36 protein-coding genes (1 of these 36 only partly in view) are annotated in these 43,000 nt (G+C 34.8%); 13 read left to right on the top strand and 23 right to left on the bottom strand.

What is annotated here, in order from left to right; translation table 11 throughout:
* The 7 genes from A9G09_RS11250 to dnaB form a co-directional block, all read left to right on the top strand.
* Nucleotides 1–604, top strand: a 604-nt coding sequence (locus A9G09_RS11250; RefSeq protein ID WP_141671577.1) for a DUF2345 domain-containing protein, incomplete at its 5' end; no start/stop codon positions are given.
* 30 nt (nucleotides 605–634) lie between these two features.
* Nucleotides 635–1,561 carry a hypothetical protein gene (locus tag A9G09_RS11245; protein WP_065634932.1) on the top strand — a complete coding sequence of 309 codons (927 nt, stop codon included), beginning with the start codon at nucleotides 635–637 and terminating at the stop codon, nucleotides 1,559–1,561.
* Entirely contained in the window at nucleotides 1,558–4,905 is a 3,348-nt protein-coding gene (locus A9G09_RS11240; RefSeq protein ID WP_065634931.1) for a T6SS effector BTH_I2691 family protein, read from the top strand. Before A9G09_RS11245 ends, A9G09_RS11240 begins: the two co-directional genes overlap by 4 nt.
* Before the next feature lie 25 nt (nucleotides 4,906–4,930).
* Nucleotides 4,931–5,893: a putative type VI secretion system effector gene (locus A9G09_RS11235; RefSeq protein WP_065634930.1), complete on the top strand. Its 963-nt coding sequence runs from the start codon at nucleotides 4,931–4,933 to the stop codon at nucleotides 5,891–5,893.
* Nucleotides 5,894–6,320: 427 nt separating this feature from the next.
* Nucleotides 6,321–7,343, top strand: coding sequence for an aspartate-semialdehyde dehydrogenase (locus A9G09_RS11230; RefSeq protein WP_065634929.1), 1,023 nt, complete (start codon nucleotides 6,321–6,323; stop codon nucleotides 7,341–7,343).
* Nucleotides 7,330–8,121: a tRNA pseudouridine(38-40) synthase TruA gene (gene truA / locus A9G09_RS11225; protein WP_065634928.1), complete on the top strand. Its 792-nt coding sequence runs from the start codon at nucleotides 7,330–7,332 to the stop codon at nucleotides 8,119–8,121. Before A9G09_RS11230 ends, truA begins: the two co-directional genes overlap by 14 nt.
* A gap of 47 nt (nucleotides 8,122–8,168) precedes the next feature.
* A complete protein-coding gene (dnaB, locus tag A9G09_RS11220) occupies nucleotides 8,169–9,593 on the top strand; it encodes a replicative DNA helicase (protein ID WP_065634927.1) in 1,425 nt (474 codons plus the stop codon).
* Nucleotides 9,594–9,664: 71 nt separating this feature from the next.
* Here dnaB and A9G09_RS11215 read toward each other — a convergent pair whose 3' ends face one another.
* From A9G09_RS11215 to A9G09_RS11190, 6 genes are all read right to left on the bottom strand, one after another.
* Nucleotides 9,665–10,492 (bottom strand): metal ABC transporter permease, encoded by an 828-nt coding sequence (locus tag A9G09_RS11215; protein ID WP_065634926.1) that lies wholly within the window; start codon nucleotides 10,490–10,492, stop codon nucleotides 9,665–9,667.
* Nucleotides 10,489–11,355 carry a metal ABC transporter permease gene (locus A9G09_RS11210; protein WP_065634925.1) on the bottom strand — a complete coding sequence of 289 codons (867 nt, stop codon included), beginning with the start codon at nucleotides 11,353–11,355 and terminating at the stop codon, nucleotides 10,489–10,491. Before A9G09_RS11210 ends, A9G09_RS11215 begins: the two co-directional genes overlap by 4 nt.
* Nucleotides 11,356–12,252, bottom strand: a complete 897-nt coding sequence (locus tag A9G09_RS11205; RefSeq protein ID WP_065634924.1) for a manganese/iron ABC transporter ATP-binding protein — start codon at nucleotides 12,250–12,252, stop codon at nucleotides 11,356–11,358.
* On the bottom strand, nucleotides 12,252–13,172 hold the full coding sequence (locus tag A9G09_RS11200; protein ID WP_065634923.1) for a metal ABC transporter substrate-binding protein: 921 nt from the start codon (nucleotides 13,170–13,172) through the stop codon (nucleotides 12,252–12,254). Before A9G09_RS11200 ends, A9G09_RS11205 begins: the two co-directional genes overlap by 1 nt.
* Before the next feature lie 380 nt (nucleotides 13,173–13,552).
* Nucleotides 13,553–15,787, bottom strand: coding sequence for an autotransporter outer membrane beta-barrel domain-containing protein (locus tag A9G09_RS11195; protein WP_065634922.1), 2,235 nt, complete (start codon nucleotides 15,785–15,787; stop codon nucleotides 13,553–13,555).
* Nucleotides 15,788–16,131: 344 nt separating this feature from the next.
* Nucleotides 16,132–18,339, bottom strand: a complete 2,208-nt coding sequence (locus A9G09_RS11190) for an autotransporter outer membrane beta-barrel domain-containing protein (RefSeq protein ID WP_065634921.1) — start codon at nucleotides 18,337–18,339, stop codon at nucleotides 16,132–16,134.
* A gap of 409 nt (nucleotides 18,340–18,748) precedes the next feature.
* Between A9G09_RS11190 and A9G09_RS11185 the strand changes: the two genes are divergently transcribed.
* Nucleotides 18,749–19,669, top strand: a complete 921-nt coding sequence (locus A9G09_RS11185; protein ID WP_065634920.1) for an L-lactate dehydrogenase — start codon at nucleotides 18,749–18,751, stop codon at nucleotides 19,667–19,669.
* 175 nt (nucleotides 19,670–19,844) lie between these two features.
* Here A9G09_RS11185 and A9G09_RS11180 read toward each other — a convergent pair whose 3' ends face one another.
* The 8 genes from A9G09_RS11180 to ilvG form a co-directional block, all read right to left on the bottom strand.
* Nucleotides 19,845–20,345, bottom strand: coding sequence for a CbrC family protein (locus tag A9G09_RS11180; protein ID WP_065634919.1), 501 nt, complete (start codon nucleotides 20,343–20,345; stop codon nucleotides 19,845–19,847).
* A 2-nt stretch (nucleotides 20,346–20,347) separates the two neighbouring features.
* The gene (locus tag A9G09_RS11175; protein WP_065634918.1) at nucleotides 20,348–21,214 is read right to left on the bottom strand and encodes a hypothetical protein; all 867 of its coding nucleotides are present in this window, start codon (nucleotides 21,212–21,214) and stop codon (nucleotides 20,348–20,350) included.
* A 424-nt stretch (nucleotides 21,215–21,638) separates the two neighbouring features.
* Nucleotides 21,639–24,008, bottom strand: coding sequence for a membrane-bound PQQ-dependent dehydrogenase, glucose/quinate/shikimate family (locus A9G09_RS11170; RefSeq protein WP_065634917.1), 2,370 nt, complete (start codon nucleotides 24,006–24,008; stop codon nucleotides 21,639–21,641).
* 390 nt (nucleotides 24,009–24,398) lie between these two features.
* Nucleotides 24,399–25,940 carry a threonine ammonia-lyase, biosynthetic gene (gene ilvA, locus A9G09_RS11165; RefSeq protein WP_255307745.1) on the bottom strand — a complete coding sequence of 514 codons (1,542 nt, stop codon included), beginning with the start codon at nucleotides 25,938–25,940 and terminating at the stop codon, nucleotides 24,399–24,401.
* A gap of 1 nt (nucleotide 25,941) precedes the next feature.
* The gene (gene ilvD / locus A9G09_RS11160) at nucleotides 25,942–27,792 is read right to left on the bottom strand and encodes a dihydroxy-acid dehydratase (protein ID WP_065634915.1); all 1,851 of its coding nucleotides are present in this window, start codon (nucleotides 27,790–27,792) and stop codon (nucleotides 25,942–25,944) included.
* A 113-nt stretch (nucleotides 27,793–27,905) separates the two neighbouring features.
* Complete coding sequence (locus tag A9G09_RS11155; protein WP_065634914.1) at nucleotides 27,906–28,835, bottom strand: branched-chain amino acid transaminase; 930 nt, start codon at nucleotides 28,833–28,835, stop codon at nucleotides 27,906–27,908.
* Nucleotides 28,836–28,995: 160 nt separating this feature from the next.
* Nucleotides 28,996–29,229, bottom strand: a complete 234-nt coding sequence (gene ilvM / locus A9G09_RS11150) for an acetolactate synthase 2 small subunit (RefSeq protein WP_176700980.1) — start codon at nucleotides 29,227–29,229, stop codon at nucleotides 28,996–28,998.
* Nucleotides 29,229–30,908, bottom strand: coding sequence for an acetolactate synthase 2 catalytic subunit (gene ilvG, locus A9G09_RS11145; protein ID WP_065634912.1), 1,680 nt, complete (start codon nucleotides 30,906–30,908; stop codon nucleotides 29,229–29,231). The genes ilvM and ilvG overlap by 1 nt, the downstream gene beginning before the upstream one ends.
* Nucleotides 30,909–31,621: 713 nt before the next feature.
* Between ilvG and A9G09_RS11140 the strand changes: the two genes are divergently transcribed.
* The 4 genes from A9G09_RS11140 (at nucleotide 31,622) to A9G09_RS11125 (ending at nucleotide 34,875) form a co-directional block, all read left to right on the top strand.
* Nucleotides 31,622–32,071, top strand: a complete 450-nt coding sequence (locus A9G09_RS11140; RefSeq protein ID WP_065634911.1) for a hypothetical protein — start codon at nucleotides 31,622–31,624, stop codon at nucleotides 32,069–32,071.
* 426 nt (nucleotides 32,072–32,497) lie between these two features.
* The gene (locus A9G09_RS11135) at nucleotides 32,498–33,385 is read left to right on the top strand and encodes an SDR family oxidoreductase (RefSeq protein ID WP_065634910.1); all 888 of its coding nucleotides are present in this window, start codon (nucleotides 32,498–32,500) and stop codon (nucleotides 33,383–33,385) included.
* A 151-nt stretch (nucleotides 33,386–33,536) separates the two neighbouring features.
* Nucleotides 33,537–34,064 carry a hypothetical protein gene (locus A9G09_RS11130; protein WP_065634909.1) on the top strand — a complete coding sequence of 176 codons (528 nt, stop codon included), beginning with the start codon at nucleotides 33,537–33,539 and terminating at the stop codon, nucleotides 34,062–34,064.
* A 388-nt stretch (nucleotides 34,065–34,452) separates the two neighbouring features.
* Entirely contained in the window at nucleotides 34,453–34,875 is a 423-nt protein-coding gene (locus tag A9G09_RS11125) for a hypothetical protein (RefSeq protein ID WP_065634908.1), read from the top strand.
* Nucleotides 34,876–34,933: 58 nt separating this feature from the next.
* On the opposite strand, the gene A9G09_RS11120 is transcribed toward A9G09_RS11125, so the two are convergent.
* The 6 genes from A9G09_RS11120 to A9G09_RS11095 form a co-directional block, all read right to left on the bottom strand.
* Nucleotides 34,934–36,175, bottom strand: coding sequence for an MFS transporter (locus A9G09_RS11120; protein WP_065634907.1), 1,242 nt, complete (start codon nucleotides 36,173–36,175; stop codon nucleotides 34,934–34,936).
* 289 nt (nucleotides 36,176–36,464) lie between these two features.
* Nucleotides 36,465–37,577: a cupin domain-containing protein gene (locus tag A9G09_RS11115; RefSeq protein ID WP_065634906.1), complete on the bottom strand. Its 1,113-nt coding sequence runs from the start codon at nucleotides 37,575–37,577 to the stop codon at nucleotides 36,465–36,467.
* The gene (locus A9G09_RS11110; RefSeq protein WP_065634905.1) at nucleotides 37,567–38,352 is read right to left on the bottom strand and encodes a YchF/TatD family DNA exonuclease; all 786 of its coding nucleotides are present in this window, start codon (nucleotides 38,350–38,352) and stop codon (nucleotides 37,567–37,569) included. The genes A9G09_RS11115 and A9G09_RS11110 overlap by 11 nt, the downstream gene beginning before the upstream one ends.
* A gap of 10 nt (nucleotides 38,353–38,362) precedes the next feature.
* Nucleotides 38,363–39,541, bottom strand: coding sequence for a lipopolysaccharide assembly protein LapB (lapB, locus tag A9G09_RS11105; RefSeq protein WP_065634904.1), 1,179 nt, complete (start codon nucleotides 39,539–39,541; stop codon nucleotides 38,363–38,365).
* Between the two features lie 6 nt (nucleotides 39,542–39,547).
* Nucleotides 39,548–39,859: a LapA family protein gene (locus A9G09_RS11100; protein ID WP_065634903.1), complete on the bottom strand. Its 312-nt coding sequence runs from the start codon at nucleotides 39,857–39,859 to the stop codon at nucleotides 39,548–39,550.
* Between the two features lie 83 nt (nucleotides 39,860–39,942).
* Nucleotides 39,943–40,413, bottom strand: coding sequence for a phosphatase PAP2 family protein (locus A9G09_RS11095; protein ID WP_065634902.1), 471 nt, complete (start codon nucleotides 40,411–40,413; stop codon nucleotides 39,943–39,945).
* A 346-nt stretch (nucleotides 40,414–40,759) separates the two neighbouring features.
* Between A9G09_RS11095 and ribA the strand changes: the two genes are divergently transcribed.
* Nucleotides 40,760–41,362 (top strand): GTP cyclohydrolase II, encoded by a 603-nt coding sequence (ribA, locus tag A9G09_RS11085; RefSeq protein ID WP_065634900.1) that lies wholly within the window; start codon nucleotides 40,760–40,762, stop codon nucleotides 41,360–41,362.
* A gap of 156 nt (nucleotides 41,363–41,518) precedes the next feature.
* Here the strand turns inward: ribA and A9G09_RS11080 are convergent, their stop codons facing one another.
* From A9G09_RS11080 to ligA, 3 genes are all read right to left on the bottom strand, one after another.
* Nucleotides 41,519–41,707: a 2-hydroxymuconate tautomerase gene (locus tag A9G09_RS11080; protein WP_065634899.1), complete on the bottom strand. Its 189-nt coding sequence runs from the start codon at nucleotides 41,705–41,707 to the stop codon at nucleotides 41,519–41,521.
* Between the two features lie 9 nt (nucleotides 41,708–41,716).
* Nucleotides 41,717–42,232 (bottom strand): S-ribosylhomocysteine lyase, encoded by a 516-nt coding sequence (gene luxS / locus A9G09_RS11075; protein WP_065634898.1) that lies wholly within the window; start codon nucleotides 42,230–42,232, stop codon nucleotides 41,717–41,719.
* A gap of 72 nt (nucleotides 42,233–42,304) precedes the next feature.
* A protein-coding gene (gene ligA, locus A9G09_RS11070) for an NAD-dependent DNA ligase LigA (protein ID WP_065634897.1) crosses the window boundary here: on the bottom strand, nucleotides 42,305–43,000 show its 3' end. 1,383 nt of this gene lie beyond the right edge of the window; the window shows 696 of its 2,079 coding nt (coding positions 1,384–2,079); the start codon falls outside the window, past its right edge; its stop codon occupies nucleotides 42,305–42,307.

Here is a 43,000-nt window from a genome sequence, read left to right as displayed (position 1 = left end):
CCTACAAAATGCGGCTAAACAATCGGAAGCACACAGTGCTGATACCGACAGTCAAAATCAGCTCAAGGCAAACTTAACTGAGCTGGCGCAAAGTGGCATTTTAGCTTATGCACAGGAGGGCATTGCGTTAACCAGTCCTGAAAACATCCAACTATCTACGAGTAGCAGTATTTCCTTAACCAGTGAAAACCAGACTGATATTACCGCCTTAAAAACCATCACCCTGTCTGGTGGTGAATCAATGGGGTTATTTGCCCACAAATCGGGGATGAAAGTCTTTGCTAACCAGGGTGATATAAACCTGCAAGCGCAAAATGCCAACCTGAATATGGCCGCCAAGCAGGATATCAAAATTGACAGTGTTGATGGTGAGCTGACAATCACAGCCAGTCAAAAAATCACCTTAATTTGTGGTGGCTCTTATATCAAAATCAGTGAAGAGGGGATTGAGCTCGGTACAGCTGGTAATGTGTATATAAAAAGCAATGCCTTGCAAAAAATGGGAGCGGCAAATTTAGCTGCTAATCCATCAATACCGACAGGTTGTGAAATAGCCATTCAGGAAGCGGATAAACAACAAAAAGCCAATGTAAAGTTGGGATAATTTATACATAAGACAAGTGATATTAAGAAAATGCTTGATAATCTAAACATAGAACATGTTTACCAACAAATTATTGAAATGTTTGCTGAATATAATAGTCAGTTTTATCTTATCTATCAGCCTCGTGCTATTGAAAATAAATTAACAGCAAGTGTTAGTGAAAAAAAATTAACATTATTTGAGTATAGAAACTATAACATAAAATTTACACCAGGATTGATTGCTTTAGATTTGAAGCAACCACAAGATCAAACTATTTTAAAAATGACTATTGAATACAGTTATTTAGAAATTGATCCTAAAGCTGTTTTGATGGCAGAGCCTCGTTTTGTGTTTGGATGGATATTTTCCCCATTTATACAACAACAATTAGCGAAAGAATTAGGATATATTTCAATACAATCATCTGATGATGGAAATCAATTATTACGTTATTTTGATCCAGCAATACTATCACCACTTTCAAATATATTGATTGAAGGGCAAAAACAGCTTTTAGTTAACCCTGTAAATGCTTGGCTATATATCAATAGTGATGGTGTATTGATAACTGAAAAAAATCTACGAAGTCCTATTAAAAACTTATCTTATAATTTGGGTATTATTGACGAACAATGGCAAAAATTGGATTTTATCGAAAGTCGTAATCAAACGATAGCTCGTTATCACTTTTTTTATCCTGACTATTCACTAAAAGAAGCACAAGCTGACATTATCATTATGCAATCTTTTCAAGATGCTATTCAAAGGGGGTATAGTGATAAGCATGATTTATCCGAATACGCCTACTATAGCTTAGTGATACATCCTGACTTTATTCAACACCCAATTATACAAAACGAAATCAAAAACAATAAGACATCATCTTTAATTAGACAATTAAAAAATATAGATGCAGCACAATGGCAAATTGTCAAAAATGATTTAACTGTCCACTTAGAAGGAAATAAGTCATGAGCTTATGTAGTAAATGTAAATCTCAAGGATTGCCAGTTTATCCAGTTCGTTATGCGGTAGCGCCAGATTATGTCTCGGCTGAATTACCAACTTGGGCAAAAAAAACACAATTACCAGAATTAAGTAAGCACAGTAAATATGTTTTAAGAAGAATGCGAGAAGGCTATTTATATGTGTTTTGTGAGTACGAGGATAAGAGCGGCGATCTGGATGTGTTAGTTTATAAAGTCGATGAACAAGGTGGCTTTTGGCAACAGGATATTAGCAAAGAATTAGAACTTAATCGCTTTCAACAAAGTATACAGTCAAATCAAAAATCCATTCCATTATCAGATACTGACACCACTTGTGGCAATGTTGAACACTCCTCAACTAATATCGCCTTCATTACTATTGCCAAACCGGATAAATGTAATACTGCATGGTTAGCGTTCAGCGAATGTAAATGGAGTTATGACACGTTTAATCAATACTATCAAGATGAAGATAAACGCGATAAACGCATGCAAAAAATAAAACCTAAACAATGGTTATCTTCGCCTCAAAGTAATGACGGCATAACGGCAGTGAATGAAAATCAAATTTCTTCAGTGATGGAAGTAAAACTTACCGACACAATATATAAGCACATTGCCAAAGGTAGGCCCGAATTGAACTCTCTTTTATATTCAATAAGTTTCCCCTTTTTATATGGATTAATTCCACTCGGTGGTGAGATAATTTCAAAAAGTTTAATCGTTTCAGGTAATCCATTTCAGTATGATAACAAGCTAAGTAAAAAACGAACTAGTGTAACACCTTGGGGGGCAGTACGTGATTATAGTAAAGAAAAACCTGCACAAGAAAACTATGCCACGTTACTAAATAATAAAATGCAATCCAAGGAGAGAAATAATACAAACAGTTCACCAATGATGGTTGCGGTTATGGACAGTATTGGTATTGCAGCTGAATTAAGTAATTGGTGCAGCAGTGCGATGAGCGCGATGAAAAAAGTCATGACAGAACGGCAACGCGAAAATGCCTGTTGTAGTGGTATTGATTTATTCGAAAAAATAATAAAAAGTAATGACTATGCGAAAAGTGCAGGTACTTTTAAACAGCATATTCGTCAAACCAATCAAAAATATTTAGCAGATGCCAAATATTTTAATCAAAAAATCCAACCCTACAACGGTGGCGTTTTAGGAACAGATACATCACGTATAATTGTGTGGAATGATGCGCAAAAAGCCAAAGGTTTACGGGTGCTTAATATTGTTAAACAATCTAAATATAACTATATCATAACACCCTATACTCCGGACATTGAATACCGAGTATTAAGATTAAAAATCGATGCTTCGGATTTAGTAAATTTTATTCAGGAAAATTATCTAATCGAAACTATTGGTGAAGATAGATATGCTCGAATTTTTGAAAATATATATAAGTTGCAAGATAATGCAAGCTTGTCAGAAATCAGCCGTTTATCTGCTGAATTGAAAATGATTGATGCAGAATTTAAACTAAAAGCAGAAGCTTATGAAAAGAGTTGGCATGAAAAAAATAAAAGTGATGAATCAGCTGAAAAACGATGGCAAAAATATGAAAAAAAATTAAATAGAGATTACAAGCCATACAGACAACAATATGCAGCCTTTTTACGAGAGCATGGCAATTATATTGAAGCATTGATTGATGATTTAATTTTATGGGTGGATTGCAGCAAACAAAAAGATCAACATCCACTCTCATTAGCCGCGGATGATTTTGCCCGAGATAGTGATCATTACTTGTCTTTTGCTAACGATATTTTAATGTCATTAGGCATACAAGTAAAAAGTGACAAAGTTCAAGATTTATTTAATCAACTTATTGAAGATCAGGTACTTGATAGCCATAATATTTTATGGTCAGCCGTATTTGCTAATCGAAAACTTGATAAAGAAAAACAGAAAAAATGTGTAAATTTTCTACTCTCATTAGATAAAACGTCACCAATGAGCATCCTTAATTATGGTGAATTATTAGATGACTTAGAAACCGTTTTAGAATTTTATCAAGGCGAATCAGAAGAAAATAAAATTTTCATTAATTTAGCTGAGGGTATTAATGGTATTAGTAATTCACTGTCAAATCCACAAGAGGAACATAAAGAATTAGATGCCGTCAAAGAATTACTCTCCTTGTTTGATAGCCAACGAAACTCGCTTATCGATGGTGACTCCATTGATGATCAAATCACAGCAGCTTACATACAGCCTATGAAACAGGCAAGCGGCGCAGTAATAACAATTTTATTAAAATATTTACAACAAAAAGCAGGTAATTTATCTTCAGCCTTTGCTGAAGCCTTTTTTGTTATGACCGCGCCGTCTACCTTATCAAAAGAAGCACTTAAATGCAAAATGGAGGCCTATCATCATTTAATTAATAATCTTATTAATAAATTTAGTTATAACAGTGAAAGACTTGCTGAAAAATTAGGTCATGTGAATCAAAAAATCAATAATTTATTCGCAAGTTGTTTAAAAAATAATTTAGCTGGTGTGGCTTTAACAGGTGGCATATTAGGCGTACATGTATTTAAAATTTATTATATCCTTGCTGATAGCTCATTAAAAACCAAATTGCAACAACAAAATGCAAATTTACATTTAGCAATGGCGGGAACGGCCGCTATTTCGGCGAGTTTTCGATTGTTAACTTTATTTGGTAAAAATGGGCGATTGACCGCAAAAGCAATCAGTAATTTCCATTTTTCAGGTAACTTTTTTGGATTTGTATCTGGCATAATTGATGTAGGCATTAATTGGAATGAAGATTCGGCAGATAAAAAGGGATTAGATAAATTCTTTTATTATTCTACGCTTTTTATAGGTGCCGTATCCACTTTTGATCTGTTTTTTCAATTAGGTAAAAGTAGTTTAATTCAAGTACTGGATAGAGGAATTGTATTTTTAATAAATCAATTAACAACACAAATACTTATAAGATCTATTGTAGTTTATGGAGGCAGGGCGTTATTATCAATACTAGCCGTTGCCTTAAATCCTTGGGTTTCTGTAGGATTATTTTTATTTCAATTAATCTATGAGTTAAACAAACCAGATGAGATCGAAAAGTGGATGAATCTATGTCGTTTTGGTCAATCACAGATTTATGGGGAAAGTGGTCATTTTGAACGTTACAAAACATTAGAAGATGAAGTCACAGCCCTTAAAGCAATATTTGAAAAATTTGAACAACAATTACAAGACTACTATGCTGAACAAGAAAGAGAAAGATATGAAAGAGAGGGACAGTACACTTTGTCTGCTTCAGAGTGGCAAATTTTAATTAATCCACCTTTCCCTAAATAAATTTAAATAAAATAAGAGGTCTTATATGTGCTACGCAAAATATGACGGCAAAGATATCACTTATAAAGATAAAGAACAGGTGTTAAAAAAAACAGGACTCAAAATAGAAGATCCAACGTTGCCACCTAAATACTTAGTAAAATTATCAGGTACACTATCTGATTTTAAAGGGCTTTTTTGTTATGCCCCACTTGCTGATGGTGCTTACTTAAGTGAAGCACAAAAAGAAAAACAAAAAGTTAAACTACAGAAGCGGGCATTGCTGGCTACGTTAAATGGCAATACAGCTTTAGGTTTAGCCGCATTGGGTCATGCTAATGGGGGTGATCGTAGTAACATGTTTCCTGCGCAATATATTACCGCCAAACTTAATAATGATATTACCCTTAAAGGTTGGCTGGGTTATTATAAATTTAATGATGGTGATCAAGTTGAAGTGATAGCCGAGAAACGTGATGATTATTATGAAGTCTATGCCATGTTAAAACCTAGCGAGCAAATTATTTCACTTATTCCATTATGTTTTGCAGGTCGCAATCAAGCTTTAAAAATGTATTTTTGGCCAATGTTTATTTTTTACATTGTGTTAACTTTATTGATGACTTACCTTATTTTAGGCTTTTCTTTAGAGAATCTTTTCATCGGTTTTACTGTTACTGGTTTTTTATTTGGATCGGGGTGTTTAATCGTAAATAAAAACTCTATCGCTACCCATATAAAACTTGCAGAAAGCATTTTTACCCTTTTGGGATGGAAAGACGTAAGTAATATTAATTTATTAAAAGTGAGCAGACAATACATTGCTAAATTGATTGCTCAAAATAAGTATTCTTTAGAACCTCATAAAAATACAGATGCTTATTCAAGACCTACAAAAAATGGTGATGGATTTTATTTTTTTTATTATGATCCTGAAGTGCTTTGTAAGGAAGAAGGTAACCCTTTATCAGAGGATAATAAAAAGACGCAACATGAAGATGGTCAATAATGATTTAAAAATAAGTCGGTTGTTTTTCGGGTGTTGAAATAGCAATAATGAATAAGACCGAATATGTGCTACGCAAAAAATAGGGTAACAATTAGTAATTTTCTATCAATTTTGAAAAAATAAAAAGTTCGAACTTTTTTAAAAAGATATATGACGTTTACTAATAGAAGTTTTTCCGAATAATTTGAAAATAAGGTAATAGTAATAAAAAAATAATCAATTCTAAAATTCTATTTTAGAATTAAAAACTATTAATTTTAATCAATGTTGGCGAATGATAATTACATTACCCTATAGTTTATATAGACTATTTTGTTTAAACATAAATGGGTTAGCGATACTACATCATGTTTGTTATGATCTTTTGCGCTATCTTAGATAAGATAATGGTATAATAGCCTATACTTTTTTTAATTAGGTTTAAGATATGTCTGCATGGAATATTGCGATTGTTGGTGCGACAGGACAAGTTGGTTCTGCATTAGTTGAATTGTTACAACAAGATAACTTAGCACAAGCTAATCGATTCGAAATTGAAAATCTTTATTTAGTTGGCAGTGATAATAGTGAAGGCGAAATTGTACGTTTTTCGGGTAAAAATTTAACGGTTATTGATAGTAGTCAAATGGATTGGGGACAATGCCATTTTGCTTTTTTTGTTGCGGGCGTTAAAACCAGTGAAACGTATGCGCAGATAGCAGCACAATCGGGCTGCATTGTGATTGATGCAAGTGGTTATTTTGTCGATGAAGATCATATTCCTTTAGTCGTTCCTAAGGTAAATAATAATGTATTAACTGAGTATCGTAATGAAAATATCATTGCTGTTGCTAGTGCGACAGTCTGCCAATTATTGCGTTGTATTGCACCTTTGACAGATATTGAATTACTTACCAATTTGCATGTTACTAATTTTATTCCATCCTCTTTATATGGTAAATCAGGGGTTGATGAATTAGCGGGGCAAAGTGCTCGGTTGTTAAATGGTATGCCAGTTGAAAATGCCATATTTGATAATCAATTAGCCTTTAATTTGTTACCGATTTCTCATCAAACTGAGCATTTGACACTCAGCGAAAAATCACAAGTAAATCAAATTCGCAAAGTAATGAATAATTATCAAATGCCGGTATCAATTGAATCGGTCATTGTTCCAGTTTTTTATGGGCTTGCGCAATCAGTCAATGTGTCAAGTAGTTTACCCATTGAATTAGATATGACACGTTTTAATGACTATGGCGTCGAAGTGCAAAATGATGATTTACCTACACCTGTTACCGAGGTCAATACTGAATCTGAAGATAAATTAACCATAAAATTAGCTAATCTAAGGCACAGCTATGGTAATTATGAGCAAATTCAATATTGGTCAGTTGCAGATAATATTCGTTATTTAGGCGCATTGATGCTGATAGAGACCCTCGAGATACTCATTAATGACTATTTGTAAAATTGCACTGGGTATTGAGTATGATGGTAGTGACTATTTTGGTTGGCAAAAGCAGCAGTCGCACGATTCTGTTCAAGAAAGGTTAGAAACGGCCTTATCGATTGTCGCTAATGAACCTATTACCGTTTTTTGCGCAGGCAGAACCGATGCCGGTGTGCATGCTACTGGGCAGGTGGTTCATTTTGAAACCCAAGCCCAACGTTCACACGGTGCCTGGACGATGGGGGTGAATTCGCATTTACCAACTAATATTGCTGTGCGGTGGTCACACTCTGTCGATCATAGTTTTCATGCACGATTTAGTGCAACGGCAAGGCGGTATCGTTATGTGATTTATAATCATCGTTATCGACCGGCAATTTTAGCTAAGGGTGTTTCTCATTATTATTTGCCATTGAATGAAACATTAATGCATCAAGCTGCGCAATATTTATTAGGCGAAAATGATTTTACATCATTTAGAGCGGCTCAGTGTCAGTCATTAACCCCTTGGCGTAATATTCATCATATTGAAGTGACAAGGCAAGCTGAATATATTATTGTGGATATCAAAGCGAATGCTTTTGTGCATCATATGGTACGTAATATTGTAGGCAGTTTAATCGAGGTCGGTGCAGGCAATCAGCAGCCGCAATGGATTTTTGATTTGCTCAAAGCTAAAGATCGAACACTCGCTGCTGCAACAGCAAAACCGGAAGGGTTGTATTTGGTTCAAGTGGACTATCCATCGGAATATCAGATCCCCAATTCTTTTTTAGGTCCATTATTTTTACATTAAGCATAATTGCTTATAACTAATCCAATTTAACTAAAAAGATGAATGCAATGAATACTGATGATATCAATTCCAGTAAAGATGATAAAAATAAAGAAACAAAAAAATCAAAACTGCATAATATCAAATTGCCACCACACTCTATTGAAGCAGAACAAGCCGTGCTTGGCAGTTTAATGCTTGATAATCAACGATGGGATGTTGTGGCTGAAATGATTACTGAGCGCGATTTTTATTCTCGTCATCATCAATTAATTTTTTCAGAAATGCATACCTTGGTCGGTAAAGGTACGCCGATTGATTTAATTACACTATCGGAAAGTTTAGAAAGTAAGGATATTCTTGCTGATGTTGGCGGATTTGCCTATTTGGCTGAGCTGTCTAAAAATACCCCAAGTGCAATTAATGTCGTTGCTTATAGTGATATTATTCGTCAGCAAGCGATTTTACGTGAACTGATTAGCGCATCAAATGATATTGCTGATAACTGTTATGCAACTGAAGGGCGAGATAGTAGCGAAATTTTAGATCTAGCCGAAAGTAAAATATTCCAAATAGCAGAAAGCCGAACAAAACAGGGTGAAGGACCAAAGAGTATTACCGATGTGCTCGAGGCAACGGTTGCCAAAATTGAAGAGCTCTTTCAGCGTCCACACGACGGAGTGACAGGTGTTTCAACCGGATTTATTGATTTAGATAAGAAAACAGCTGGTTTACAACGTTCAGATCTTATTATTATTGCAGCAAGACCATCGATGGGTAAAACGACTTTTGCTATGAATTTGTGTGAAAATGCAGCAATGATACAAGAAAAGCCTGTGCTGATTTTCAGTTTAGAAATGCCCTCAGAACAGATTATGATGCGTATGTTGGCATCACTTTCCCGGGTTGATCAAACACGTATTCGAACAGGTCAACTGAAAGATGATGATTGGGCCAGAATATCGAGTACGATGGGATTGCTTTTAGAGAAGAAAAATATCTATATTGATGATTCATCGGGACTAACTCCTATGGAATTACGTTCAAGAGCAAGACGTATTTATCGTGAACATAAAGGTTTGAGTATGATTATGGTCGACTATTTACAGCTTATGCGTGTTCCTAATATGTCAGAAAATCGAACCTTAGAAATTGCTGAAATTTCACGTTCTTTAAAAGCATTAGCGAAAGAATTACAGATTCCTGTTGTTGCTTTATCACAGCTTAATCGTAGTTTGGAACAGCGAGCAGACAAAAGACCGGTTAACTCGGACTTACGTGAGTCAGGTTCCATTGAACAAGATGCCGATGTGATTATGTTTATCTATCGTGATGAAGTTTATAATGAGGCTTCAGAGCATAAAGGTATTGCCGAAATTATTTTAGGTAAGCAACGTAATGGTCCTATTGGTAAAGTCAGATTAAAGTTCCAAGGCCAGTTTTCGCGCTTTGATAATTACGCCGATTCAAGTAAATATTTGGATGACGAGTAATGACTTTTATATTGCTGATATAGATGTGCAAATGGTTGATTTTAAACCTTTGCGCCAGTTCAATTAGTTTCCTACTTTCTGTTGATGATATATTGATAAACCTGTGCCAAAACAAAAATAATTGCTTGTAAAATAACTATGCAGGCACTGGTAGATGCGTCTGAATAGTAGCTAATCAATGTGCCTGTCAATGTTGAAAATACCGAAACGATTACAGCAATAATCAACATCAGATCAAAACGTTTAGTGAGTAAAAATGCAGTAATGCCAGGGGAAATTAACATGGCAATCACTAAAATCACCCCAGCAGCTTTGAGTGAACCGACTATGGTTAAAGCAAGCACACTGAGCAAACCATAATGTAATAAGCGAACGGGTAATCCGATCACTTGAGCCTGTATTGCATCAAAGCAATATAGCATAAGATCTCGACGTTTTATAATGATTAAAATTGAAACGGTGGCAGCAATTAAGATGATTTGTTTTAATTCATCGTAACTTGTCCCAAGCACACTACCAAATAAGATATGATTTAGATGTTGTGATGTGTCGACTTTTGAAAAGAGCACTAAGCCAAAGGCAAACATGCCTGAAAAGACAATACCCATTACCGTATCTTCTTTAATTCTGCTATGTTCTTTAATGTAGCCAGTTGCCACAGAGCAACATAAGCCAGAAACAAATGCACCAATGATAATTGGAATGCCAGCTAAATAAGCTAACACAATTCCAGGTAATACCGCATGCGAGATGGCATCGCCCATCAATGACCAGCCTTTTAAAACCAAAAAGCAAGAAAGTAGTGCACAAACTATACCTGTTGCCATGGCGGCTAAAATAGCACGCTGGATAAGGGGCAAGGTTAATGGATAATAGATACAATCCCATAATTCTGTCATACATTTGCCCCTTTATTTAACTTTGATTGTTTTATTTTTCGCTTGTTAGAAATTAACCCTTGTTTAGGTGCAAATAAAAACGCAGTAATAAAGACTAAGGTTTGTAGTGTAACAATTACACCACCGGTTTCACCATTGAGGAAATAGCTAACCCAAGCACCTATTGCACTGGTTGATGCACCAATCACGACCGAAATAATCAATAGACGTGAAAAGCGATTCGTTAATAGGTAAGCCGTTGCGCCAGGAGTGACCACCATTGCGATAACTAAAATTGCACCCACCGTTTGCAAAGCGGCCACTGTGCAAGCACTTAAAATGGTGAAAAAAAGAATTTTAAGTGGTAAGGGGTTTAAGCCAATCGATCTAGCATGGGTTTCATCAAAGAAAACAATTAATAAATCTTTCCAAAAAAATAGTAAAAGTATAAATGACACTAAGATGATAATTTGTACTTGCCACATATCACTATCGTCAATGCCAAGAATATTACCAAAAATGATAGTTTGCACATTAACGGAAGTTGGATTGAGTGAAATAATTAGTAGACCGATAGCAAAAAAAGTAGAAAAGATAAAACCAATAATTGCATCTTCTTTTAATCGAGTAATGGTGCGCACCATAATAATGGCCAATGCGGCAAGTAATCCTGTAAAAAAGGCGCCGACAGAATAGGGTAGCCCAAGTGCATAGGCACCGGCAACACCTGGTACTACTGAGTGGGAAAGTGCATCCCCCATTAATGACCAGCCTTTTAGCATTAAAAAAGCCGATAAAAACGCACAGGCGGCCCCTACAATGCTACTGACCCAAATGGCTTTAAACATAAAGCTATAAGTAAAAGGTTCAAGTAGGAATTCCATTTATTGTTGTCCTTTTGGTTCATTACCTTGCTGTTCAACAAGTAAATTTTGATGAGGTGAATCATCTTTACCTTCACCATAAAAAATCGCTGCGCGTTCGTCATCAGTTAGTATCGACACTTTACGCGGATCTTCGTCCTCATGTAATTGAGCACCAGATAGACTTAAATAACGTAATGCACCACCAAAGGTTGTCATTAAATTTTGAGGGGTAAATGTGGTTTTAGTTGGACCAAATGCCAGAACAGTTTGATTAATCAACACCACTTGATCACAAAATTCAGGCACACTGCCTAAATTATGGGTTGAAACTAAAATTAAATGCCCTTCTTTACGTAGTGCTTTGAGCAAATCAATGATTGCATTTTCTGTTTTAACATCAACACCGGTAAAGGGTTCATCTAATAACAATACTTTTCCTTGCTGAGCCAATGCTCGAGCTAAAAAAACACGTTTTTTTTGCCCACCTGAAAGTTCACCGATCTGTCGATGTTTAAAATCAAGCATATTGACGCGTTCAAGTGCAATATCAACTTGTTTTTTATCTTCCTGACTCGGAATACGAAAAAAAGACATATGCCCGTATCGTCCCATCATCACAACATCAGAAACTAAAACGGGAAAGTCCCAATCAACTTCTTCAGTCTGTGGAACGTAAGCAATGATATTTTGCTTTAATGCCTGCCTTACTGGAATATTATTAAATGTTACGCGTCCTTGAGTTGGTTTGATCATTCCCATAATACTTTTGAACAGCGTCGATTTACCGCTTCCATTTACGCCAACAAGGGCACATATGGTGCCGCCATTGAGCTTAAAACTTGCATCATGAATTGCGGTGTGACCGTTATTATAAGTCACGGTAATATCATCAACATTTAGGCAAATTTGAGTCATTATTTTTCAAATCCTTTAGCTATTGTTTCAACAGTAACTTTTAATAAATCAATATATGTAGGTACAGGCCCATCTTTTGTTGATAAAGAATCGACGTATAAAACGCCTCCATATTTGGCACCGGTTTCCTTGCTTACTTGTTTTGCTGGTTTATCTGAAATGGTACTTTCGCTAAATAATACAGGAATGTTTTTTGCTTTGACTAAGTCGATAAGATTTTTAACTTGTTTTGGTGTTCCTTGTTGTTCTGCATTAATGGGCCATAAGTAAGCTTCTTTTAAATTGTAATCTCGAGCTAGATAGCTAAAAGCCCCTTCACTGGTTACTAACCAACGTTGAGCGTTAGGAATTTTAGTTAAACGTTCACGTAGTGGGGCATCAAGCGCTTTTATCTTGGCAATATAGTCAGCTGCATTTTTGTTATAAGTATCAGCATGTTTAGGATCATATTTAACAAAAGCTGCGCGAATATTTTCTATATAAGTTAAAGCAAGTGTCGGAGACATCCAAGCATGAGGATTTGGGTTACCTTTATAACTACCCTCTTGAATTGGCATCGGTTCAATCCCTTCAGTAACTACAACAGAAGGCACATCTTTAATATCTTCAAAAAAACGTTTAAACCATAATTCTAAGTTAAGGCCATTCCATAATACTAAATCAGCAGAAAGGGCTTTAGTAATATCTTGTGGTGTCGGATCGTATTCGTGGATTTCGGCCCCCACTTTAGTAATCGATTCAACATCAGCGGCATCACCGGCGACGTTTTTGGCCATATCTTGGATCACGGTAAAAGTTGTCACGACTTTAAATTTTTTTTCGGCTGCTTGGGCTGAACAAAATAGTCCAGCAATTATAATTAACGATGACAGTATCGTCCTAAATACTGTTTTATTGTTATTGAACAAATTAAGTTTCATTATCAGCTCCTGTTGTATAACATACTATAAATCAATTAAATAGTAACAAAGTCGTGAGTTGTTATATCTGATATAATTGTTAGAAATAGTTATCTTTTTTTTACATAAGTATTATTATTTAAATGTTAATGAGAATTATTATCATTTAAATAATAAATGTCAAATTATTTTCACTTAGCGGGAATAAATATTTCACCATTTATCTATATGAATTCATTCTAAATAAAAACATTGTAAAATAGCAGACTATGTTCTCTATTTGATCAATAGATGATACGGTAAGAAAATTGCTGATTTATTGAGATAAAAATCACATTCATATGATTTAGAATGTGATTTTTAGTTTTTATATTATAATGCGGCTTTATGGTCTGGTTAGATTAGAAAGAATAACGGTAACCACCATTCACTTGTAGTAAATTAAATCGATTACCCGTAGAGCTTTCAACATCAAGGTAGATAGTATGTGCTTTATTAACTTGAGCACTTACACCTATGCTGTTATTCCACCAGTTTCCTTCAAATGAATGGCTCTCTTTATTTCCATTTAGTTTGTAATAAGTGTCGCCATCAAATTCCCGAACAATGCCTGTTTTAGCATAAAGATTAATGTTGCTATTTTCGGTATTGACTTGATAACCAAACAATGCAGAAGCACGACCAATTAATGAGTTATAGTTACCTAATTTGACGTTAAGCCCGTTGGTTGCATTAATTGATGTACCATTTTGGTGGCTATAAGCTATTTGCGTTTGTGGTTCAATATAAAAATCGTTAATTTGATATTTTTTACCTAGCTCTAATGATACGCCAAGTCCATTGGTATGACCGGTACCCTGAACGCGATTATCAGCAGTATCCCTGACTTTGAAATGATTTTTTTGACGTGCATATTTTGCTACACCATCTAGGTAGAAACCACTTTCATCTAAATACGTTGTATAAAGCCCTGTATTAAATGATCTTAAAGAACCATCGCCTTTACGGTAGTCAGGATCACCATAAGTTTGGCCAACAAAGGCACCAATAACAAACGGTGTGTTTTCTGATAACTGTTTATCGGCACCGAACTGGAATCCATGATAATTCATGTCAAACTTACTTAATTTACCGCTCGAAAATGAATCTAATTTTCCAGAAAAGCCCCTTAACCAAACATCGCCAAACGTACCACTATTCCGCATATCACCTAAACGTTTTAATAATGTTTGTGTTTCAACATAACTCATTAAATAGTTGGCATTTAAGAATCCAGCACTGGCATTTGCTGTTGTTGTAATTTGTGGTTTTGAGCTTGTGTTATTATCATTTTTATCTGTATTAGTAACAGTGCCATTACTCACTAATACCCAATTATTTCCATCTTTAGTTAAATGGTATTTATATCCACCTAACTCAACTTGATGATCGGTTTTAAATTCAGCGGTGCTGGTCGCATTTTCATTAATGTCTACCAATGTTAATTTTTCTTGTCCTGTGGTTTTTGAAGAGCCATTATTAATTAAATTAAGGGTATGATGACCTTCAGCCGACTTTGTGATAATGAGTTTATCACTTTTTTCAGCAACGATATCGGTACTCATTGTGAAAGTTAATGCACCTTTTAGGTTTTCAACAGTTAAATTTTTGAAAGATGGCGATCGAGTTTGAGTATTGTGATCAAATGTAACCGAACCAGCACCTGATAATTGCGTGATATAGGAATTAAAATCTTGGTCTTCGTCTTCATCTACCTCTCTATCAAGTATATTCCAAAGGGCGCCTTTACTTAGATCAATATTGATAAATCCGGGGTGAGCTTTATCATCTATATCTGAGTCAAAAAATTGATCTCTGCTGTCTGCTATACCGATAAATATTGAATCTGAAGCCAATTTTAAGTTAATTATTCCGTTATCCTCAGCAATTAAATCGGCCTGTATTTTTGAGCCTTCTGCCAAATCAAGATTAATATTACCACTATCATAAGCTTCGATTGTTCCATAAATATTTGATTTATTTTTTATTATTAGATTTGTTTTAAGTCCTGTTAAATCTTCATTATGCCCAGTAACATGAATACCATTATTAATCCAGGATTCCCCACTTAGTACTAATGTTCCAGTTTCCATGTCAATAGAATATCCTGAATAATAGTCGTCATCTCCGGCATCATCAAAGCTATTTAAAATAGTTTTTCCTTTGACCTCTACATAAATATCGCCATGATCCGCTTTATTTTGTGAAAAATGATCTGGGCTGATTGAGATAGCGCTGGGATGATAACCTTTTACATTGATAACTAGATCTTTTTCAAAGATTGTACGAGAATTTGTATTATTATTTGAATCAATAATATTTAATCCTGTTAAACTGATATGATCAGCTTCTCCTACGGAAGGATTAACTGTTTCAGATAAATTAATATTCACATTTTCATTAAAAGTAGCTTCACTATTTTTATTAATTATAATACCTGATTTAAGTAAAGAGTTATTTTCCGTAGAATCATCTATTTTATTAATATTGACTTCTTCGGTAAAAACTTGTTTACCATTTATATCTAAAGCCATTGCAGCTAATGGTGTGAACAATCCTAAACCTAACGCTATTTTTATGTTTTGTCTTAAATTCATTGTTCTATTCCTTATAGTCATAATACAGAATCAAATGGTGAAAATTTACTCAAACGCGTCAAATAATACACGATTATTCAAGTTTATAAAGACATTTTGTGCTTTACTTTTCTTTACAAAAGATAGAGGTAATATGAAGAGTAAAAACTGATTTATCGATTTCAATAATTAGGCATACTAACTCCTATGAAAGGATTTAGTATGTTTTATAACATCAATTTTCTGTTTAGCCATGTTAAGCAGCTTATAATTATTGAGAAAATAATAAAAAAATCACATTCATATGATTTAGAATGTGATTTTTAGTTTTTATATTTATAATGCGGCTTTATGGTCTGGTTAGATTAGAAAGAATAACGGTAACCACCATTCACTTGTAGTAAATTAAATCGATTACCCGTAGAGCTTTCAACATCTAGGTAAATAGTATGTGCTTTATTAACTTGAGCACTTACACCTATGCTGTTATTCCACCAGTTTCCTTCAAATGAATGGCTCTCTTTATTTCCATTTAGTTTGTAATAAGTATCGCCATCAAATTCCCGAACAATGCCTGTTTTAGCATAAAGGTTAATGTTGCTATTTTCGGTATTGACTTGATAACCAAACAATGCAGAAGCACGACCAATTAATGAGTTATAGTTACCTAATTTGACGTTAAGCCCGTTGGTTGCATTAATTGATGTACCATTTTGGTGGCTATAAGCTATTTGCGTTTGTGGTTCAATATAAAAATCGTTAATTTGATATTTTTTACCTAGCTCTAATGATACGCCAAGTCCATTGGTATGACCGGTACCCTGAACGCGATTATCAGCAGTATCCCTGACTTTGAAATGATTTTTTTGACGTGCATATTTTGCTACACCATCTAGGTAGAAACCACTTTCATCTAAATACGTTGTATAAAGCCCTGTATTAAATGATCTTAAAGAACCGTCGCCTTTACGGTAGTCAGGATCACCATAAGTTTGGCCAACAAAGGCACCAATAACAAACGGTGTGTTTTCTAATAACTGTTTATCGGCACCGAACTGGAATCCATGATAATTCATGTCAAACTTACTTAATTTTCCGCTCGAAAATGAATCTAATTTTCCAGAAAATCCCCTTAACCAAACATCGCCAAACGTACCACTATTCCGCATATCACCTAAACGTTTTAATAATGTTTGTGTTTCAACATAACTCATTAAATAGTTGGCATTTAAGAATCCAGCACTGGCATTTGCTGTTGTTGTAATTTGTGGTTTTGAGCTTGTGTTATTATCATTTTTATCCGGATTTTTATTATTATCAGTATTAGTAACAGCAGTGCCATTACTCACTAATACCCAATTATTTCCATCTTTAGTTAAATGGTATTTATATCCACCTAACTCAACTTGATGATCGGTTTTAAATTCAGCGGTGCTGGTCGCATTTTCATCAATGTCAACCAATGTTAATTTTTCTTTACCATTAGTATTTGCTGCGCCATTATTAATCAAATTAAGAGTATGATGACCTTCAGCTGAGTTTTTGATAATGAGTTTATCACTTTTTTCAGCAGCGATATCGGTACTCATTTTGAAAGTTAATGCACCTTTTAGGTTTTCAACAGTTAAATTTTTGAAAGAAGGCGATCGAGTTTGAGTATTGTGATCAAATGTAACCGATCCCGCACCTGATAATTGCGTGATATAGGAATTAAAATCTTGGTCTTCGTCTTCATCTACCTCTCTATCAAGTATATTCCAAAGGGCGCCTTTACTTAGATCAATATTGATAAATCCGGGGTGAGCTTTATCATCTATATCTGAGTCAAAAAATTGATCTCTGCTGTCTGCTGTACCAATAAATTGTGAATTTTCTGCTAATTTCAAATTGAGGATTCCATTGCTATAAGCATCCAATTTACCTTCAATTCGAGAACCTGATATTAACTCAATGTCTATTAAACTATTTTCATCAGCAAAAATATCTCCATTAATGATTGATCTATTTTTGATGGTTATTGTACCAAAATCATTGGCATAAATATCACCAATAATATGAGATTCTCCATTAAGTACAATTGATCCACTATCAACATAAATAGCAGAACCTCTCTCATCTGGATCTTGGCTGTTGGTCATACTTAATCTTGTTGTACCATTAAATATAATTGTACTAGAATTTAGTGCAACTACAGCGTCATCATAATGTGTACTTTCTAAATTAACAGTAACATCATTATTAAATATAGTTAACGTAGGTTGTTGAGGTTCTCCAGTATCAGATAAGCCTACTAAAATACCCGCGAAATTATTGTGATCTACATTATTAATATCTTTTTCAGAAAGATTTACCATTACTTTGTTATCAAAAGTAACATTGCTCCCTTCTGAAATTGCAATCCCAAAAAACGAATCTCTGTATAGGTCACCGTTATGTTTACTCACGGAATTAATTGTTGGAACATTTATTTCTTCGGTAACGACTTGATTTCCATTTACATCTAAACCCCATGTGGTCAATGGCGTAAATAATCCTACACCTAACGCTATCTTGATTCTTTGTTTCAGATTCATTGTTCTATTCCTTATAATTATATAAAAGATTAATAACACCAAAAGGTGAAAATTTATTCAAAGGGCTAAAATCATACATGAATATTTAGTCTTATAACAATAATTTATGTTTTATTTTTGTTACTATATTCAATGTAATATGTTGAATAAAATCCACCCTTCAACGTTAATCATCGATTTTAAGAAGCTTTGTTCAGCAAAAAAATTATTTTTAGTTGGAGGTAATATTATAAAAATAAATTAAGCAGTCATTTTCATAGATATTTTTTATAAGATTGGAGTTTTTGGGATACTAACTACGATCTACAATCATTTGCACTATAATTAATCAAATCTTGAATCTTAAAAAAACAGGAGTATAACTAAATCTAATTGTGAAATTTTTAAACTAAAATTAGGTAGGTTAAAGATGAAACTTCGTAAAGTGATGATTATTGGTGTTGGCAATGTCGGTTCTACAACCGCTTATACTTTTGTTAATCGTGGCATATGTGAAGAGATAGCGCTGGTCGATCTTAATAAAGATTTAGCCTATGGTCATGCACAAGATCTTTTGGATGCGGCAGCTTATCGGCAGAATATGATCAAAGTGACTTTACGTGAATCGACCGATTGTGCTGATATTGATATTGCAATTATTACAGTAACTTCAGGATTAGCGCAAAAAAGCCGTGATGAGGAGCTTGCAGGCACATCTAAAATTGTGGCAGGTATTGTGCCGAATATGATGAAAAATGGTTTCAAGGGCATTTTTTTGATAGCAACCAATCCTTGTGATGCAATTACTTATCAAGTTTGGAAATTATCAGGTTTACCTCGTCATCGAGTTATTGGTACAGGCGTTTGGCTTGATACCGTGCGATTACGTCGCTTACTAGGTGAGCAAATGGATATTGGCCCACAAAGCATCGATGCCTTTATAGTTGGTGAGCACGGTGATTCACAATTTCCGGTTTGGTCTCATTCTTCAGTTTATGGTATTAATCTTAATCAACTTGAAAAAAATAAAATTGATTTTGTTGATATTGGGACTAAAGCAAAAAACAAAGGTTTTGAAATCGTTAAATATAAGCATTGTACTGAATATGGTATCGCCAGTACCATTACTGAAATTTGTCAGCATATTTTTACTAATAGCCATCGAGCTTTAGCGCTTAGTTGTGTTTTAGATGGGGAATATGGCTATAAGGACGTCGCTATAGGGGTACCGGCAATTTTGGATCAACATGGTATTAAAAAAGTGATTCAACTTGACTTTAACGATCATGAAAAACAGCTGTTTGATAAAAGCATTAATATTGTGAAAGGTTATATTCAACATATTAATTAATTTTATTAGGTTTCTAATTTATGTCATGCTTTTATCAGCAACGGAGCGATATCGATAAGTCTTCTGTTTGATTCTATTTTAAGCCGATTGATAAATCGGCTTCATCGTTTTGTACCATTTGATTTTTGATGATTGGGTAAATTAACTTCATGAAAATGGTGTGTAGTTATGTTCGTTAGTTACAATCAATATGCAATCTTTTCTTACCACATTGAATACACTCAAATAGATAACCAGTCATTGAGCCATCTTTAGATAATGACGTTCTTAATAACTCCTCTGGGTAATCAATATCATTTTTAATCTCATCAAAATAGGGGATAATTTCTGCAAATCCTACATAACCGATAAATGCACAAGGCTCATTACAATGCGTTAACCATACTTCTTGCTGCCATGATGAATAACTTGGTGTTTTTAATATGAGCTCTTCAAGCTTTTCAGGCGATAGCTCATCTATACCGTAACCATCATTGAATTGACCGTGATATTTTTTTGCCGCAGAACCATCAGCAATACACCATGGGCAGATATATTTAGGCTCTTCTTGGCTATAAAGGGGTAAGTCATATTTTATTGAACGAATTTTATGACAAACCGAGCAAATCCCATCTTTTTGACTAAAAATGTCTAGCTGATAAGCGTTGGGATGATATTTAAAAGTAGGTAAACACATACTTAATCCTCAATAATACCAATTCTTTTTTGCAATGTTTTCAATTCAGCAGAACTTAGAAAATAATGAATAGAATTTTTAATATAATTAGCTATTTGTTTATATGTTTGCAAATTTTCGGATACCGGATAACAATCAATATAGTTGCTAAAAGCCACGATATCAGCAACATCGGCAAACTGTTGTTTGGTAAGTTTATTCAAATATTGCTTTAAATTTTTAGTTTGACAGTTAACAGGAGGGGCTTGTAAGTAAAATTGATTGTCATGAAATTGATAAGTTAAATTAATCGTTTGTTTATATTGATAGATATTGTCTTTAACTTCTGCTACATAACCAAGTTCATAAACTGCGTCTAGTTTAATATGAAATAGTTGATCTTTAATCGTGGATGAAAAGAAAAACAAGTGATCTTCATGTCCAGTTTTTCCCGCTATCATTAATTCATCTAGATATTTTCCATTTTTGTCAAAAGCATTAATTAATTTGATATCTTCGTTGATACCTTCGCCTATACTATCAAAAGTTAACTCATAGAGTATAAATTTGATATCACCCATTTCAAAGCGACCAATCGCTTTTAGATCTGTTAGCGTAAAATAATTGTCGGTTTGAACAGTTGGTTTATCATAATAGCGATAATCATCATCATCGAAATGAAAAAATTTGCTATCAACATATATTCCATTGGCAGTGTTATTGCTATCAATAGGCATAGATAAAACAGGTAAACTTTGATAGAAGTCATCGAAGGAATCAAAATGCTTTCTATGATTAAATGAGTTATCATCGGCAAACACTACATGAGTGTTAAACAGAGTAAAACAATAAAACATCGCTAAATATAAGATTGAAACTATTTTTTTCATTTCCCTATAAAATCCATTTTTATCCGTGAAGATTTCAAATTCATGCTGTAAAGTCTATACCATTATAACGTAATAAGTTTATCTTTCTGCAATGATATATTTGAATTACTATTCATTTATTCAAACAAATTATGACATTACATTTAGCAAAAAATTCATATTTATTTTATTGATCGAGACTAAAGCATTTAGCAATGGGAGAATTGTTTAAAATTATAGAAATAATTGAAAATAGATTTTGTGATAGCGGCAATTTCGCCAATCAGTCTAGGAAAAGGTCTGTGTTTTAATTAAATAGAACAGTTTGATTAGACTGTTTATATTTAATAGACTCATTGATATCTTATTTTATCTGCCATTATATCGATGAAACTATACGATATAATGGCAGTTATCATGAAGCTAAAACTATTTTAGCTAACAACTATTTTTTATCAGGTAAAGCATAAGCAATAACATAATCGCCACGAACTGGTGATTGTCTTGCTCCACTTGCTGAGATGACAATATATTGTTTACCTGTTTTAGGTGATACATAGGTCATTGGTGTACCTTGACTACCGACGGGTAAACGTGCTTTCCAAATTTCTTCTCCTGTCACAGAATCAAATGCACGAAGATAGAAGTCTTGCGTTGCAGCAAAGAATAAAAGACCCGATTTAGTTGCCATTGGTCCACCAATGGTTGGCATACCAATTGGCGCAGGTAAATGCATTGGGATGCCTAAAATACCTGTATCCATAACTGTACCTAAAGGTTTTTGCCATACAATTTGTCGAGATTTAAGATCGATGGCTGTCATGGTTCCGTAAGGTGGTTTTTGACATGGAACACCTAACGCAGAGGTAAATCTTAAACGCATCGCTCCAAATGGTGTCCCTTTTTGTGGCACAATACCCATTTCAATACCGCTAGCATTTTTAGGGATATTATCTTGAGGGATCATCCAGTTAGTTAAACCAATTCGCATATCATTAACGAACATTAAGTTGGTTTGTGGATCAACCGCGACACTGCCCCAGTTCATGCCACCTAATGATCCCGGATATTGCAAAGTTTTGGTCATATTTGGTGGTGTAAATAAACCATGATAGACAGAACCAGCAAAGTCAATTCGGCAAAGTAATTGATCATAAGGTGTGGCACCCCACATATCAAATTCAGTCAAGGTTTCGTTACCAATTGATGGCATACCTACTGAGAATGGCTGAGTAGGGGAGTAATATTCACCTGCTACATCACCTTTTGCTACAGGTTTTTCTTGAACTTCAGCAACAGGTTTACCGGTCTGACGATCTAACATGAAGATCTGACCTGATTTAGTGGTTTGGACGATAACTTTTGTAACGCCACCTTTTCCATCAGGAATGTCGTAGAGTAAAGGTTGTGATGGTAAGTCATAGTCCCATAAATCATGATGAGCTGTTCTAAATTTCCAGCGAATTTGTCCAGTTTTACGGTCTAGGGCAACAATTGATGAGTTATATTCATCATCGTATTTTGTTCTATAGCCACCGAAAAAGTCAGGTGTTGCATTACCTGTTGGTGCATAAACAAGATCAAGTTCTGGATCGTAAGCTGTCGTTGCCCAGACGTTTACTGTGCCGCGTGTATAGGTTTCATTAGCTGGCGGAACATCTGTTATGTTTGGATTGCCTGGATCCCATGCCCAAACTAATTTACCTGAATGGACATCAAAAGCACGAACAACGCCACCTGGTTCATTAACTGAGAAGTTATCAGCAACGCGGCCACCTACAACAATGACATCTTTCGCCACTAAAGGTGCAGCAGTTGGCTCATAATAACCCGGAGGAATATCACCCATATCTTTTTTCAGATCAACAACGCCTTGTTCGCCAAAGTCTTCACACAATTTACCGGTATTTGCATCAATAGCCATTAACCTAGCATCAATTGTGTTCATGATGATACGTGCTGAACATGCCTTTGCATTATTACTCGCATCGTCTAACGTTTTTTGGTCTTCATAGTAGGCTAATCCACGGCAACGTTGCCAGTTAGGTGAAGTCGCTTTAGGATCATAACGCCATTTTTGCTCTCCACTATCGGCATCTAAAGCGATGACAACATTTGTTGGGGTACATAAATAGACATTATCGCCAATTTGTAAAGGTGTTTCTTGGTCTTCTGGACCTGAACCACTATTAGAAGGAATATAACCTGTGTGATAAGTCCAAGCAACTTGGAGATCTTTAACATTTTGTTTAGTGATTTGATCTGCACCTGAAAAACGTGTGCCTTTAGTCGTATTAGCATATTGCTTCCAATCTATAGGCGCATCACTTGGATCGAGTTTATTATTGGCTAAAGGGACGGGATTTGTAATAACATTATGTTCTTTGAACATAAAGCCAAGGGCAATGCCCATTAAGACTAAAATAAATATACCCAATTTATAACCGCCATTACCAGCAGTCGTATCGCCAGTTTCTTTTTTCTCAAGCATTGGATAGGCAAATGCAATAAGCATTGCAAAACCAGTAAATACCATTAAACGTGAGAAAAGCGGCCAAAATTGTAAGCCAACTTCATATAAAGCCCAAATTAGAGTTAGTGCGTAAGCTAAACCATATAGCCAAGCCCCTTTGGTGCTTTGTCTAAATAATAAAAGCGACGTGATTATTTGTACTAACCCCATAATCGCAAAATACCAGCTACCGCCTAGTGCGATCAATTTAAATCCATAAATTGTACAAAATAAACCGCTCGCTAATAAAATAATGGCAACTAGCCATAAATAAAATTTACGGGCACCTGCAATTTTTATCATGAATCATCCTTATGTTGTTAAGTGTTACTTTCTTAACTCATCTTTTTGCATAAACATTAGATGAAAATAACTATTTTCCATCTATAATAATTAACAAAATTGAGTTATATCCTATTGATTAATAATAATGAATTAGAAGACAAACATCCCTATTCACATCCTAACTAGACTTGAAAATTGTTGAATAAACATTCTACTAATATGCACTGAATAATTATGGGAATCAATAGGCAACAGATGATATTTTTACTTTAAAATAGACAATTAAAATTTAGCTAAATTTTTCATTTGTTACTGTTAAAATGAGTTAAATTCAAGCAAATATACTTTAATGTTATCTTAATAGGATTACCCAATAATTTTTTGGGTAATCCATATTTTTATTAAAAATTACGATTGATTTGTAAGGAAAAGTTTGAGTGATGGATTGTGCGTTTCATTATGAAAATCGTAACCGAGTTCGGTTAAATGTTGATTAAACTGATTATAGCTACTTTCATCGATTTCAAAAGCGGCAAGTACTCTTCCATAATCCGTGCCATGACTGCGATAATGGAACATTGAAATATTCCAATTTGTGCCCAATGTTTGCAAGAATTTAAGAAGTGCACCTTGTGATTCAGGAAATTCGAAACTGTATACTTGCTCTTCAATATGTTTGCATGGTTTGCCGCCAATCATATATCGAACATGTAATTTAGCCATTTCATCTTCAGTCAAGTCAACCACAGCATAACCAGCTGAAATTAATTCCTGCATAATTTCATCTTTTTCGTCACTTTTGGTAATTTTTACACCGACAAAAACGCATGCTGATTGCTCATCATGATAACGGTAATTAAATTCAGTGACTGAACGCCCACCTAGCAGTTGGCAAAATTTCAAAAAACTACCTTTCTTTTCTGGAATCGTCACAGCTAAAAGGACTTCGCGTTTTTCACCTAGTTCACAGCGTTCTGATACGTAACGTAAACTATGAAAGTTTAAATTAGCCCCAGATAAAATATGAGCCAGGTTTTCGCCACAAATATTGTGCTTAGCAACATACTTTTTCAGACCTGCTAAGGCTACTGCACCTGATGGTTCGGCAATTGCTCGCACATCGTCAAATAAATCTTTTACTGCCGCGCAAATTTCGTCACTATCAACAGTGATAATATCATCAATGTACTGTTGACAAAGTCTAAATGTTTCATCACCTATTCGTTTAACAGCAACCCCTTCAGCAAATAAGCCTACTCGATTTAAATCGACAGGTTTACCCGCATCAAGAGCAGCTTTTAAACATGCGGCATCTTCTGGTTCAACCGCAATCACTTTGATTGATGGCATAATTTGCTTAATTAATACTGCAATGCCCGCAGCAAGCCCGCCGCCCCCAACAGGGACAAATATGCGATCGAGTTTAGCATTTTGCTGTAGTAACTCCATAGCAATACTTCCTTGCCCGGCAATCACTAAGGGGTGATCAAAAGGCGGGATAAAGACGCGATTTTGTTCTTCAACCAGCTCTATTGCTTTGGCTTTTGCTTCATCAAAATTGGCGCCATAAAGTAATACCTCACCACCAAAACCTTTTACCGCTTCCACCTTAATGTCAGCGGTGGTTAATGGCATCACAATTAGGGAGTTTATCCCTAATTTACTCGCCGATAGCGCAACGCCTTGCGCATGGTTACCAGCCGATGCCGCAATTACACCTCGTTTGCGCTGTTCTTCGGTAAGGCTTGCTATCATCGCTTGAGCACCACGAATTTTAAAACTGTGTACTAATTGGCGATCTTCCCGTTTAACAAAAATTTGGTTATGTAACCTTAAAGAAATCTTTTCCATTTTTTCAAGCGGGGTCACTTGTGCAACATCATATACGGCTGAACAAAGTGTCGCTTTTAGATAATCTGCACCAGTGAGCTTATTCTCTTCTTTTTTCACATTAGCCACCTAATTTACTTTTATCACGAACCGCGCCTTTGTCGGCACTTGTTGCTAAACTGGCATAGGCTTTAAGGGCAAATGATACATAGCGATCGCGATCATGAGGCGTAAAGGCTTTATCGCCACGTTCCATTTCAGCCACTCGACGTCTTTCAAGTTCAGATACAGGAACATCTAACACTAATTTACGGTTTGGAATATCAATATCGATAATGTCTCCATCACGGACTAATCCTATTAATCCACCATTAGCCGCTTCAGGTGAAATATGACCAATGGATAGACCAGAAGAACCACCAGAAAAACGACCATCAGTAATAAGTGCACATTTTTTGCCTAATCCCATTGATTTTAAATAGCTGGTAGGGTAAAGCATTTCTTGCATACCAGGTCCACCTTTTGGTCCTTCATAGATGATTACAACTACATCACCTTCAACAACTCGCCCTCCCAAGATTGCATCAACCGCATCTTCTTGGCTTTCGTAAACTTTAGCAGGGCCGCGGAATACTAAGTTTTCAGCCGCTACCCCAGCTGTTTTAACAATTGCGCCATCTTCTGCAAGGTTACCATAAAGTGTGGCAAGACCTCCATCTTGGCTATAAGCGTGTTCTTTGTCGCGAATACAGCCATTTACTCGGTCATCATCTAAGCTATCCCAATAGCAATCTTGTGAAAATGCTTTCGTTGTACGAATACCGGCAGGGCCGCTTCGATACATTTTTTTCACTGATTCATCTTTGGTTTGGGTGATATCATATTGTGCAAAGGTTTCGTGTAAAGAGAGTCCTAATACATTGTGAACATCACGATTAAGTAATCCAGCTTTATCAAGTTCAGACAAGATAGAAACCACACCACCCGCTCTATGTACATCTTCCATATGATACAGCGCTGTACTTGGCGCAACCTTACATAAATGAGGGACTTTACGTGATAATCTATCAATATCAGACATAGTAAAGTCGATTTCACCTTCTTGCGCTGTGGCGAGTAAGTGTAACACCGTGTTGGTTGAACCCCCCATGGCGATATCTAAAGACATGGCATTTTCATAAGCAGCTTTAGTTGCAATAGAACGCGGAAGGTAAGATTCATCATCATGTTCATAATAACGTTTCGTGATTTCAACTATGCGTTTAGCTGCTTTTAAAAATAGCTGTTCGCGCTGTTTGTGCGTTGCAACTAATGATCCATTACCTGGTAATGAAAGGCCCAAAGCTTCAGTTAAGCAGTTCATTGAATTTGCGGTAAACATACCCGAGCATGAACCACAAGTTGGACATGCTGATTCCTCAATAGCTTTGCTGTCAGAATCACTGACATTTGGGTTTGCGCTTTGAATCATGGCATCAACTAAATCCAACTTAATAATTTGATCTGAAAGTTTAGTTTTACCTGCTTCCATTGGACCACCAGACACAAATACCGTTGGAATATTTAAACGGAGTGATGCCATTAACATGCCAGGTGTGATTTTGTCACAGTTTGAAATACAGATCATGGCGTCAGCACAATGGGCATTAACCATGTATTCTACAGAGTCAGCGATTAATTCTCGTGATGGTAATGAATAAAGCATACCACCATGCCCCATGGCGATACCGTCATCGACAGCAATTGTATTAAATTCTTTGGCAATGCCACCACATGCTTCAATTTCTTTTGCTACCAGCTGACCTATATCTTTTAAATGAACATGGCCAGGTACAAATTGTGTGAATGAGTTAACCACCGCAATAATGGGTTTACCAAAGTCTTCATTTTTTACGCCTGTTGCACGCCATAAAGCGCGGGCACCCGCCATGTTGCGACCTTCTATAGAGGTGGCTGAACGATATTTAGGCATTTCTTGCTCCCAATTTTTTATGTAGCGACCGATTCCTATCGGTTGATAATTTTGTATCGTAACTTTAAATAGCCAATCCACTAAAATGAATTAGTGGATTAGAAAAATAACGTTTATTTAACTGGATCTAACCAACCATATTTATCTTCGGTTTTACCGTTAAATAAACCAAAGAAAGTTTGTTGGATTTGTTTTGTGATTGGGCCACAACGACCAATACCAACTTGAATTCGGTCAACACTACGTACTGGTGTGATTTCGGCCGCGGTACCTGTCATAAATACTTCGTCAGCAAGGTATAGTGATTCACGTGAAAGTGTTTGTTCACGTACTTCAATTCCTAGATCACGTGCAAGTGTGATGATAGCATCACGGGTGATTCCCGGAAGTGCTGATGATGATAGTAATGGAGTAAATAATATGCCGTCTTTTACGATAAATAGGTTTTCGCCTGAACCTTCAGAAAGCTGACCATTTACATCTAACGCAATCCCTTCTTGGAAGCCATTAGCTCGAGCTTCTGATCCGATAAGTAGTGACGATAAGTAGTTCCCTCCCGCTTTAGCCGCTGCTGGGATAGTATTTGGTGCAAAACGGTTCCATGATGATACCATTGCATCAATACCTTGTTCTAAGGCATCTTCACCAAGGTAAGCGCCCCATGGGAATGCCGCGATCATCACATCGGTTTTGTAGCCGGCTGGTGGAATAACGCCCATGCCAACATCACCAATAAAGACTAAAGGGCGGATGTATGCACTTTCAAGATTATTTTTTTTGATGACTTGGCGTGTTGCTTCCATGATCTCTTCTAACGTATAAGGGACAGGAAAACGATAAATCTTGGCTGAATTTAATAATCGTTGAGCATGCTCTTTATGACGAAAGATAACCGGGCCTTTATGTGTGTTATAACAACGCACACCTTCAAAAACAGAGGTACCATAATGCAAAGCATGAGACATGACATGTATTTTTGCATCAGCCCATGGAACCATTTCACCATTCAACCAAATATAATCAGATTTCGCTGTAGTACCCATTTTGTTTTCCTCTCAATTTTACTTTTTGTTAAGCAAGTATGTTGCTTTATCTTTATTCTTTTAAAGGTCAAGCATTATACTATTAACTTTGTTTAACTTTCTAAATATATCTATATTATTTTTAATTATTATTTCATCGACAGTTATCGATGAAACAAATTCATATTTCAACTGAAATCACATCCACTAATTTGTTAATTTGATTGCATAAAGCTGAAACGCTGCGTTCCGTGGTGCATGTCAACACTAAGGCAAAAATATGTTGATCTTCAATTTGCATTGTTAAGTTTTCAATATGCGCACCACGATGACGAATGACACGTAAAATACGCTCTAGCGCCCCTAAATTGTCATAAGCTTTTATGCATATTTGCTGTTTCGTTCTTTCATTCATCATTTATTGTTTCCCTTTTTATCTAACATATTTTCATTAGATGCACCTGGTGGTACTAATGGCCAAACGTTTTCTAATTCATCAATGCAAACATGCAATAAATAAGCATTAGGCGAATTGAGCATGTTAGTTATTGCTGGTTCAATTTCAGATTTTTTTGTTATTTTTTCACCCTCTATATCAAATGCTTTGGCTAGCATTAAAAAATCGGGGTTATCAGATAAATTAGTTTCACTATAGCGTTGGTTAAAAAATAACTCTTGCCATTGCCTAACCATACCTAAACGTTGATTATCAATTAAAACAATCTTTATCGGTAACTTTTTACGTTTAATTGTAGTGAGTTCTTGAATATTCATCATGATAGAACCATCACCAGAAATACAAATTACACAGTCATTAGGTCTGGCGAGTTGAGCGCCAATTGCCGCAGGTAATCCAAATCCCATGGTGCCGAGTCCACTTGAGGTAATAAAATTTTTGGGATCATTAAATTGCATATGTTGTGCCGTCCACATTTGGTGTTGACCGACATCGGTTGTTACAATTGTAGTGGGTGATTTTCGCTCAGATAGTGTTTTTAATAATGCTGGTGCATAAATTGGATCGCCAGGATGATCATAACGAGTTGGATATAGGTTTTTCAATTCTTGAATTTTGTTATGCCAGTCATCTATTGCAACAGTTTGATGAATCAGTGGTAAAACGTTTTTAATATCACCTTGTAATCCTAAATGGGTTTGCTTTAATTTATTAATTTCAGCTTGATCAATATCGATGTGAATCACTTTGGCATGTCGAGCAAATTCATTTAAATTGCCAGTGACCCGGTCATCAAACCTTACACCTAAAGCAATTAATAGATCACACTCTTGCACAGCTAAATTAGCTGCTTTTGAACCATGCATACCAATTAGCCCTAGATAATAAGGGTTATTAATATCAGCAGCGCCCAAACCTTTAAGTGTTGATACACTTGGTATTTGAGTAAAATTCATAAACTGTCTAAGCTCATCAATCGCGCCAGATAAACCAACCCCACCGCCAATATATAGCATGGGTTTTTTAGCTTGGGATATCATGGTTTTAGCAAGTTCAATGTCAGCAGGGGAGATATTTGATTTTGTAGTATTAGTAAGATTACGTTGAGTTGTGATTGGCGATAAATATTTTTGATAATTAAGATCTGCAAGCTGAATATCTTTAGGAACATCAATAAGTATTGGTCCTGGCCTGCCTGAATTAGCTAAATAAAAAGCCTCTTCTAAAATGTTGGGTAAGTTTTCTGCTTGATCAATTAAATAACTGTGTTTAGTGCAAGCTAATGATAATCCCAAAACATCCACTTCTTGAAATGCATCGGTACCAATTAATTTATTTGGAACTTGCCCAGTTATGGCAACAATTGGAACCGAATCAATCAACGCATCAGCAAGTCCGGTAATAATATTGGTTGCCCCAGGTCCAGAAGTTGCAATACAAACGCCAATTTTGCCGGTGGCCCTAGCATAGCCTATGGCTGCCATAGCCGCACCTTGTTCGTGGCGGCATAAAACATGTTCAATACCACCATCATAAAGAGCGTCATAAAGAGGCATAATTTGTCCACCAGGATATCCAAAAACGGTGGTGACGCCTTTTTCTTTTAAGGTTTTTACTATCCACTGTGTTCCTAACATTTCTTCCTCACTTATTTTATTCAGCTCATTTATTATTCATAAAAAAACCCCCGCTTTTGGGGGCGGGGGTTTTAATTCTATGTATAAACATATTTTTACATCGAAAAACGCCCCCGCGCAGGAATAATGACCACGCTGACTAGGATATTAATGAGGACGTTTTTACGTAAAAAGTTCATAAGCTTATATATTAAAATTATGTCATTTTCAAAAAGTTATTTTTAACAAAATACTCGTTTTTAAAAAAAGTGCAACTTTTTTTTAATTAATGAGTATAGCTTGTGAAAATTTTTGGTAAAACGAGGTAACAATAACGTCATCGAATACGATCAATTAATTGAATTGTTGTCTCTATTCAATAAAATAAAAATAGATTAATATAAGATCAGTTTAAACAGTAAAAATTTTTTGTCACACATCAATAATAGTCGTTTATAGTTAACTTTTAGCTTAGTCACAAATTATAAAGCAGCGATTTTATCGATTAGCGATACAGTGTTAAATGTTATTATTAATTAAACATTATTTCAGAACCAAAACTAAGTAATTCTAATAATTATTTTTCAATCAGATTAATGCGCTATTTTAGCGATGTTTTATCGCTGTTTTATTAATAATATTTTCTAACGTTCTTCATTATCTTTTCAAGAAGACTGCATAAAATTTATATACAAAAGTATCGGTTATTCAGTAATTAAAAGGGAAAGACAAATATGACGAATTTTAAGATAATTGCTTTGCTATTAATGTGTTGTTTGTTAATTAATTGTGATAATAAGAAAAATGATTCACCTTCAAATGAGAATAATAATACTAGTTCATCATCAAAGGAAAATAGCACAGTTGATGATTTAGTCATTAATCCTGTTAAAAAAAAATTACCCATATTTGTTGATGCGCTTACCACTTTGGTTGATATTTACAAAAAAGATAACGTTATTAATTATAAATACGAAGTAAAAAATATTTCTAAATATGCTCTCTTATTGCCAACAACTCAAGATACGATTCGTGATAAATTGCTTAAAACTTATTGTAGTGATAATGATGAAGTGAAACAGCTAAAGCATTTTTTTCCAAATGGCGCAAACTATCATTATTATATTGATGAACAAGAAATAATCATAGTTGAAATACAACCTGATGACTGTGATGAAGATTAAATCGGTCACGTCTAATTACTACACAGAAAGACAGTTAGTATATTTATGCTTAATATACAACATTTCAGTTTTAATAAACTGACGAATTCAAATCATAACAAGGTAATGTAATTGGTTATATCTGGCTTAATATTAATTTATTTGCTAGACTAAAAAAGAATAATATTTAGCCAATAAATAATTCAACGTTTAATATTATTCACGGTCCTATTAACCTGCCAAGGATAGCTATCTGTAACAATTCACCCAATATTCCCATTCCTACATAAGGGTGATGATATAAAAACAAATAGTAAGTTTTTCCATCACATATATTTAATTTATTTACTGCATAATTTTTCGAAATAGTATTTTGTTTTATTTTAATAATTTTATTTAAGTTATTTTGGTTTTTATATAAACGTATTTAACTTAGGAGAAAAAACGATGAGTGAACAAATTTGTAATCCAACAACAAAATATCATCATACAAAATTTCAAAAGCAGAAACAAACCGCTCCCGCGCTTCAATGTGAGATGAAACCCATTCCTGACTGTGGTGAAAAAAGTTACCAAGGGCACCAACGTTTAGCCGGTCGAAAAATGTTAGTAACCGGTGGGGATTCTGGCATAGGTCGTGCTGCGGCAATCGCGTATGCTAAAGAGGGCGCTGATGTAGCAATAAACTATCTTCCGTTTGAACAAAAGGATGCTGAGGATGTAGCTAAAGTAATTGAATCTGTTGGCCGCAAAGCGGTATTGATTCCAGGTGATTTAAGTGATGAATCTTTTTGTAAAAAACTGGTTAAACAAGCGCATGATAAGCTTGGTGGATTAGATAACTTAACATTGGTTGCTGGTAAACAAACTGCAGTCGAAGATATTGCGAAATTGACCACTGAGCAAATTGTAAAAACGTTTGAAATAAACGTATTTTCATTATTTTGGGTAGTTAAAGAGGCGTTAAATTATTTAAAACCAGGCTCAACAATCATTACTACTTCATCAGTTCAAGCATTCCAACCGAGTGGAAATCTTCTTGATTATGCTTCAACCAAGTCTGCTATTATTGCCTTCTCTCGCGGATTGGCTAAACAATTGGCTAGTAAAGGCATTCGCGTAAATTGTGTTGCTCCCGGACCTGTTTGGACGCCATTACAAATTTGCGGTGGACAACCAAGTGAAGCCATTCCAGAATTTGGTAAACAAACACCTTTACAACGCGCTGGACAACCTGTTGAACTGTGTGGCGTTTATGTACATTTGGCAAGCGAAGAATCCAGTTATACTACAGCCGAAACTTATGGTGTAACAGGTGGTTATCACACTAATTAATCCATAACTGCCATGATAAGCAAATTGATTTATCAACCACTAACAATTGAAGTTTAATCAATGAGTTTTATGAACATTAAATTATTTAGATGCCGCCATTTTTAGGCATTAGAAATATTCAACAATTCACCATATTTAAAAGGGTTTTATAATGAAAACATACAAAGTAATCGTTTTATCAATAATGGGGTTATTTTTAGTTAATTGTGATGATTCAAAATCTAAGATGGATGATATTAAGCAACAAGTGGTAGACACGAGTTCAGCCGTGGGTGACAAAGCTCAAGATCTATATGAAAAAACGAAGTTAGAAACAGAAAATATTTTAAATCAAATAAAGGACGGTAATTATAATCTTGCTCAAGATCTTATTATCAAAGCAGTAAAACAAAAATTACCTTCAGATGTCGATCAAAATGTCACTTTAGTCGATGTTGCGAAAGACGATAATATGATTAGTTATAAATATTCGGTAAACAACCTCACTATAGATGCATTACAAGCTCAGGCTAATCAAAATGCAATGTTGGCTAAATTGAAAACTTTCTATTGCAGTAAAGATATTGGCATTAGCGCAATAAGATCTGCTTTTACTCAAGGGGAGACTCATAATTATTACATCAATAACGATAAAGCATTAACGTTAACGTTAAAACCAAGTGACTGCGATAATAAATAATGCTTTCAATGGTTGCAAATCATTGTAAAGTTATGGGTAATTTTATGTTAAAAGGGCGAATTAAAGCCCTTTTTATGTAGATAGTTAATTGAAAAAATCGCTCAACAGTGCAAGTTACGCTTTAATTTTTAAAAAATGGCTATGAGAAAAAATTAGTTATGTTTTTCATAGATGAATCGATGGGGTAACTATCACTAGTAAAAGCCTGTTAGCTTTTTGTCGCTTTTTTCAATTAATGTGTTACAAGTTTTATGTGTTGGCGAAGAATATTCAATAACTTTATTGTCTGTACATAAATTTAGTGGCAATAATATAAAAAATGCGCTATATACGTTTATAGAACTATCTAATTTATAATCAACTAAATAATAACTAAGGAATATATTATATGAAATTCTTAAAAATCACTTCAATGGCATTAATGTGTGTTGTTTTGTTCGGTTGTGATAATAGTAATAAGGTAAAAACGCCTGATAAAGCTGATCTTACTAAATTACAAGATTTAGTTATTAGTGAGGCAAAAAAAGTACTCCCAGCTAAAGTTGATTCAAATACTAGCTTAGTTGATATCTTTAAAGATAATGATGTAATTAATTATCGTTATACCATTAATGTATCTAAAGATTCATTGCAAATCCCTGAAACTGAAAAAATGACAACTGAAAGCTTGAAAAAGGTTTACTGTTCGAATAATCAACAAATTAAAGAGTTCAGAGATGCATTTCCTAATGGTGCCGTTCATAGCTATTATATTAATGATGAGAAGATATTTAGCGTAACATTAACCCCTGCTTCATGTAACACTAATTAATATTTTTTTGATTAATCTTATAAGTCATTTACACAGGGCAATAGCCCTGTTTTTTGTATTATTCTAATGTTTTACCTTTTGTTTCGGGGATTAAAAAGATAAATGCAGCCGCAGAAAGTAAATAAGCGGTAGAAAGTAACGCTAAGGCATAGCTTATAGAATAAACAGTGGCTAAATAAGCAATCAAAACTTGCGATATGCCAGCAATTCCTCGTCCAACATTAAAAATAATGTTTTCGGCACTTGACCTTGCATCTGTTGGGTAGTGTTCAGCAAGCAATGCGCCATAACCGCCCATCATTCCATTGACAAAAAAGCCAATTACAGAACCAAATATAATCAGGATCACCATATCTGTTTGATGAAAGTAAAACCAAATCGATATAGCGGAAACCAGTAAAAAAACAATATAAGAAGGGCGTCGACCAAATTTGTCACATAGCCAACCAAAGATTAAAATCCCTAATGACATCCCAATCGTTGTTGAGATGGTCCAAAACATAGTGTTTTTGAACGGTAATTTTAATTCAGTTGCAATCATGTTTGGCATCCAAACCATCAGTCCATAAAAGCCAAAATTCTGTACCGCGCAGGCTATGGTTAAACCAATAGTAGTGGCTGTCGTTTTTGGTGTTTTAAATAACTTGTTAATTGCGATTTTATTTTTATTTTGATCTTTTAAATTTTGCCAAATTTCGGGTTCTTTTAGTCCTTTACGGGTCCAAGCAACAAATAATGCAGGCAATACTCCCATCGCAAAAGCCCAGCGCCAACCATAAATTTCACCAATAAAGTTGACTGTTAGTGCTGCTAAGATAATACCTAATTGGAAGCCTAATGCGACAATAGAGGTTGCTCTTGAGCGTTTGCTTTTAGGCCAACTTTCTGAAACAAGCGTCATACCAATGCCAAATTCACCACCAAGACCGAGCCCACTTAAAAATCGAAAAATTAAAAAGCATTCGTAATTAGGGGCGAGTGCACAAAGTCCAGTAAATAAAGAGAAAATTAAAATAGTCCAAGAGAAAACCCTTACCCTCCCAAATTTGTCAGCGAGTATGCCAAATAAAATACCGCCGATTACCGCACCTAAAAGCGTGAATGAGGTTAAAGTACCAAGGTCTGCTTTTGTCAGATTATAGGTCGCAGCGATGAGACTAAAACAAACACCTAAAATCATCATGTCTAGACCATCTAATGCATAACCAACTGTAGATGCGAAAAGCGTCTTTTTTTGATATGGGGTTATTTTCTGGTTTTCACTTTCGGCTTGCTTGACTAGGATTGTTTCATTATTCATGTGTACCTCTAGTTGTTAAAAAGATCGTTCACTAATAAAAAGCATTTATGATGTAATTCATCATTAAACAGGCGGGTATTAAAAAGCGGGGCAAGTATATACTTAAAAGTAATAAAAATCCAAATGAAAAGCCGAAATTAGTCGGTTTTATTTTGTTTATTTTTATTAAGGCGAAATTATTTGGTTAAATTTTATAACTATCTAATTTTTTAGACAAATTAGCCGATAATTTCGCCATTTTGCAGTTTTTTCGGGTGGCTTTTTTTAGCCAATAGTTTTTGAACAAAATTTACTCTTCGTCAAAATACCAGTAACCAAGATTAACCAATTTTAACATGACATTTAGGGTCTGTTCATCTTGTAATTGTTCGTAGTGAAGTACATCGGTTTCACATAATCGGTCGATGGTTTCCATTGGTAAGGGTATTTTTTCACCATTGATATAAGCCGTATCCTCTATTTTTACAATACGTATACTCGGTACACGATGTAGTTCAGCACCAGATTTTAGAATTTCTTCAAATTCATCTAGCTCATAGGCGGGATCAGCTGGGATGATATTGAGATCATGCATAGGTATTGTGATGTGCTTACCAAACCAGTCATTGAATAAGTCTGGGTTTTTGATGAGGTCGATCATTTGCCCTTGTAGTTTTTCTAGCTCATATGGCTCGATACGATAAGGATCGCTTGGTAATTTTAAGTCTGGATCTTGATAAAAAATCCCATTTGGTAAATTATCAATAACGTAATCAGCAAAGCCACTTAATAATTCTTGTGAAGTTTGCGTCCTAAAGCCGACTGAATAACTTAGTGATTCGCCAATTGATACACCATTATGTGGAAAGCCAATTGGAATATATAAAATATCACCGGCAGTGATTTCTTCATCAATAATCGGCTGATAAGCTTCTACATGTAATAGCGCTTTGTGAGCACTAAACTGTTTGTAATTAGGATTACGATCGCCAACTTGCCAACGTCGACGTCCCATACCTTGAATGATAAAAACATCATAGTTATCAATATGCGGCCCAACGCCAGCCCCTTTTGTTGCATAAGAAATCATAAGATCTTCAAATTGCCAGTGAGGAATACACTTAAATGGTTCAACTAAAGTTGCTGCCTGTTCATGCCAATGATCTACCGCTTGCACTAATAAACTCCAGTGATCTTCACCGAGATCATTGTAATGTGTAAAAGGACCAAATTTAGCATCCCATTTTCCATTTTTATTCGTCACAATCCGGCTATCTAGCTCTTCTTCCATTGCAAGTCCAGCAAGTTCATCGGGTGTGATTGGATCAATAAACTCAGCAAAGGCTTTTCGTAAAATAACGGGTTTTTTTTGCCAATAGTTTGTTAAAAAATCATCCCAATCAATAGCTAATTTATATTTCATTTAACTTCCCTCGAAGATTGAATAATTGACAAAAATTATCGGTAGTTTGTTGTGCTATTTCTTCTAAAGAAACACCTTTCAATGCAGATAAATATTGCGCGACTTCCCGAACATAAGCCGGTTGGTTTTCTTTACCACGATAAGGTACTGGAGCTAAATAGGGGGAATCAGTTTCGATTAAGATACGATCCAATGGCACAAATTTTGCCACTTCTCTTAACGCTTCGGCATTTTTGAAGGTAATAATTCCTGAAAAAGAGATATAAAAACCTAAATCTAATAGTTTTTTTGCCGTATCAATATCTTCGGTGAAACAATGTAACACACCTGAATGGACGTGTTGTTCTTTTAAGATTGTTAATGTATCTTGTCTGGCATTTCGGGTATGGACGATGATTGGCTTGCCAAGCTTTCTACCAAGACGTATATGTTCAATAAAATTATGTTGTTGAAGCTCTAGATTATCTTGCTGATAATAGTAATCAAGTCCTGTTTCACCTAATGCGACAACATTCTCTTCTTTGGCTAAATTTTCGAAGCGGTTAGCGTCATAAGGTTCGTCATCAAGATTAAGGGGATGAATACCACACGAAAAAGAACATTGATTAATATAAGGTGTCAGTAAGCGCTTCATTGATTCATAACCAGATAAGGTTGTTGCTACGCTTAAGCAGTGTTTAACGTCATTTTCAGTTGCTTTTTGTAGTACTTGCTCAATTGACTTAGTATTAAAGTCTAAACTATCTAAATGACAGTGCGAATCGATTAAAAACATAAAAAACTCTTTATTTTTCAGAATGCTGTTCAAAATCACGAACAGGTTTGATGGTAGACCATGAACGACAACCAGGGCATAACCAGTAAATTGAATTAACCGTAAATCCACATTTTTGACAACGATAATTCGGTACGATTTTTATTTGCTCACCTACCATATTACGTAACAATAATAGGCTCTCTTTTGCTCGACCTTGTTCGGCATCGGCAACATGGTAATCCATTAAACGATAAAACCCTTTTAAATTAGGGTGTTTTAATAATTCTCGATACATATAGTTCTGGGCTGCATCAAGACCTCTCTTTTTTTCAATGATATCGGCAAGCATTAGTTCAGCAACATTGCCTGAATCTTGATCAACACATAATTGCAAAAATTGCTCAAATTCATCTGCTTTATTTAATTTAAGATAACACTCTTTTAATAAAGGTAAAGCTTCACCAATAAAGGCTTTATCTTGTTCAAGTATCTGTTTGAATGATTCAATTGCTTGTTCAATTTTATTTTGCACAATCAAGACGCGACCTAACATCAGTGAGGTTCGAGCACACTTAGCATCGGCTGCTGCCGATTTTTGTAATAAACTATACGCTTTTTCAAGGTCTTCATTGGCAATAGCTAGCGAAGCTAACTCACAATAAAATTGAGCTATATCTGTTTTGTATTTTGTATTGCCAAGCTTAACCAACTTGGTGGCAGTATTAATTGCATTAATCCATTCACTGGTTGATTGATAAATAAAAATAAGTTGTTGTAAAGCATGTTGTTGAAAATCTTCTTCATCAATGAGTTGTAAAAACATCTCTTCAGCGCGGTCATAAAGACCTGCAACCATATAATCACGCCCAAGTTGTTGAATGGCTAGTAATCGTTGTTCAAAAGAGAGGGATGAACTTTCCATTAATGCTTGATGGATTCGTATCGCTCTATCTACTTCACCACGAGAACGAAATAAATTGCCTAAAGTCAGATGCGCTTCTAACGTGCCTTCATCTTCTTTAAGCATATCGAGGAACAGATCGACAGCTTTATCTTTTTGGTTAGATAAAAGAAAATTAAGACCATCTACATATTCTCGAGATAGTCGATTTGATTGATTTGCATATTTTTGTTTAGCATTTCTATCGCCCATATACCAACCATAAGCGGCAGCAATAGGTAATAATAGAAATAACAATTCAAACATAATATTTTATTCTTGATGATGTTTAATTAAATTATCTTTTTGATGATCAGCTATACTATCATCATATTTTTTCTGTAATTTACTTAATTTACGTTTTGTTGAAGAATGTTGTAGTTTTAATTTAATAAAGAAAATTCCTGTTAATATCATTCCAACGATAAAGCCAGAGCCAAAAAATAGAGCCAATAAAACTGATAATCTTAATTCGGTTTTAGCAAATAAATAGTTAAATGTTACCACTTCATCATTGAATGCGCCTATCGAAATAGATAGGGTAAAAATAATAATTATCAATAGAATGGATATAATAAATTTCATAATAATAACCTTTTTATTATTTTAACGTTATTTAAAATGAGCGTTATTCTCAAATATTTTTTCAACACTGTTTACGCTAATTATCAGTTATCTACTATATGATATTTTTGTGCATAAAAATAGCAAATTAATGAAATGATCCAAGCAACTAAAATACCACACAACAGATCAATTGGGCTGTGCATACCCAAACATAATCGACTAATTTCAATTAATAATGCCCAAATAATCAACATATAGACCACAATATAATGGCGTTTAAAGCCTAATAATGTCACTGCTAAAAAGGCCCATGTTACTGCAAATAAAGTATGTCCCGATGGAAATGAATAACCTGTTTCGTTTTGCCAATGTTGACGTAACCAAGTTGGGATTATGTTGGAATTAGTCAATAACTGATCAATGAGTTGTTTTTTTTCCGATTTAGCCAACGAATAAAATTTATCATCACTCAATTGATATTGTTTATTCATCCATAATACATAGGGCCGAGATTCTGCTGTTTGAGATTTAATAACAGCTTTAATCATTTGCCCAGTTAATATTGCACCCACAAGAAGTATTCCTATTAATACTATTTTTTTTGTCGTTTTAATGTTTAATAATAGGCAAAACAGGATAAAAAAAACGAATGATGTTATTATTGCCCAAGGAAAACTTGCCGTTTCTGTTATGACGAAAAAAAATTGGGATGTATTATTTAATGATTCTGGTTGCCAATGCCAATTTATAGCTATAATGACTAAAGGTATAACTAAGAAAATAGCCAGTGTGGCTATTGTTTTTTTTATTATTAACCCCATTTAAAAACTCAATTAAGCACAAATTGCTATATATTTTAGCATGGAAGAGAGTTTTTTAAAAAATTCTATTTAAGTTTTATTCAATACGGAGATAATGATGCAATTAAAACTTGTTGCACAAGCAAAACTGCCAACCCCATGGGGATGTTTCACTATTGTGGGATTTGAAGAAATTGCAACTGGCAAGGATCATGTGGCGTTAGTTTTGGGTGATATTGCAAATAAACAGCCTGTATTAACAAGAATTCATTCAGAGTGTCTAACTGGCGATGCGCTATTTAGTTTACGTTGTGATTGTGGTTTTCAGCTAGAGGCGGCTTTAAAACAGATAGCACAAGCAGGACGGGGAATTTTACTTTATCATCGTCAAGAAGGTCGAAATATTGGTTTGCTTAATAAAATTCGCGCTTACGCACTGCAAGATCAAGGACTAGATACAGTAGAAGCTAATGAACAACTGGGTTTTGCTGCTGACGAACGTGACTTTACGCTTTGCGCAGACATGCTAACATTACTTGGTGTATCTGATATTAGACTATTAACCAATAATCCTGAAAAAATAAGAGTGCTTGAACAAGCAGGCATAAAAATTACTGAAAGGGTGCCGTTAGAAGTGGGTGAAAATCCTAATAATGAGCACTATTTGGCAACCAAAGTCAGTAAAATGGGGCATTTACTTCACCTTCATTGCAATCACTAAGTATTTTATATCATGTTAAATATTACAAACGTTGCCAAAGATTTAGACTAAATAAACCTTAAAAACACAATGATCTTTAAGGTTTTATACTAAATATGGATAGTGTGCTTAAATTATGACAAGGCTTGTCATTTTTAAATTGAGTTTTGGGTTTAATTAATCTTTATCGCACCGCAAAACGCCACCATTCGCAATTTGGTCTTTTGAAATTTCGTGCATAATAATTTGGACTGCTTCAGGCTTACAATTTAGAGTTTCGGCAATAGCATTGGTTACACGTTTAGCCATTTCTCTTTTTTGTTCTATAGTGCGACCTTCTAAAAAGTCAATAACAACGTTTGGCATATTATTTCCTTATTGATTAATTTTCACAAGTTGTTCTTCAGTTAATGCAATATCATGATTATTGCAAATTCCAATTCCTGACTGAATAATTTTATCTGCAATTACTTTCGCTTCATCTAATGAGTGCATTTTATAAGTCCCACACTGATATTCATTTAATTCGGGGATCTGTTTTTGTGATTCAACTTTTAAAACATCATGCATAGATTTTAGCCATGCATCAACCACTAATGATTCATCAGGTTTACCAATAAGGCTCATATAAAATCCGGTTCGACATCCCATTGGCGAGATATCAATAATTTCGACTTTATCACTATTAAGATGATCGCGCATAAATCCTGCAAATAGATGTTCTAATGTATGAATGCCTTTTTCTGGCAATAACTCTTTATTGGGAACAGTAAAACGAAGATCAAATACACTAATATCATCACCTTTAGGGGTTTTCATTGTTTTAGCAATACGGACAAAAGGTGCTTTCATTTTAGTATGATCGACTTTAAAACTATCTAATAATGGCATGACATTCTCCTTGGTTTTCGCTGCTTCACTATTTTCAATAAATAGTGAAGTAGATGCCAGTATATTTTATATTTATTCATTGAGTAAATTGATAAACTCTTGCTCATCAATGATTGTTATACCCAGCTGTTGTGCTTTGTCTAATTTAGAACCGGCAGATTCACCAGCAACAACAATATCGGTATTTTTAGATACGCTACCCGCCACTTTAGCGCCTAATTGTTTTAATTTATCTTTTGCTTCATCACGGGTTAAACTCGATAATGTACCTGTTAGCACCACAGTTTTACCTAAAAATGGTGAATCGATGTTACTAATTGGAGATTGTGGGGAAACCGCAGGCCAATGAATACCGATTTCATCGCTCGTTAATTGTGTTATGACATCACGATTATGCGGTTCTTGAAAGAAATCAATAATACTTTCGGCAATTACTGCACCAATATCATTGACGGTTTGTAATTGTTCAAGTGAAGCGCTTTCAATCGCTTTTAAATCACCTAATTGATTAACTAAATTTTCAGCCGTTACTTCACCCACATTAGGAATACCCAATGCAAAAATAAAACGGTTTAATGTCGTATTTTTGGATGTGGTTAATGCATTTAATAAGTTATTAGCCAATTTTTCGCCTACTTTATCTAAAGAGCATAAAATTGGCAGTGTTAATTTATAGAGATCAACAGGTGTTTTAACATAATCTTTATCGACAAGCTGCTCAATGAGTCGATCGCCCATACCATCAACGTTCATCGCTCGGCGTGAAAC

This window comes from Gilliamella sp. wkB292 (genome assembly GCF_001690235.1).
In the GTDB taxonomy this organism is placed as follows: Bacteria; Pseudomonadota; Gammaproteobacteria; order Enterobacterales; family Orbaceae; genus Gilliamella; species Gilliamella apicola_F.
This window is presented reverse-complemented; position numbering and strand designations above follow the sequence as displayed.

Bases quoted from the DNA above. Each gene is read 5' to 3' on its own strand.
- A9G09_RS11245 (WP_065634932.1), top strand. From the start codon at position 635: ATGCTTGATAATCTAAACATAGAACATGTTTACCAACAAATTATTGAA.
- A9G09_RS11240 (WP_065634931.1), top strand. From the start codon at position 1,558: ATGAGCTTATGTAGTAAATGTAAATCTCAAGGATTGCCAGTTTATCCA.
- A9G09_RS11235 (WP_065634930.1), top strand. From the start codon at position 4,931: ATGTGCTACGCAAAATATGACGGCAAAGATATCACTTATAAAGATAAA.
- A9G09_RS11230 (WP_065634929.1), top strand. From the start codon at position 6,321: ATGTCTGCATGGAATATTGCGATTGTTGGTGCGACAGGACAAGTTGGT.
- truA (WP_065634928.1), top strand. From the start codon at position 7,330: ATGACTATTTGTAAAATTGCACTGGGTATTGAGTATGATGGTAGTGAC.
- dnaB (WP_065634927.1), top strand. From the start codon at position 8,169: ATGAATACTGATGATATCAATTCCAGTAAAGATGATAAAAATAAAGAA.
- A9G09_RS11215 (WP_065634926.1), bottom strand. From the start codon at position 10,492: ATGACAGAATTATGGGATTGTATCTATTATCCATTAACCTTGCCCCTT.
- A9G09_RS11210 (WP_065634925.1), bottom strand. From the start codon at position 11,355: ATGGAATTCCTACTTGAACCTTTTACTTATAGCTTTATGTTTAAAGCC.
- A9G09_RS11205 (WP_065634924.1), bottom strand. From the start codon at position 12,252: ATGACTCAAATTTGCCTAAATGTTGATGATATTACCGTGACTTATAAT.
- A9G09_RS11200 (WP_065634923.1), bottom strand. From the start codon at position 13,172: ATGAAACTTAATTTGTTCAATAACAATAAAACAGTATTTAGGACGATA.
- A9G09_RS11195 (WP_065634922.1), bottom strand. From the start codon at position 15,787: ATGAATTTAAGACAAAACATAAAAATAGCGTTAGGTTTAGGATTGTTC.
- A9G09_RS11190 (WP_065634921.1), bottom strand. From the start codon at position 18,339: ATGAATCTGAAACAAAGAATCAAGATAGCGTTAGGTGTAGGATTATTT.
- A9G09_RS11185 (WP_065634920.1), top strand. From the start codon at position 18,749: ATGAAACTTCGTAAAGTGATGATTATTGGTGTTGGCAATGTCGGTTCT.
- A9G09_RS11180 (WP_065634919.1), bottom strand. From the start codon at position 20,345: ATGTGTTTACCTACTTTTAAATATCATCCCAACGCTTATCAGCTAGAC.
- A9G09_RS11175 (WP_065634918.1), bottom strand. From the start codon at position 21,214: ATGAAAAAAATAGTTTCAATCTTATATTTAGCGATGTTTTATTGTTTT.
- A9G09_RS11170 (WP_065634917.1), bottom strand. From the start codon at position 24,008: ATGATAAAAATTGCAGGTGCCCGTAAATTTTATTTATGGCTAGTTGCC.
- ilvD (WP_065634915.1), bottom strand. From the start codon at position 27,792: ATGCCTAAATATCGTTCAGCCACCTCTATAGAAGGTCGCAACATGGCG.
- A9G09_RS11155 (WP_065634914.1), bottom strand. From the start codon at position 28,835: ATGGGTACTACAGCGAAATCTGATTATATTTGGTTGAATGGTGAAATG.
- ilvM (WP_176700980.1), bottom strand. From the start codon at position 29,229: ATGAATGAAAGAACGAAACAGCAAATATGCATAAAAGCTTATGACAAT.
- ilvG (WP_065634912.1), bottom strand. From the start codon at position 30,908: ATGTTAGGAACACAGTGGATAGTAAAAACCTTAAAAGAAAAAGGCGTC.
- A9G09_RS11140 (WP_065634911.1), top strand. From the start codon at position 31,622: ATGACGAATTTTAAGATAATTGCTTTGCTATTAATGTGTTGTTTGTTA.
- A9G09_RS11135 (WP_065634910.1), top strand. From the start codon at position 32,498: ATGAGTGAACAAATTTGTAATCCAACAACAAAATATCATCATACAAAA.
- A9G09_RS11130 (WP_065634909.1), top strand. From the start codon at position 33,537: ATGAAAACATACAAAGTAATCGTTTTATCAATAATGGGGTTATTTTTA.
- A9G09_RS11125 (WP_065634908.1), top strand. From the start codon at position 34,453: ATGAAATTCTTAAAAATCACTTCAATGGCATTAATGTGTGTTGTTTTG.
- A9G09_RS11120 (WP_065634907.1), bottom strand. From the start codon at position 36,175: ATGAATAATGAAACAATCCTAGTCAAGCAAGCCGAAAGTGAAAACCAG.
- A9G09_RS11115 (WP_065634906.1), bottom strand. From the start codon at position 37,577: ATGAAATATAAATTAGCTATTGATTGGGATGATTTTTTAACAAACTAT.
- A9G09_RS11110 (WP_065634905.1), bottom strand. From the start codon at position 38,352: ATGTTTTTAATCGATTCGCACTGTCATTTAGATAGTTTAGACTTTAAT.
- lapB (WP_065634904.1), bottom strand. From the start codon at position 39,541: ATGTTTGAATTGTTATTTCTATTATTACCTATTGCTGCCGCTTATGGT.
- A9G09_RS11100 (WP_065634903.1), bottom strand. From the start codon at position 39,859: ATGAAATTTATTATATCCATTCTATTGATAATTATTATTTTTACCCTA.
- ribA (WP_065634900.1), top strand. From the start codon at position 40,760: ATGCAATTAAAACTTGTTGCACAAGCAAAACTGCCAACCCCATGGGGA.
- A9G09_RS11080 (WP_065634899.1), bottom strand. From the start codon at position 41,707: ATGCCAAACGTTGTTATTGACTTTTTAGAAGGTCGCACTATAGAACAA.
- luxS (WP_065634898.1), bottom strand. From the start codon at position 42,232: ATGCCATTATTAGATAGTTTTAAAGTCGATCATACTAAAATGAAAGCA.